Consider the following 55,941-nt stretch of genomic DNA (forward strand, 5'->3'; position numbering starts at 1 on the left):
TCCGAGCCCTATCAGTTTCATTCACAGCCATTTGAGCGAGTCTAGAGGCGGCCAAATCAGGCTTCTGCTGCCTGCTGGCTACAGGGCAGTTCCATATTGACCACCCCCTCTTCCATTTGCACGTCGATCTTGAAGCCAAGCCGTTTGGCGAGGTTGACCATGCCACGATTGCTGGGCATGGTCATGCCGGATAGCTGGCCAATCCCTTGCTCTTTGGCGTAACGGATGATCTTCTCCATCATCAATTTGCCGAGGCCCACCCCTTTCAAGTCCGATCGCACCAGAATGGCAAACTCGGCATCGCTCTGGTCCGGGGTCGAAATGGCACGCACTACGCCGAGGATCTGATCCTGCAGCTCGCCATCTTGCCCCACCGCTACGAAGGCCATCTCCCGGTCGTAATCGATCTGGGTCATGCGGGCCAGCTCTTCGTGACCCAGTTCGCCGACATCGGCAAAGAAGCGTTTGTACCTGTCTTCATCGGAGACCTGTAGCACGAACTGCTTGTGAGCAGGTTCATCTTCCGGCCGGATTGGGCGCAGCAGGATATGGCGCTGATCTTTAAGCCAGGCACCCTCCTCCAGTTCGGTAGGATAGGGGCGGATCGCCAGTCGGTTGCTGGTCGGGATGGCGGGGTCAGCCAGTGTGAGGCTGGCATCCAGTACTACCATTTCGGCGCCGCACGCTTGCAGCGGGTGCAGGTCCAGCTCCTGAATTTCAGGAAAGGCGAGCAATAGCTCGGAGAGCTGGCAGAGCACTTGACCGAGGGCATCGATATCCAGTCGTTCCGGCGTCGCCTGCTCACGGATCTTGCGGCTCTTGAGGGCTCCTATGATCTGGTAACGAGCCAGTGCCTGATTGAGCGGTGGCAAGGCTGCCACCATCTCCTGCGGTTCCGCACCCGACTCACCCAGCAGAATAACGGGGCCAAAGATGGCGTCTTGCTGGATCCGCACCCGCAGCTCCAGGCCGCCGCTGCGGCGAGCCATCCGCTGCACCAGCAAGCCTTCGATGCGGGCGCCCGGATCATGCTGTTTGACCCTGTCCAGAATGGCATCTGCAGCTTGCGCCACTTCGGCCGAGGTGCGCAGATTGAGCACCACCCCGTGTACGGCAGACTTGTGCAGGATATCGGGCGAGCGCAGTTTTACCGCTACTGGATAGCCGATCTGCTCGGCGGTGAGGGTCGCCTCGATGGCGTCAGTGACGATCCAGGTGGGCAGGGTCGAGAGACCGGCGGCTTGCAAAATCGGGTGTACCAGATGGGTATCCAGCCTCAGTTGCTTGCGCTCCTGCGCCTGATGGATCAGTTGCTGGCACAGCTCGACATTGAGCTGGTTGCCATGCAGGGATGCCGGGGTTTCCATCAACTGCTTCTGGTTGCGGCGGTATTCCACCATGTGCATGAAGGCCGCCATGGCGCTTTCCGGCGTGCGGTAGGTCGGGAAGCCCGCCTCGGTAAAGAGTTTACGCCCCTCCTGCGCCGAGTATTCGCCCGCCCAGTTGGTGAGAATATTGAAACGGCGCGCTCTGGGATGCTGTTTCAGATGGGCGATAAGATGGCTGGCCAGTGGCGCGCTCGGGGCCGTGAGCGAGGGGGCGTGGATGATCAGGATGGCGTCGATGCCATCCTCCTGCAACACGCTGTCCAACGCCTCCTGATAGGTGGCGATGGTGGCATCGCTGCCGATGTCGAGCGGCGGGCGAGCCAGCTTGCCGCCACGCTCCAGCAGCACATCCACCGCCATATTGGCCAGGCCGCGGCCGTTGGAGATGATGGCGAGCCGCTCCCCCTTGAGGGTCATGGAGTGGCTCAGGGTTTCTACCGCGGCGAATAGTTCGTGGGTATCCCGCACCCGTAACATGCCGGCGCGGCGGATGGCCGCATCATAGACATTGTCGAGGCCGTGGGTCGGTTCGTGGCGCCCGCTTTTCAGCACCAGGATCGGCTTGTTGCGCGAGGCTGCCCGCGCCGCCGAGAGAAAGTGGCGGGCGTCGTGCAACTTGTCCATATAGATCAAAATGGCGCGGGTGACGCTATCGCGGGAGAGTTGATCCAGCAGCTGGCCGAAGTCGATATCGCAGTGATCGCCAAGGGAGATGAAGGCGGAAAAGCCCAGCTCATGCTGCTTGGCCCAATCCAGAATGGTGGTGCTGACGGCGGCGGATTGCGACAGAAATGCGACTTGCCCCGGCTTGGCGGCAATGGGTGAAAAGCTGGCGTTGATCCCTTGGCCGGGCAGCAGCATCCCCATGCTGTTGGGGCCGAGCAGGCGAATGTCATATTGCTGGCAGACCCGTTTCAGCTCCAGTCGCTCCTCGGGGGAAAAGTCGGCGGCCAGTATGATGGCCGCCCCCGCCCCCTTCTGGCCAAGCGCTTCCAGCAACGGCAAGACCCGCTCCCGCTTGGTGCAGATGATGGCGAGATCCGGGGTTAGCGGCAGGCTGGCAATATCGGGATAGGCCAGCACGCCGGCGATGGACTTGTTGCGCGGGGTGACAGGGAGGATGGGCCCTTTGAACTGGCCCGCCAGCAGGTGGCGCACGATCACATGACCCGCCTTGAGCGGGTCGGTCGAGGCGCCGATCACGGCGATTGATTGGGGTTTGAACAGCCGATCCAGACCGCTTGCTTTCATGGGCACTCCCGACAAAAGGGGGAAGATACCAGTCTAATACGCCTTTGCTGCGGGTTCTGTGACCGGATCCGGATCACCGTTTGTTCAGGGCATTGGCACGCAGATAAAAGCGCAGTTCGCCCTGCACCCGGCGAATGGCTCCCAGGTGGCGTTCCTGAAGATAGATATCCTGCTCCCGGTCCAGCGCCGTGCTGGGCACGCCCATGCTTTGCAGATACTCGTCAAACAGGGTTGAACCCTTGATCTCTACCAGATGCTGTTTCATGGCTCTCCTCCCTGCGCCTTGGCGTGTGTTGATGAACTCCCAGTCTGAGATGACCTGCCGGGTTTGCCTATTGTCACTTTTGACACGAGATTTGACACGAGAGCACTCACACATCTTTCAGAGAGGGCGCCGTTGAGACGCTGGCTGGCGTTATAGTATGGCGAGGAGCACGAGGCACGGATGGTGCACAGGATGATCAGAGTCTGGTGGTGGTGCATGGCACTGTGGACGGTTGGCGTATCGGCAACCGAGCAGCCTATCCGCGCCTGGAATCTGCTGCTGGATCACCCCAACCCCGCCGTTGTCCAGTTGCTGCGCCTCTCCCTCGATCTCACCGTGCCCGAATATGGCCCCTACCAGCTGGTCTCCAGCCCGCGAATGGAGCAGGGGCGGGCGGTGAAGGAGCTGCGCAGCGGCGAGCTGGTTCAGGTCGGTGTCTTTGCCCCGGATGGTCAGCGAGAGCGGGAGTTGCTGGCAATCCACATTCCGCTGGCCAAGGGGCTGCTGGGGTGGCGGGTGTGTCTGGTTCGGCGGGGGGATGAGGGGCGTTTTGCCGCGATCGGGTCGTTGGCGGACTGGCATCGCGCCGGGCTTTCCATCGGCCAGCACAGATCTTGGCCAGACACCCAGTTGCTGCGGGCTAACGGCCTCAAGGTGACGGTGGGCAATCTTTATGAGGCGCTCTTCAACATGCTGCGCAAGAAGCGCTTTGACTGCTTCCTGCGCTCGGTCATCGAGGTCGAGGATGAACTAAGGCAGCATCCGGATCTCGCCATCGAGCCCCGTCTGGTATTTCGCTATCCGCTGGCGCTGCTCTTCTTTGTCTCGCCAAAATATCCGGAGCTGGCCCAGCGCATCGAGCTTGGCCTGCTGCGGGCGCGGCAGTCTGGTGCTTTTGACCGGGTTTTTGAAGAGGGATTCGGCAGCACTATTCGGCGGCTGAAACTGGATGAGCGGGTGCGCCTCGAGCTGCACAACCCCGACTTGCCGCTGCCCAGCCGCATCATGATGGCCGATCCGGCCCTTATCTATAAACCGGTGTCAGCGCAGTGAGCCCTGATTCTGCGCGGTATCCCAGAAGGCGCGGATCAGCGGTTCCTCCAGCCGCTTCTTGAGTACCCCGATCCCCACATCAAATGGCTTGAAGGCGGGTTTGAGGTCGATGATCCGCACCTTGTCGCCGAGCGGGCTGTGGTCGATCACCGCCGCCGGCACCAATCCTACGCCACAACCGAGCGCTACCATGGCGACAATCCCCTCGTTACCCGCCACTTCGGCATAGATGTTGGGCGCTATCCCCTTGTTGCGAAACCATTGATCGCTGCGTTTGCGGGCCAGCCCCTGCTCGGAGAGGATGACTGGCAACTGCTCCCAATCAGGTTCTCCCTGACGGAACCACTGGTTCAGTTGCGGGGCGTTGCGCGGCGTGATAAAGACCAGCGGTACCAGTTGCAGGCTGGCGAACTCCAGCTTGGCGGGCAGGGCATCGGGGCGGGCGGCGATGGCGAGATCGGCCTCGTCGGCCAGGATCTTGTCCACTGCCAGCGCCGGGTCACCGGTCTCCAGCTTGATCTCCAGCTGGGGGTAGCGGCGGCGAAAGCGCTCCAGTACCTCGGGCAGCAGAAAGTAACTGGCGGTGACCGAGCAGAAGACCCGCAGCCGCCCTTGCAGCGGTTCGTCACTGCGTTTGAGCTCCTGCTTGAGCTGACGCCACTCCTGCAACAGGCCGCCGCCAAATTCCCGCAGCTTCTCGCCGGCAGGGGTGAGCCGTACCGAGCGGTTGTCCCGTTCGAACAGGATGCAGCCGGTCTCCTGCTCCAGTCGCTGGATGGCGCGACTCAGGGTGGAGGGGCTGACCGCCATAGCATCGGCGCTTTTGCCGAAATGAAGGGAGTCGGCGAGGTGGAGAAACAGCTCGAGATTGCGAAGGTCCATCTTTCAGCTCCTGGCGCGGCTTGTGTGCCCGATATCCAGCGGTTGGCGGCTTATTTCTGCCATCTCGCGGTACATTCAGCAGGCAATTATGAAGGGTGAGCGTTTCAGTTATTGCAACGTACTATTTCGAATATATCAGTTCAGGCAATAAGTGTCCCGCGCTATAGTGGTTCAGACAACGCCGCTATCCGGCATGGAATCAATCGAACGGAGCAATCACCATGGCTAACTATTTCAACACCTTGAACCTGCGTCAGCAGTTGGCCCAGCTGGGCAAGTGTCGTTTCATGCAGCGCGAAGAGTTCGCGGACGGCTGCAACGTGCTGAAGGGCAAGAAGGTGGTGATTGTGGGCTGTGGTGCCCAGGGTCTGAACCAGGGCCTGAACATGCGCGACTCCGGGCTGGATATCTCCTACGCCCTGCGCAAGGCCGCCATCACCGAGAAGCGTGCCTCCTGGCAGAAGGCTACCGACAACGGCTTCGCGGTCGGTACCTATGAAGAGCTGATCCCGACCGCCGATCTGGTGCTGAACCTGACTCCGGACAAGCAGCACTCTGACGTGGTGAAGACCGTGATGCCGCTGATGAAGCAGGGCGCTGCGCTGGGCTACTCCCACGGCTTCAACGTGGTGGAAGAGGGTCAGCAGATCCGCTCCGATATCACGGTCGTGATGGTGGCGCCCAAGTGCCCAGGCACCGAAGTGCGTGAAGAGTACAAGCGCGGTTTCGGCGTGCCGACCCTGATCGCCGTTCACCCAGAGAACGATCCCAAGGGCGAAGGCATGGCCCTCGCCAAGGCGTGGGCCTCTGCCACCGGCGGCGACCGTGCCGGGGTGCTGGAATCCTCCTTCGTGGCGGAAGTGAAATCTGACCTGATGGGCGAGCAGACCATCCTCTGCGGCATGCTGCAGGCCGGTTCTCTGCTCTGCTACGACAAGCTGGTTGCCGAAGGCACAGACCCGGCCTACGCCGGCAAGCTGATCCAGTTCGGCTGGGAGACCATCACCGAAGCCCTGAAGCAGGGTGGCATCAGCCTGATGATGGACCGCCTCTCCAACCCCGCCAAGCTGCGCGCCTTCGAGCTCTCCGAGCAGCTCAAGACCCTGATGCGCCCGCTGTTCGAGAAGCATATGGACGACATCATTGCCGGTGAGTTCTCCCGCGGCATGATGGCCGACTGGGCCGAAGATGACGTCAAACTGTTCACCTGGCGTGAAGAGACCGGCAAGTCCGCCTTCGAAAACGCCCCGGTGTTCGCTGGCAAGATTGCCGAGCAGGAGTACTTCGACAATGGCGTGGTGATGGTGGCCATGGTCAAGGCGGGTGTCGAGCTGGCGTTCGAGACCATGGTGGCTTCCGGTATCTACGAGGAGTCTGCCTACTACGAATCCCTGCACGAGTTGCCGCTGATCGCCAACACTGTTGCCCGCAAGCGTCTGTACGAGATGAACGTGGTCATCTCCGACACCGCCGAATACGGTAACTACCTGTTCGCCAACGCCGCCGTGCCGTTGCTGCGCGAGCACTTCATGCCGACCCTGAAAGCGGGCGATCTGGGTGCCAGCAAGGCGGAAGGGCAGAGCGTCGACAACCTGACGCTGCTGGCAGCCAATGAGGCGACCCGCAACCACCCGATCGAAAAAATCGGCCAGGTATTGCGCGGTTATATGAAAGACATGAAACGCATCGCCGTTGGCGGTTAAGCCAGCATCGGGCTGGAGGATGAAGGGGCGGGGATGACGATCCCCGTCGCCGGTCGGACTGGACACCCGCTCGGCCAGCCAGAAAACTCAGCCTGACAGTCATAAAAAAGCCCCGCTCATCGAGCGGGGCTTTTGCATTCAGAAAGGCTGGATAAATCAGGCTTTCCACGCTTTCCAGGTGTTGATCAGACCGTTGGTGGAGCAGTCGTGGCTGGTGACAGCCTCGTTGTTGCCCAGCTCCGGCAGGATCTTGTTGGCCAGCTGTTTGCCCAGCTCCACACCCCACTGGTCGAAGCTGAAGATGTTCCAGATTGCGCCCTGCACGAAGATCTTGTGTTCGTACATGGCGATCAGGGCACCCAGGGTTTTCGGGGTCAGGCTCTTGAACAGGATGGAGTTGGTCGGGCGGTTGCCTTCGAACACCTTGAACGGCACCAGATCCTTGACCTGCTCCAGGGTTTTACCAGCAGCCAAGAACTCGGCTTCGACCTCTTCCTTGCTCTTGCCGAAGGCCAGCGCCTCGGTCTGGGCGAAGAAGTTGGCCAGCAGTTTCGGGTGGTGGTCACCGATCGGGTTGTGGCTGATGGCCGGCGCCAGGAAGTCACAGGGGATCAGCTTGGTGCCCTGATGGATCAGCTGGTAGAAAGCGTGCTGGCCGTTGGTGCCCGGCTCACCCCAGATGATGGGGCCAGTCTGGTAGTCAACCGGCTTGCCGTTGCGATCTACGTACTTGCCGTTGGACTCCATGTTGCCCTGCTGGAAGTAGGCTGGGAAGCGGTGCATGTACTGATCGTACGGCAGAATGGCTTCGGACTCGGCACCGTAGAAGTTGTTGTACCACAGGCCGATCAGCGCCAGCAGTACCGGCACGTTCTGCTCATAGGAGGCAGTGGCGAAGTGCATGTCCATCTCGAAGGCGCCTTGCAGCAGGGCTTCGAAGTTCTCGAAACCGACAGACAGGGCGATGGGCATGCCGATGGCAGACCAGGAGGAGTAGCGGCCGCCAACCCAGTCCCAGAACTCGAACATGTTGTTGGTGTCGATGCCGAACTCGGCCACGGCCTTGCCGTTGGTGGAGAGGGCTGCGAAGTGCTTGGCAACGTGGGCCTTGTCACCGGCGATATTGATGAACCAGTCGCGGGCGGTCAGGGCGTTGGTCATGGTCTCCTGGGTAGTGAAAGTCTTGGAGGCCACCAGGAACAGGGTGGTTTCCGCATCAATCTCTTTGAGAGTCTCGGCGATGTGGGTGCCATCGACGTTGGAGACGAAGTGCATCTGCAGGTGGTTTTTGTAGGGACGCAGTGCCTCGGTGATCATCACCGGGCCCAGATCTGAGCCACCGATACCGATGTTGACCACGTGCTGGATCGCTTTACCGGTGTAGCCTTTCCACTCGCCTCCGATTACCTTCTCGCAGAAGCCCTTCATCTTGGCCAGTACGGCGTTCACTTCCGGCATCACGTCCTTGCCGTCGCACTCGATGGGGCGGTCGGAGCGGTTGCGCAGGGCCACGTGCAGTACGGAGCGGCCTTCGGTCATGTTGATCTTGTCGCCATTGAACATGGCATCGATCGCGCTGCGAAGATCGGTCTCTTTGGCCAGATCAACCAGCAACTTGAGGGTTTCTTCGGTGATCAGGTTCTTCGAGTAATCAACCAGGATGTCGCCGCCGAAGGTAAGGGAAAACTTGTCAAAGCGCTTCGGGTCCTGCGCGAACAGATCCTTGAGTCGGGTCTCTTTGTTTGCTGCAAAGTGGACTTCCAGTGCCTGCCAGGCCTGGGTTTGGGTTGGATTGATATTTTTCATAGGATTCCTGAAATGCCAAGTTGTGTTTGAACCTTGCAGGCAAGGTCCCGCCAAACCTTATTATCCGAGCATTATAGCGAGCCGATCGGGCGGCCCGTGTAACAGATTTTTACCGATTGTCTTTTACCGCAATGGGTCACTGCCGGGAGCATACAACCAGAACATTGGGATTATGTGTCACGAAAGCAAGGCGGATCTTGCGCTTGCTCATGATTGGGGCCACCCCGATAGCCTGAAATTGTTTTCATCCGGTTGACGTGGTTATGCATCGACATGGCCATGGGCTGGGGCCAGAAACGACAATGCCAGCCCGAAGGCTGGCATTGTCTGTTGCAGCAGAACCGCGATCACGCCTGCGGTTTTTGCATGTGCATCACCATCTGCGGGAAGGGGATCTCGATGCCTTCGGCATCAAAGGTCAGTTTCACCTTCTCGTGGAAGTCGAACCAGACCCCCCAGTAGTCAGCGGTCTTGACCCACGGGCGCACCACGATATTGACCGAGGAGTCGGCCAGCGCGGCAACGGCGATGGTGGCTGCCGGATCTTTCAGGATGCGCGGCTCTTCGCTTACCAGACGTTCGAGGATCTGCTTGGCCTTGCGCAGGTCGGAGCCGTAGCCGATACCGAAGGTCATGTCGACGCGGCGGGTATCCATACGCGAGTAGTTGACGATGGTGCCGTTGAGGATGGCGGAGTTCGGGACTACCACCATCTTGTTGTCACCTGAGGTGAGGGTAGTGGTAAAGAGCTGAACGGACTGCACCACACCCGCGGTGCCCGCCACTTCGATGAACTCGCCCGCCTTGATGGGACGGAAGATGATCAGCAGGAAGCCGGCAGCGAAGTTGGAGAGCGAGCCTTGCAGCGCCAGACCGATGGCCAGACCGGCGGCACCGATAATGGCGACGAAGGAGGCGGTCTGCACGCCAACACGGCCCAGCGCGGCGATCACCACGAACACCAGAATGGCGTATTTGAGGATGCTGCCGACAAAGTGGGTGACGGTGGTGTCCAGCTTGCGGGCCTGCATCACCTTGACCACGCCACCGCTGATGAGGTTGGCGGCGATATAGCCGACCAGCAGGGTCAGCAGGGCGGCGGCGATATTGACGCCGTATTCGATCAGCAGTCCCTGATTATTGACCAGCCAGGTCTGCGCTTCGGTAATGATTTCGGGTTCCATAGGATGTCCTGTCAGGTTCTAAAAGGTTTATGGTGGATAAATCTAACACCGCAGCGCGACAGTACGGGTCGCATCTGGTACTTCTTTTCTGCCATAAAAACCTGACACAAAAAAGAAGGGAGGCCAAAGCCTCCCTTCTTTTTGCTGAATGATGCGAAAAAAACCATCAGCTCTGCAGCAGCTGGCTGCGGATAAATTGCCACTGATCTTCAAAACCGGCGGTCGGCTTGAGCTTGAACTCGGAGCGCACGAACTGGCTGATGCGGCCCTCGGTGTAGGCCAGCAGCAGATTGGCCAGCATGGTCTCGTCGAGCTGGAAGCCTTGACCCTCGCGCAGCCGCTTCTCGCGCAGTACCTGCTTGATCTGGGTCTCCAGCTTGTCAAACAGGATGCTGATGCGATCCCGCAGCCGATCGTGCTCGCCCAGCAGGGCGTCGCCATTGAGGATGCGGGTGATGCCGGGATTGCGCTCGGCGAACACCAGCAGCAGCTGCAGGATATGGTGGCAGCGCGCCATGGTGTCCTTCTCTTCCGCCATGATCAGATTGACCCGTGACAGCAGGGAATCCTCGATAAAGTCGATCAGCCCCTCGAACATCCGCGCCTTGCTGGGAAAATGTCGATAGAGGGCTGCTTCAGAGACGCCGACCTCGGCCGCCAGACGGGCCGTGGTGATGCGCTGACCCGGACTGGTTTCCAGCATATGGGCGAGCGCCTGCAGGATCTGATCGCGCCGACTCTGTTTCTGATTACTGCTTGCCATGGATTCCCCTAAAAAAACAATGGCTTGATTCTATTATTAGGCACCGCCCATCGGGCTGGTGTGGTCTGTTATTGGCGACCAGAAGAACCAAAACCGCCTTCACCCCGTTCGCTCTGATTGAACTCATCGACCAGTTGGAAGCTGGCCTGAACCACCGGCATGATCACCAGCTGGGCGATGCGCTCGCCGGGTTGCATGGTGAACTCATCTTTGCCGCGGTTCCAGACCGAGACCATCAGCTGACCCTGGTAATCGGAATCGATGAGACCGACCACTATACGATAAAATACTGTCTCAATTTCTTAAGTGTATGAAATTACAGTTCTTTTATCTTGGTGTCGGAAAAAGTGTCTCAGGCCCCAGGTTTTGGTATGTTGGCGGTCTATGCTTTACCGGTACTACCGAAACCACCACTACCACGCTCGGTTTCGGTGGAGAATTCCTCAACAACACTCAACGACACCTGTACAACCGGTTGGAACATCAATTGTGCGATCCGGTCACCAGGCTGTACGGTGTAAGGGTCTTCGCCATCGTTTGCCAAGATGACGCCTATTTCGCCATGGTAGTCCGCATCAATGACACCAATGCCTTGAGCTACGCGAATACCATGTTTCAATGAGAGCCCAGAACGGGAAGCTACTATGGCTACTAAGCTCGGGTCCATCATATTGATAGCGAGTCCAGTTTTCAGAAGATGGCGAGCGCCTGGTGCAATCGTCACGGGTTCAGCGATGCATGCGCGTAGGTCCATGGCTGCGGAGCCATCGGTCGCGTAGGTCGGCATTGGGAGCTGTTCTGTGTCCAGAAGGTTATTGACCATGCGTGCTTCTATGCGTCGATACATCTTGTGTTCCTCGATAAACTTGAACTAGCAAATTCAAAAATGGGTACAGCGTTACAGGCGCGAAGAGATGGGGCTTGGCTTTTGTCAGCAAAGCAAAACAAAAAGCCATGAGATCTCAGCCGCTGACCGGGGGCTAAGATACCAGATTGCCTCCCTGCATGGCGAGGGTAGGGTTTACCAAAACCCTCGTGGTCAGCATCATCAGAGAGACAGGAGCAAACAGAGAGGGATTCATTTTGGTCATTTATCTGTTGGCAGGTAGTGAGCCGCTATAGGTATTTCATTTTCGCTAATTTGTTCGATAGTTAAGCATTGTTGCTGTTGGATAAAACCATGTCTTGCAGTTCTTGCATATGACAATTGAGCTTTTGAATATCTAAAAAGTGCCCTCTTGCAAAACTCGATGCAAGAAATGAAATAAGGTCTGGATAGTTTTTTATGTGACCATGCCTAAGAAGCAAATTAAATATGAAAAGGGCTAGTCTTTTTTCAGCGGTGTCACCATCTAATTCAGATAATGCAGTATGACAAGCATGATTGAAAACATTTTCGGCATAACCATCATATTCTGAATTATAGCATCGACCACCTTTTAGAATACTGCCTTCCAAGCAAGCCATAACAGTGGCATTTCCTGTGACCTCAAGCATAAATGATTGTAGAGCCTGTGGGGACTGAAAGGAGGCTCCATATTTTTCTATAAACTTTGCAACCAAATGCACGTGTTCAGGAATAGAGGACAGGCTTAATTGTATAACATCACAGTACAATATAGGAACTGGTGTCCCAGCAAATAAGTTCAGCTTAATGCTTTGTAGCTTAGTATTTAAGGAAATATTCTCAACTACATCAATAACAAACGAGTTTATGTTTACCGTAGGATAATTCGACTGTTTTGCGAGCATGCACACAACATGATCAATACATAACCAAGGTATATTGTTAGCAACAGAGAGTTGAAAAGTAGAATAAACTGTCCCGTCAATCATATCTCTAATACTAACTAATTCATTCGGGGTGTCAGATGGGATGAGTGATTCTACCTTTACAACTGACATAAGTGCTTTCAAGTCATTTATAAACTGAAATGAGTTCTGTTTAATATCTTTGTGTGTATATTTACGTAACCCATCATCAGTATATTCAATGGCTAGATAGTCTTCTCTGAGGATGTCAGAAAGCCAATGCTCATAAAATTTCTTTGATTGCTCTGAAATTACTATTTCAATTGATGAGTTGGATAAGTAGGTGGAGAATCCCATTAGAGAGAAATAGACGGCAGTATATAAATCTATAACTACTTTACTCGGCTTTTTAATTCCGTCATCATATAGCGCAATGTATTGGGTCGAATCTGCTGATGTCAAATGAGTTACTGCGCCTTTTATTGGATTGTCTGGCGCCGTATATCTACCTCTCATAGTAAGAGGGATTTTATCACTCCGTAATACATCATCTTTTTTTCTATCCTTCTCTGATAGAGTTTTTAATATCTTTTCAAAGTATGGTATAAATTCATCTTCACTATCTGGTACAGTATATAGCTTAAATACATCTGTACCGTCATTGATTCTATCCCTCAGCTCAATAGCATGTCTAAATGCCGCAATATAAGGTGACAATCGTTCAATTATGGTAAACTCTCCATATATAGGGTCATTTATCGTCTCGCCCTCTTTCATGCTATTTAGAATTTTCCCTGTTGGGGATTCTGCATCGAGTAGAGATGGATGTGTAACATCTAGATTTTTGACAATAATGCGATTATAAGTCTTGAAGCCATCACTATACCTTATTCCATCACCACAATATTTAGGTGTGTATGGATTGTCTGTTATTTCTGGTCTGTTTGATAAGGAGGAGACATGAATTTGAGTCAGTGGTTTTGCGACTCTTTCTGGTGCCTTCACGAACCAGTCAACTAACACTTTATCGGCAAAGTTAATATCAACGAAAGATGCTATTTCGCTAATTAATGATAGTTTGGACTCATGGAATTTTAAAAAAATAGAATCTGGTATTTCTCGTAAGACTTTTTTACGTTCATCAACATTAACCCCACTATTTCGCAGTGTAAATAACAATAAGTTCCAAGCGAAATGATCATCTGAATCAAGAGCTATTGCAGATCTGGATGCATTTATAGCGTATTGATACTGATTGAGGCGCTCATGAACTTGAGCCTCTAACAACCATACAAATGAGGTTTTTTCTTCTGGAGATATTAGCGCAACTTGAGACAAGAAAAGCTGATGCTTTTCACTTGCAACAAGGGCTCGTAAATAACATTCGAATAATGGTGATGCCCATGGTTCTTTAGGGATCATTGGGCTTAAGTAGTCTACAGCGAGAAGAGGGAAGTCCATGTCTATAAAGATATTACTCAACTCAATAAGTGCTAATGGGGGGAGTTGAATAAATAGAGCATCATTCAATTCTAGTAACTTTTTTGCCTCATCTACAAGTGAAACTATTTTTTTGTTATCCCCATCCTTGAGTATTAATGCCTTTAAATACAGCATGTAAAATGAATTTACATAACTCTCACCCGTATCGATGCTCCCACCTTTATTTATCCACTGCTCTACGATGGAGCCTTTGATAGTTTTCCTTTTTAAGGCATCAATAAGAACTAGATAGCGTTCAAAATCAATAGATATTTGAGAGAAATCTAATTCAGAATTTTCAAATGAGTTAGATAGCAAAGCTCTATTGATTTTATCGGATATGTCACTATCAAGCGTGCTGATCTTATCAGCATGTTTTTGCCCCATTATGATTAGGTCAGTTTGTGAAAAAAGAGTTATTTTAAGTAGATTTATTAATACAATTGCTAATCTTGCATCCTGCGAATCTATCATATTAGACACTTGAGCTATAAGTCTATCCACGCGTATTTTTACGCTACCATCAAGTGTCCAGATGTGCTTAGAATTGCCTTGGCTAAGTAATGAAGAGCTTTCGCAAATAAGAAAAAGAATTTGAGAATTGCTCGATGGAAAAACATCATGAAGATGTGTGCATATTTCCAAAGCTAATTTAAAACTATGAACTCTCAATGCTCCTCGGACTAACCCACATAGTTCATCTTCTAACAAATCTATTCTGTTGCTGGAATTGAAGTACTCTTTAATATCCGATTCTGTAGCGAGGCGCTCTAGGTATACTTCAATAACATGAGATGATTTTTCAGTAATTGAATTGTATCGTTCATGAGCTAAAGATGGCTGTGTTCGAGACTCTAAATCAATCAAGATTGACATGACCACTGATGTTATATAATCAGAGTTACTCCTGCCGCGCAAAAAATATAATATCTCTTGTCTAGATGATTCGCTTGGAAGTGAATTATCTATTAGATTGGTTTTTATTAACAAACATTCCAGTACAGTCTTTACTTCACATTCAAGCGAGCCTATATTTTTTATTACTTCAATCTTCTCTTTTGCTCTTGATGTCTCTCTATGACGGATGTCATGCATTATGTTATCCGCAACACTCTTCAAGTCCTGAGCCTTAATGCTACGTATGATATACTCATACTTATTTTCTACGTTGTCGCCAGAACCATAATGCATTTGTTTAGTCATATGTGCTTACTTATTGTATACGGTTTTATTTACAACATTATCACCGGAACCATAATGATTTTGAGTGACGGAACTTTGATTTTTCTCTGGAATTATTTTTTGTAAATATGATTGAATCTCTGACGCTTCATTTATTTTTCGCTCAATCGCATGTTCAGATAGATCATCTAAATGCATAGATTCAAGCTTATGAGTTAATTCATGTAATGTTTCTTCATCGAAAATCCATCCTGTAAGTTTTTCCTTAAGAAGATCAATCGTTAATAGGGCGCCACTTTTAAAACCATCATAAAGTAATCCAGACAAAATCGTGCTCGTTAAAAAATCCATATATTCCCACTATAATAATATTTAAGTATCCATGTACAATAATGGCTAACTCATTAATAAATATCAACATCTTTTGTAGCGCATTGAGAGGGAAAGCTATGATCGCAAGAGGGAGGGTTGCAACGATATCTGAATGCTCAACATTTGCATTAACGCTCAGGTGTAGGAGAGGCTGACTGATTGATGAGCCGCTAGGGTTGTAACGTTATGGAAGATTCTGGTCATCTAGATCTGTTCGCAGGTGTTGCTCTATCTCTCTATAGAGTGTTTTCTTTTTTCTTAGGTGTCGTGATCATCCAGATCACAGTCAAGATCCGCTCAACAGCTGCTGTTTTGCCCTGTATTTCACGGCTCTCCTCAACAGCATCGCTGACAGCCTTGTCGATTATTGGTGCTAACAAGGGAAAGTCAGAGCGTAGTTCGTTGTATTCTGCAAGCTTGAAGTCGTTTATCTGCAACGCTTGACGGTAGTGTTGTGCTCTAGTATCCAACTCGCTTTTTATGGATTCAAAAGTATCCTTCATCCTCTCCGTCTCCTGCTTTCATGCCAGGGCCTTTGGCCCAATAAAGTGCTCTTCGAACATCATCTCATTGAACCGAGGAGTCTTGATGAAATGGGAAAATGTTCGTCCATCATCAACATCCTTTCTTTTTAGAAGTCCAAGATGTACGAGCTTGATCAGATGCCGATAAATGAAGGTATAGCGCCGTCTATGTTCCTGAGACTCTGCCGTATCCCCAAAAAAGGCATTTACGCACTCTATCGCAGCGAAATCGTCCAACTGTAATCGAATGAGTGCTGTGTAGAGTGCGGTTGGTAGCCACACCGTCTGGGAGTCCATAAGTAGTCCTCAGTTTAGAACGACAATAAGTGTGGGAATTAAAATTAGGATGCGGATTATAGTCCGTGGTCGTAAGCCAGACAACCAGAGATAGTGCTCGCCTGAGAGAGGCGAGACATGCAAGATCTAGCAAAAAAATTTGGCGATGCAGTACGTGATAAACGGCTTCAATTGGGCGTCTCGCAAGATGCACTCGCACATGTGGCCGAGATTGATAGAAGCTACGTAGGACGGATTGAGCGTGGTGAGGTCAATGTCACCCTGGAGAAGGCTTATCGCCTTGCCAAGGTGTTGGGGTGTGATATTAGAGATTTATTGCCATAATTATTTGTCATCTGAGAACTTATGTTTCTACATTCCTCAAAAAATTTCCCTATTGAGGCTCTTTCCGTTCCTTTAAATCACTGCATGACAGACAGTTGTTTAGCAAACCAATGACGATTCCGCAAGCACGGGCTGTTTAAATAAGTTTTCATGACAACTAACTTGAAAGTCACAGACAAAACTGGGAATAATGCTATATCAAAAATGCAATAGACCTAATGTAACGTATATGTATACATTTAATACAAATTTAAAAGTGGGTGATATACTCTTAGTTCGCGGTGCAAAAATGCATAGCAAGATGATAGCTAAGATGACAAATGGTTTTTATTCACACGCAATGATTACGTTAGAAAACGGTGTATTTCTAGAAGCAATTACGGGTTCTGGAGTTCAGCTGACGAGTGGACGTAGAGTATCCTTCAAGAGCCTATCAAACGTTGTTGTGCTGCGCTGTATATTTCCTGACGAACAAACTCAAACAAACATTTTGACATATATAAGCAGAAACTCCCCTAAGTATCAAGGAAGAAAATATAGTTATCGAGGTGCTCTGGAATCAATCGCAAATACTGCCTCTGACAATACCAATGGAGGTTATTTTTGCTCTCACCTTATAGCATCAATTTATAGTGATGCTGGTCTCTCATTATTGAATAAGCCTATATATAAGATTACACCCAATGACTTAATGAAATCCAGTTATCTTCGAGATGTTACCGAACAAGTTATTTCACCGTATTCGGAGGTTACTCTACAGAGAGTCAAGAATAAGGGAGAACAGATAAATTGTATTGATGCAGGAGGAGGCACGCTGTCAGTTGATGCTAAAAAACATCAAGAATTCCTTAGAAAAACATCAAAGTATTTCATTCAAAAAAATTTGACACCGCCAAGCCGAAGTGGAGATTTCCCTGAGATTCTAACTAATCCGAAAAATCTCCATTTAGCAAGCAAATTGGATTCCCAACTGGCTAAAAAATATAAAGAAATAAGAATTAATGAAAATATTAGAAGTTCTATGATTGGTGTCGATTTCGAATCAGATCTTTCAACTCTGATGACTGAAATTGAGCTTCATGGTTATGATTATGCCCGTGAGACATATAGCGCTCTTAACTATTTACTTATAACTAGTAGTATAAAATACCTTAATACTGAGACTCATAAAGAGCATTTCTTATTGTTTTATAAAGAATGGAGGTTTCAATACTTTGAACTTAAGGTGGAGTATTACAGTATAATATTAGAGATGATTTCTAATATTATGGAATTTTATCTTGATGCAATAAAATCTATAGAAAATAAATATCTTGAATATTGTGACGAACTCACTCAAATAAAGATGGAAACAGTATTATTTTCTATTCATAAGCAAGCTGATGCTGAAAAAATAAAACAATTATTAGAGTTTTATGAAAGGATTGCGTCTAGCTAATGGATTTGGTTTCTATCCTTATTTATTAAGGGGGGCGCATTCCATGGTGTTTTGTAATTGTAATTTACAAATATTCGGGTGCAGAAAAGGGTCATGTCTCAATAACCGGAACTTTGTTGAACACATATGATTCCACTATTGATTGGTTGCTCTAATCTATAGTTCCCACATTCTTCTGTGCGTTAAAGTGGGAATGTAGAAATATTCTCAAGCAGTCCCTAATGATGGCGTGGCATTCTAGGGTATACGACACGGAAAAGAAAAGAGCCAACTGGGTCGTTGGCTCTTGATACGTATGAAGTAATACGATGTATTTTACATGCCTCAATAAAGGTTATAAAGCGCTTTGTTATAGAGCCACCTTAACTATACATCATTAGGGAAGTAGTCCGGTCGGCTGCATTTATGAAAATGATACCGAAGCGTTAAATCAAGAAATCTTCTAGTGCTTTGCCAGTTGCCACCGCTTCTGCGATAGCCTTAGGCATGCGCCCCTGGCCAGTCCAGGTCTTCTCTTGACCATCTTCGGTGTACGTGTATTTGGCAGGACGAGGAGCGCGTTTGGCTTTAGCTGAACCTTCAGCTTTCGCCGGAGCCGCAGTACCAACCAGCTCGCTCGGATCGATGCCAGCCTCTTTCAACATCTCGGTAAACTCTGCCAACTTTTGCAGGCGCTCGGCAGACTCGGCTTTGATTTTGTTTTCTTGCTGCTCACGCTCAGCAAAAATCTCTTCGAATTTCTCTCTGATTTCGACCAGCTGCTCAAATGACAACTCACGCAATGCAGCTCGCAGACTACGGATATTCAACAAAGTTTTCAAAAAATCGTTCATTTTTATCCTCATGTATCACATTTTTATATCAGTGAAATTATCTCTCAACCCCAGCATTAGCACCACTGTTTTTGGCACCAAGACGATTGGATAAATAGCACTTTTCAAAAAGACGTGAGCGAAATCGCGTTTGGGGCTGCTTAGTGGTCTAGCTCCAATCTGCTATGAAACTATGTAGCCAAAAATTAAATCTAGGTGGTAGTGAGCGTTGAGACCACCTCACCAGATGAGCCGATGAACGATCTTGATCGGCTCACGAAATGAGCCGATTGGAGAATATCATTGGCTCACAGAATGAGTCGATGATAGGAAATAGTTCTCTCCACACAAACTAGGGTATGGGAGCATATCATTCATATTATTTCCCTATTAGAATAATCACGCCCAAATGTGTCTGGGTTTGCAGCCTCATAGTCATCGTCAAACATATGATTCCCACGATGCATCTCCCTCACTGTTGCGAGTGTACCGAAAAAGCACATTTCACACAGATGCACCAGATAACGCTCAGCATCGTGACGGGAACCATAGCCAAAATCCGCCGATAACGAGCCGTATTGATTGGTTCCAAAATTCGTTTTTGTACTACGACCACAGACATCACAGAGAATGTCAACGACCTGTTCTGTTGGCACAATTTCTTTTATGAGCATTCAGAGCCCCTAATAATTTATGAAATCTATAGTATTTTTCTGCTGTAGATATAGGAATAACCTGTGCAGGTTAGATATCACAGATGTCACCTGTATTGAACAGTTATTCGAAATTTTGATTTTGGATATCTTTGCACTCAAATTTTGGAGGTGTTTTCCAACCTGTAACGCGCCCGCTGCGTTTGTTGATCCTGCGGTATTCATTACCCAACAGGATTTCCCATTCAGAGCCGTTCTCCGATAGAACCTGAAAAGTAGTCCCCAGCTCAATGCCTAAACCTGGTTCAGTACAGACCAACTCGGTCATCAGCCCTCCTCAATGTAGGGGCATTTGGTTGTTAATTTTCCACTCAAAACGACAGTTTGGGGTAGGATAGCTCATGAGAGGTCGTGTTTGTACAATGAGGAGTGCTACATGATGCCCTATGCAACCTATCATCCTAGTAGTGACGCAGTTACTCCGAACCGTCTCCTAGAAGGTCTTGGTATTCCTCGTGACCCACTAGGAGCACATCAATGGATCGTGGCTGGCGTAGCACCGGACATACTCTATCGGCTCGCTGAATTGATGAAGACTGATGTGGGGATGGTTTGCCAGTGGGCTGGTATTAGCCGGAGTACACTGGCCCGCAAGCTGCGGATTACAGCCCCCCTATCAATATCTCAGGGTGCCAGGGTATACGGAGTTGCACAGGCCCTCGATGCGGTTCTCGCCTTTCACAGGGACGATACCGTCAAGACACTGTCGTGGTTAAACCGCACCGCGTGGGGCCTAGGTGGCGTAGCCCCAGTTAAGTTGTTGGCTACACCAATGGGGGTTCAGGCTGTTATCGATCTGGTGGGACGGATTCAGCATGGGGTTTGCATATAAGCAATAAGCCGGGGACTGTGAGGATAAAACCAGCTCAGTTGGTTAAACTTCCATCTAACAGAATGATTTTCAGAATTTTTCCACACCCCCCACTTGAAAAATTCGGGAAACTGTCCATTTACTAATTATGAGAGCTTGAATCAAATTTGAGCGGCTCACTATTATTCCGCTGCTACGCAGCGAAGATAAACCAGTTTTATACACCCACTGCCATTATCTCATCAATAACTCCGCTTATTGTCAAATCAAAACACTCCTATTGTAAACTATAACAAAAACAGCCCCATACAGTATCTGGTTGTATTATTGCCGAAGGCAAGGAATAGTAAAATGAAACTACTTTCACTTGTGCATACATCAATCATACGGGATTCACGCTATATGGTGTAATCAATAGTGGTTATTGATTTACACTCGTAAATTAGTTTCTTAATATCGTGTTTAGCTTTGTAAATCTGAATATCCTCTCCATCTATAAGCTCTTTTGCTCAAATACCTTTTGCGCACGAAAGGTGCCTAAACAAGACACCGGTTTGAGACCAGTGTCAGGTGATAACTAGACTAGACCTGTACAAAAAACATTGGAATCCATCGAATTCGTTAATAATATTTTCAGAATTTTTTTAGATCTGTTCCATTCTGACAACAGCAACGTTAGCTATTCCAAATCCTTTTAGAGTGTCACCGTGTTTCTTCTCATCATCAGGATCATAAAAAGTCACAACCCATTTAGCATCAGGTCTGACTGATTGAACCAACTTCTTGAAGTAGGGTAAATCTACGTCAGCTAATGAGTGACCGAGAACATATACCTCATCAATGTTGCCAAGCTTTGCAAAGAAGTCTTCATTATTTTTTATGACTTGAACTGTGCTCTTGAAAGTGGTGGAGAAATACTGATTAATAGCATTTTTACCAAGCTCGAATGAATAGTCATATTGATCAGATTGATAATCCATCCAACGCTCTAAGTCTTCATCACTCAATCCTGATGGTGGTTCAGCAGATTTCTCTTTGAAATTATCAGGGTCAACACCATGACCGAGAATTAACTCATCAACATGTGTATTGGCTTTTCCGTGAATAAATAATGTGTTCTCATCGGGAACTGCGTAGTATTGAGAAAGTGTATCTGTGTAGTTGAATGTGAGGTAGAGAGCGTCCCTATCAATATTTACTGAACGGCCATGATCAAACATAGGAAACTGCACTGCCAAAATGAACTCTTTGAATGCTTTATACAGTTCAGTGGTCAGAAGACCAAGTATTCTCTCCATTTCAATTAAAAGCGTGTATCTGTCTCGGTCTCTAAAGTCATCTGAGGAATAGTTTGGCATTGCATCCATGTTTGCTTCCAAAACAGAGTCTTTATCAAGCAGTGACATACTTGTTTCAAATTCAGACCATAAAGGGTCTGATATTGTTGTTGGACAATCAGGGTCTAAATCAGCAAACCCGTAATAGTCGAGCAATAGTTCATAAGTTTCCCTATAGTTCTTTTTGAGATAAAGTCCAAAAGATGTATACCTAGTGTCAAGGCCATGATGAACATCAAATCCATTACCTATTACATACAGCTTCATGTTATTCACCATTAATATCTAGTTCTTTGAAGCTAATGACTTCTGAGTCACCATCAGTCAGTTCAAAATATGTGTCGTGGAAGTAAAGCTCTTCAATGTGTGCGTTAGCTTTCAACCCATCTGGATAGGCAAGTGTTAGGTGAGCAGTATATGTTTCTTTGTGTTTTACGATTGACTCATTACTCAAGATGAATACATATTGCTTGTCTTCAGGATCCCAAGGTGAACGGTCATAATCTGAAAATTGGTACTCTGCCGTAACAACCACCTCAAACTCTACTTCGTATTCAGCGCCCTCGGCATCGACATTCTGCAAGCTTTTCTTTTCAATACTCAGTGAGTTGATTTCTATAGAATTGATAATATCATCGAAAGGGTCTGCATGTTCATAGTTGAACTCGCCATCTTTTATAGCTTGCAGGGCATCCACTTTGATTTGTTCTAGGAGTAGTTCGAAAACTTCATCAGCAAATTCGGCTGGCTCTTTGTACGCTTTGTCGCTTCGAACAATTAAGTCAATTAGGTCATCTACTTTTTCAAGATGAATGAAGTTATCCTCTTTCTCACAGAAGGATTTCATATCGCCGTCGTCACTAACGATATAGACGGCATTCCCTCTAGCCAAGCTCACCTGTTTAATAGCCTCTAGCGCAAATGCATCAGGAAACTCGTGTTTTTTTGACTCTTTGCCAAAAGGTGGGAGGTTGTTGAAGTAAGCATCAAATACAAGTTGAGGGTTAACAATGCTTACATTTATTGTTTCAACGTAGCCACTTTCGACAAAATCATCAAATTTCTTACTGACAACAGTATAAATATCCTCACCTTTAACCTTGGTAAAGATTCCATGACAGTCAAGGTCGGGAGTGTTTCTTAGGAACATTCCATCTCTTTGCATCTTACTTATCATAGAAGCTGCTTCTTCAGATTTTCGTTTAAGATGAGAGTCGATCTCTTTCCTTGTCACATCAGTAATGAGCAAGTGAATTTTCTCATCCTCAATTAGTTCTTGAAGACGACCAAGTGCATATTGTCCAAATTGATAGTTTTTCTTTTCAAAAGCACTTGTATCTATAAAAACTAGCCTTGTCTTTAATTCCATAGTAAATACCTTGAATACATGCGGTAAATTGCCAAAAAATAAATTAACAAAACAATCAATTTCTAAAAACTAGATGCATATTAATTCATTGCCAAGTTTTGGACAAGTAACAAATTAGCAAGGTGTGATGAGGAATTACTTTAAATTATTATGGTTACTTCCGATGTTGCATACGGCTTCAACTTGATACCAAAGGAAGGGCACACAAACAAGACACCGGTTTAAAGCCAGTGTCAGGTGATAACTAGATCTGTACACGCCTTTCTAGTCGCCTTATCTCTTGATTAAAAATGCACCCTGCAAGGGTATCACTGGGTGATCCAGGCACTACGATGAATAAGCCACATTTTGGGGGATATAGCAGACCATGTTTTTTACCTCGTTTATATCTCCAGTTTCGTCTGATATATTTCCGCACTATATCATCTACTTCTTTAGACGCTGAATATTTCATGATTCCTCCAGCGAGGATGAGTTAGTTAAATCTACAACTGTTTCTCCAAACTTGGTTATTTCCTGAAAGTGAAGGATTATCTGCTCATCATCAGAAGCAAAATCTTCTGATGCCCATACCCACTGTAATTGTCTTGTTATATCATTAGCTGCATCTTCTATGCCTTTTTTAGACCACGGTGCAGCTCGATAGCTACCATCAGGCATTAGTTCAACTAACGAAATAGTGTAACTTAGATTGTAAAAGCCAAGTTTTCTACGTTTTTCCGCAGATAACCTCCACGTGTCACAGGTTAAATTAATTCTTCCATTATTCGCACTGACCTTCCATGAGACCTCAGGTAGTTGATGAAGATGAGTACGCAATCCCTCTGCTAGACCACTAGTAAGCTTATTAACTATCCAGGCATGAGATCTACCACTAACTATAAACCTGTTAAATACCGAATCTTCTTGGTCAGTAAACCAACCTTCGGAATATGCAATCCTGCTCTTAGCATGATCAGTTATCTCAATGATTTTCAGTCTTAAATTTGTTATGTCTGATGGATAATTAAAACCATCATTTAAGGTTACAAAATTTGCTTCATCAAATGCTATTCGGTCTAGCTCAGACAACATCCATTTATCTGCTTCACTAGGTGACACCCATTTTAATCCATCAGGCTTAGGTAACGTCCTTGAAAAAATGAAAGTGGTTTTATGGAAGTCACTCATTCTAGGGTGGATAAGATCTACATGTATCCAGGGATATGCATGCTTAATGCTGATATGCATATCCTCTGTATAGTAATGACTCACCTTCTTGATGACATCTTGTACCTCCCACATAATCTCACTAAGGCCATACTCCAAACTTGTACTTATTGAGTCCATTACAGTCTTACGGATAAACCAGTGACCATGTACATTAGCAGGATTTAGAATTTGCTCGCCACTCCAACCTGTAATATCTCGAAGTTTTATTAACTCGTCAGGTTGTCCAATCAATTGAGCCAGTTCTATTTGGATGCCAAGATCTTTTGCAAAACCATGGATGTCTTCGTCTATATCGGGACATTCACTATTATATTTTCTTTGCCACTCAGAGAACTCAGTGTTAAGCGCTAGGTTATTGCCGAGTTCCAGCTGTGCTTTTAGTTGTTTGACTAATTTATCTATATAGTGATATGGCTCAGGAGTATCTTTTCCTTGTAGTACCTCTACAGTTGTTTCAAGCGCTTGAGCTAGAGCATCTGCCAAAGCCTTGCTGGTATGTCCGTGTGAATCGCCCCCAGTTCCCTAGACACCTCACAGCCTTAAAATGAGGCAACTATTGGAGGTGTTATGACCCGTCAGCGTTATCCAGAAACATTCAAAATCGAAGCCGTTAAACAAATCACCGAGCGTGGGCGGCCGGTGGCTGACGTTGCTCGTGCCATCGGGGTATCCAGCCACAGCCTGTATGCATGGCTCAAGCAGTACGGTAAGCCTGCTGACCAGCAGATAGAAGAGTCTGCCTTGCAAGCCGAAATCCGCCGTCTGAAAACCGAACTGCGCCAAGTCACCGAGGAGCGCAATATTCTAAAGGAGGCCGCCGCGTACTTTGCCAGCGAGTCAAGGAAAGGTACGCGTTCATAACCTCCCGACTCGACCGGTACAGTGTCGTTACCCTGTGCCAGACCCTGGGGGTTCACCGAAGTGGCTTCTACGCGTGGCTGAAACAGCCTACATCGCCACGACAGCAGGAGGACGAACGACTGACCGGATTGGTCAAGCAATCCTGGCTGGAAAGTGGCGCTGTATACGGTTATCGCAAGATCCATCGCGACCTTCGTGACTTGGGAGAAGCTTGCGGCAAGCACCGTGTGGCCAAATTAATGAGGCGGGAAGGGCTGCGTTCGCAAACGGGCTATCAACGCCGTAAGGGGCATTATGGAGGCAAGAGCCCGCAGGCTGCTCCGAACACGCTGGCACGCCAGTTTAAGGTCCCAGCCCCCAACATCTCCTGGGTGACCGACATTACCTACATCCGCACTCAAGAAGGGTGGCTGTATCTGGCGGTGGTGCTCGATCTGTTTTCTCGCCAGATCGTCGGCTGGGCAATGAAACCACGCATGACGGCAGACTTGGCGGTTGAAGCGTTATTGATGGCCGTCTGGCGGCGCAAGCCAAAGCAGCCGGTACTGGTGCATTCGGATCAGGGCAGCCAGTTTACCGGTGGTGAATGGCAGGACTTTCTGAAGGCCCACAACCTGAGTTGCAGCATGAGCCGACGTGGCAACTGCCACGACAACGCTGTTGCCGAGAGCTTCTTTCAGTTGCTCAAACGGGAGCGGATCAAGCGCAGGATTTACGCGACAAGAGACGAAGCCCGCAGCGATGTGTTTGATTATATCGAGATGTTTTACAACCCAATCAGGCGTCATGGTTCCAATGATGGGCTGTCACCGGTAGAGTTTGAAAGGCAGTTTATTTTTCAGCAACAGAGTGTCTAGAAAACCAGGGGCGATTCAATGCATAGACGGCACGAATACCTCATTTATTTTTGAGGTAAGACTAGCAAAGCAGCTTCGTCAGACAAGGTATGTGCTTGGTCTTTAGTTACTTAGGGTGCGGGGGAAAGGAAGGTTGTAACGATTGTGACATCAGCTGCAATCGTTACTAATTGCTGTGAGTCGATAGAGCTTTACCCCCTGGGGGTGAGCAGCAAGAGTGTTAAGATCAAGCAACGCTTGGCGGTGTTGCTTGTTGGTTGAAAAATGTGACCTGAGTTAACAAATATCCTTGCTGATTATTTTATCTTATCCTTTTGATAAAACTCATCATTGAAGGATTCTATGAGCTATAGTGCCGAAATCAGCCGTACCAGTCCTACAGCGTTCTTGTTTTTGGTAGACCAATCTGGGTCGATGCAAGATTCCATGACTAATGGCAAGTCCAAAGCCCAATTTGTAGCCGATGTTCTTAATCGAACCTTAGCCACTCTCATTACTCGCTGCACTAAGTCAGAAGGGACTCGTGATTACTTCGAGGTTGGTGTTTTAGGCTATAGCGGTTCTACCGCAGAAAACGGTCTTGCTGGTGCATTATCAGGGACAATTCTTCATCCAATCTCTCAAATTGAAGCTAATCCATTGCGTGTAGAAGATCGGATTAAGCGAGTTGATGATGGTGCAGGTGGTCTAGTCGACCAAGCCATCAAATTCCCAGTATGGTTTGAGCCCAAGGCTGCGGGTGGAACGCCTATGTGTAACGCCATCACCAGTGCTGCTGAACAGTTAGTGGCTTGGTGTGATGCACACCCAGACAGCTACCCACCGACTGTTCTGCATATCACTGATGGTGAGTCAACAGATGGCGAACCTGGGAGCCTAGCACAACAACTCCAACAGATTAGTACCAACGATGGCAACGTTCTGCTATTCAATCTTCATGTGAGTTCTAGTGGTGGTGACCCCGTAAAATTCCCTATCTCTGACGCTGGTCTAAGTGACAGCTATGCAAGACTCCTTTTCAGTATGTCCAGCCCTTTACCTGTACACCTTCAAAAAGTTGCAGAAGAGAAAGGGATCAAAGCAACGATGGAATCTCGTGGCTTTGTTTTCAATGGCGAAATTACTGAGGTTGTGGACTTCTTTGATATTGGCACCCGCGCCGCTCAGCTACGTTAACTATGGAATTCCACATCCTCTTTGATGGAACCGTAGCAAAGCATATTGAGCAGCCAAACGATAACGAAGATGCTTACCGCATAGACCAAGAACGAGGCCGCGTGGTGCTGTCAGATGGTGCTTCTGAGTCGTTTGATGCTAAAAGCTGGGCTAATCTGCTTGTGGATGAATGCATAGATATAGCGCCTTTGGATGAGGCGCTCTCTTCATGCATCCAAAAGTATAACCTTCTACATGATCCGAGCTCTCTATCTTGGTCAAAAGCAGCTGCTTACGAGAGAGGCAGTTTTGCCACAATGTTGATTGTTCAAGATGACCCCATCCATGAAAACATCAGTGTTAGTGCCCTGGGAGATAGTATTGCTGCTTGGAGTGATGGTTATTGTCTGCTAGATACAACGCCGTATTCTTGTGCAGACCAATTCACTCAAAAACCGACTCTTCTAGCTACGCGCAATGAGTTAAATCCATTATTGAGCGATACCAGCTGTGTTTTTTTGACTCAAAAGGACTGGAGTTACAGGGACAATCAAACGCATTTGCTTCTCTGTATGACTGATGCTCTCGGGGCATGGCTACTGCACCATCAGGAGCATGGTGATAGCTCGGCCTTTGAGAGGCTTATTAGTATCAGAAGCCAACAGGAACTTCAGGAACTTGTTGAAATAGAACGCGCAATTGGAAAACTCCGTCGAGATGATACCACTTTAATTCTCATTAGCCTGACCAGTGAAGTTTAAGCCATGGCATATCCAACCCTTGAGCAATACAACGAGGCTCTACAATCCCCACAACTCGTATTACAAGACGCAGAGTTAAAGCATGGTACATTAAAGACTACTGGCTTAGGGCTTCCTCTGGCTTTATGTGGTGGATTTGCACTCACGTATACTGTACAGGCTGGAGGTAAGAAATTTGCACTGCGTTGTTTTCACAAGGAATCACGAGAGTTAGAGAGAAGATATCAAGCTATATCCTCTCGAATTAAGCAATTGGCGAGCCCTTATTTTCTACCATTTGAATTCATCCCAGCGGGTATTCGTATTCAGGGGGTTATGTATCCCATCGTAAAGATGGCTTGGGCACAAGGACAAACATTAGCTGAATTCCTAGAGAATGAATATCGTAACCCTCAGTCTCTTCAAAGACTGCGGCAAGCATTGGCTAATTTAGCAGACTTTCTAGAGAAAAATCAGATCTCCCATGGTGATATTCAGCCAGAAAATATAATGGTGAGTGCAGGTGGTAGCACGATTCAACTCATTGATTATGATGGAATGTATGTTGAAGCACTGCAATCATCTAAAGCAACTGAATTGGGACAGGTTAATTTTCAACATCCTAAGCGTACTGCTAATGATTTTAATGAAAAGCTTGACCGCTTTTCATTTTTAACGCTGGATGTTGCACTCCAAGCATTGATTGCGTCTTCTTCGATTTGGACTATTTCTCGGTCTGAACCGAGTGCGGTTGTATTTAGGCGGAATGACTTTTTAGATCCTAGCTCTTCAGTGATATTTAAAGAGGTTTTAAAAATCACTGGCATGGGTTTACATGTCAAAAACTTAGCTAGAGTGGCACTTGGGGACTTTAATAAAGTTCCTACCCTTGTAGATTTTCTTCAGAATAAGGGGATCTACCACGAGGAAATTATATTTGGCCAAGGGGCTACCTTGGCTAAGGCAGGCTATCAAGGTGCATATGTAGTTTGTGATGCATTGAAATATGAAAAAGTATTTGAACAGGTTGGGAGCAGAATTGAGCTCATTGGTAAAATCCATTCTGTTCGCCGTGGGTGGGGAGCGAATAGAAAACCTTATGTATTCGTGAATTTCTCTGATTGGCGTGGCAAGGCTGTCAAGTTAGCTATCTGGTCTGATGGCATGAATGCGATTGGTGCTAATGTACCTGACCAGACTTGGGTTGGTCGTTGGCTGTCCGTTACAGGCCTCGTTGATGCGCCTTATCATGGGCATGCAAAATCGACTACCTACACACATATCTCAATCACTATAACTGCACCAGGTCAGATACAGCAGATACCAGAACAGGAAGCCAGATACCGTCTTCTTGGGGGGATCGCAGCTCCGGCTAGGACTGTGCCGAGTCAAAATGCAGGCATTCTCTCAACAATGACAAAAGGTACTAGAGCTTCAAATTCGCCAATTCAAATAAGGCCAACCCCCACAGCTCCCCAGAAGAGTTCTAATCAGCAGCTGCTTGATCAAATGCGAGCTCAACAAGCACCTCAGGTAACTTACACGAGTGCACCCCCCGTACATCTCTCTTCAAGCATGGGCAATTCACTAAGAAGTAACCCAAGAGGGACTAATCGGAAGTCATCTGAGTTGGGCTGGGGAGGATGGCTTTTTATTATAGTTGTTGGCCTTATGTTCCTGCGAGGTTGTGCGGGTTAGAGTTCATATGAGTTGATATCTAAGCTGTGCAGTATTGACGGAGGAAGAATGAATTCTTATACGGCACCTTGTTGCTTGTCCGCAATACCTTCTGATGAACCTCTGCATGAGATTCTTGAAGCATCTAGAAAGCCAGAGAAATGCTGTTTTCTAGCACAGAAGAAGTTTAAATATCAGTTCTTTAGGGGTAGAGTAAGTGGGTGCGCTTGGATCTAGGAGGGTGCTTCTAAAAGGACATAAATGACAAATTTTTGGTATGTTATTTATTATAGTTTTCAACAGGAAAGGCTAAAAAATGAGCTCTCGGTTTTCTGCTGAAGTTGAAGCTTTCATAAAAAGATATGTAAAAGATTTAGAGGAAGGTGCTGCGGCTGTGTTTGCAGGCGCAGGTTTATCTAGAACTTGCGGATTTGTTAATTGGAAAGAACTCCTTCGTGAAATTGCGGAGGAGTTGGAATTATCTGTTGAGTTTGAACACGATCTTATTTCCGTTGCGCAATATCACGTTAATAAGAAAAATAGTCCAACAGGATTATCTAGGAAAATTTTAGAAGAGTTTTCAGAGCAAGCTGAACCATCTGAAGCCCATAGAATTCTTGCCAGACTCCCGATAAGAACATACTGGACAACTAATTACGATACATTGATCGAGGATAGTCTCAAAGAAAACTATCGGGTTGCTGATGTCAAACGCAAAGTCGATGATCTTATTCTTACTCGTCCGAAGCGAGATGCAGTTGTTTACAAAATGCATGGTGATGTAGATTCACCAGGAGCAGCAGTACTCTACAAGGCTCAATATGAACAGTACTATAAAACTCATGAAGGTTTTATAACTGCATTAAGTGGCGATCTGATTTCAAAAACATTTCTTTTTATTGGCTTCAGTTTCACAGACCCTAATCTTGACTATATACTGAGCCGTTTACATGTGCCTGATCATCATAGGCGTACTCACTATTGCTTCCTTCGTAAGGAGCCAGCGACGAAGCAGCATAATGAGGATGAAGCTGGTGCAATGTATAGGCAACGTAGACAAGAGCATCATATCCGTGACTTACTCAGGTTCGGTATCGAAGCTGTACTTGTTGAAGAATACGATGATATTCCTGTTATCTTGAAGGAAATTGAAAGTCGGTTCCGTAAGAAAACTATCTTTATCTCTGGCAGTGCGGAAGAATATGGTGATTGGGACAAACAGGTAGCGTTGAGCTTTGTACATACACTCTCAGCATCACTAGTGAAAGCTGGCTATAGAGTTGTTAATGGTTTTGGTTGGGGAATTGGTAGTGCTGTCATTAATGGAGCTCTTGATGCTATCTACTCTAGACCTGATAAATACTCCGAAGAACAACTTGTCATGCGTCCATTTCCACAACATCCATCAAACGGTAAAGAGTTAGCTGAATTGTGGAGTGAATATCGACATCGCATGATCGGCCTCTCTGGTATCGCCTTGTTTCTATTCGGCAACAAGCTTAACGAAGAGGATGAAGTAATCAATGCTGGCGGTGTTCGTAAAGAATTTGAAATCGCCCAAGGTACAGGAGTTGCTGTACTTCCAATTGGTGTAACTGGATATATGGCTAAAGAATTGGCTGAGGAGATGTTGAGAGAACCAGAGAAGAATTTTACTCATTATCCTTGGCTGGAAAAGGAAGTAGCCAAACTTTTAGACCCAGCAATTGATAGAACCAAAATCAACCAAGATATTCTGTCTATTTTGAAAAAATTAGGAGGTTAGATATGAAAAGGAAGGTTTTCTACAGTTTTCATTTTGATAATGATGTTATGCGAGTGCAGCAGATCCGCAACATGGGGCAGCTAGAAGGTGATGAGCCTGTCAGTGCCAATACTTGGGAAGAGATCAAACGTACCGAGCAGGGTGTTAAGAATTGGATCAACAAAAATATAGAAGGTAAATCCTGCTTAGTCGTACTTATCGGGAGTCAAACTGCTAAGCGACCGTGGGTTAAGTATGAGATTGAAAGAGCTTGGAACCAAGGTAAGGCAGTAGTTGGTATTTATATCCATCGACTTAATTGCCCTCGTAATGGATATGATAAGAAAGGAGCTAATCCATTCGATCAATTCACTTTCAAGCGTGGCGATAAAGTAATTACGCCACTGGTTTATGAACCCAATGACAACGATGCTTATAATGATATCAAGAATAATTTGGCAACTTGGATAGAAAATGCAATCAAGCAATAAGTAATCAACAGGAAGATAAGATGGCCTATTTTACAAAAAGCGAAGCACGAGCAGCTGCCGCATCTGCTCGTGGCTATAAAGCAGCAAATACTGTACTGAGAGAAGGTATGGAGAGTTACAAAGAACAGGAAAGGTTCGATGTATTTCTCTCTCACTCTAGTGATGATGCAGAGCTGGTGCTCGGGGTTATGACCCTGTTGCAGAAGCAGGGTCTACGCGTCTATGTTGATTGGGTTGTTGATCGCCAATTAGATCGTAATTCCGTGAATAAGGAGACTGCTGCGGTTCTTCGGGAACGCATGAAATTATCTAGTTCTATGATGTACATCGCCACCGATAATGCATCCAGCTCAAAATGGATGCCTTGGGAACTAGGTTTCTTTGATGGGCACAAGCCTAATCAAGTTGCGATTCTGCCACTCGTAGATTTCGAGAATCAAAACTTTGAAGGGCAAGAATATCTCGGCCTTTATCCGGTTGTAACAAAGTACCTTAAAAATAATTCGTTAAATCATTATGTAGAGGACAGAGGTCAAAGGTGGAGTAACCTGAATAACTTTGCTAGGGGAACTCCATCGTGGAATCGCTATTCATCATAAGTGATTTTCTGGATGTATAGCTAAGGTGTATGGAGATGATTATCACCTGACATCTGCTCACTAAAGATTGTGGTCATACGGATTCAAGCTGGATGCCAAATGGTTCTCCTAGTGTGTTATCTGGGGTCACCGTATGACCACCGACAAGAAAGTGGCGCGTCTACTAGAGCTCGCCAAGGAACTCAATTGCGTCAGCCAAGCACGCAAACTCATCGGCTACAGCCGCCAGCAGTTCTACGAAATCTACCGCAATTATCAGACCTATGGAGCCCAATCCAGACAGATTGCTTGGTTGCAAAGGGAGTCCTCGATTACTCCCTCACCAGGTTAACTCATTTGGCTTTAGAGGATGGGCAGGGGCAGGCAGTCCAACAGGGAGGGTCATGCAAGCAGAACCCCCTACAGCATGTTTAAAAGGGCTGGCCTTGATACCAATGTCAGTGCGCACGAAAGTAGCGTAAAAAAGACACCAGTTTGAGGTCGGTGTCACGTGACATAACGCTAGTATGAATGGATAGTTAAGGCATTAGCTTGGTCACGTTATCACTTATAATTTTCTGTAGTCGATTATTTTCTGCCTGCAATCGTTCATTATCCATCCATAATAGCTGGATTTGGTTAGCTCTAAGATTATTAATTTTTTTTATTTCTTGCTTGCATTCATTAAGCTCCGCACGAAGCTTTTTCACCTCTGATTCTCGTTGCTGATATGCCTCAAGTAACGTTATAGGAGCATTGTCAGTTCGTTGGAGCCCATTTTTTCTCAATGCCTCAAACGCATCATTTAGGTCTTGAAATTCATCAAGATATCGATAAATGGTTGCTCTGCTAACCCCAGCTTCTCGAGCTAAATTAACACTCGTTATTTTGCCATTTGTTTTGGTGGATACGCCTCTGGCTAATACATCCAGTGCATCAATGATAGCCTGATGATTTTTATCTGCCATCATTCCGCCTCTTTTAATTCTTGAACGACACTCTCTAAACTCAGAATTTCAACTTGGAGTTGGTGTTTCTGAAATACAGAGGTCTTCGGGTGCCTGTAAAACTCATGGGCTTGAGTTAACTGAGCTTCCCATAGGGATTTATGGCGTTTTGAAATGCAGGCATTACTACAATTACCTGGTTGACAGAAATTTATTATGGGTTTCTCTATAGATGGGTTTCTTGATGTGCAAATCGCCTTGGTCGGGTCGAAGAAACAAAAATTGAATTTACCTACAAATAAAGCTTTATTTGTGTTTGCCAACCATTTTGCTATCTGTGATGGTGGATAATCCTCGGCCCGTCCACGAAATTCTGCATTGAACTGCGATTTCAGATGGGTGCCAAATTCACCAGCCACCATTCCCTGTGATAGATCCATTGCTAGTTCACCCAAAATATCGACATTCGCAAGAACTTTTTCCTGTTTCAGCAGCTTATTCCACTCAGGTTCTTCACCAGCATATCCCTGGAATATAGCCACCTCAACGTGCTTGTATTGCAGCATGCCAGCAATGACCCCGAATGGTTGCCTAGCTATGAATCTAGCTAATGTTCTACGAAATTGCCTAGCGTTGAACGCCCATGGCTCCGATACGCCAAATTCATTGCACCAATCGGGTATCGGTGGGCGGTCTAGGTTTTTATTACAGTGGTCTCTGAAATTGTTAATTTGGTAAACAATAGCTTCCATCGTATACTCGGAGAAGGTCTTTCCTGTAAATTTTTTATTTACACTAAAGCTGCTGTTTGAACCATCTGTCAGCATTAGGCGTTGATCATTTGCGGCTTCCCTAATTTTTATTGTTAGAGTTTCGATAGTTTTAATGGCAGTGACGACCTCCTCGATGACAACCCATGTATCTTTTCTGCCATTACCTGTATGTTTATGTAAAATAGTATTGATATAGTAGATAGATTGACCATCTACACTAAAATCTTTTATGTAGCATCCTGCGGTCAAGGATAGCAACTCTGTGGTGCGAATACCCGAGTAGGCTAGGATAGTGAGAGTGCATGCTGTGCGCAATTGCTGAAGTTCAACATATAGATCCCCGTATGTCTGTATTGGCTTTTTCAGCCAGCCAGAATTAACGTCCTTCATTAATTTTTTGGCGACTATAGTGAACCGCTTGGTTTTCATGCTCTCGCTTAAATCTAGGTCTGCAATTTCACTATGCCATAAAATGTGCAACTGCTCCCAAGTGTCCAGGATAACATGGCTGTATTCCAACACGTAATCTAATGCTGCACTCATAATGGCGGTGTAGATGGGTTCAGGAATCGACGGTGTCCGATTCTCAGTATCAACCCGATCTTTTTTATTGGTGAACATTTTATTGAATGGTCTATCGAACGGCATGTTGGTGAGCGGCATAGTAATCCGGCTGCTGTACTCCCAAAGGCGATATATGATGCGAAATATATTATATATTCTATCGTCCGTCTTACACTCAACATACATAGTATAATCCAGGTATCGTTCGAGCAGGTTGTTATCAACCTCGTAAAAACCTTGTCGGCCCTGACTTGCACAGTATTTAGAGAAGCTTTTTAGAATGTATAGCTCATTATGTAGAGTTAACCATTCACTTTCTCGGTCATGAGTTGCGACTGCGTTGTATAGTCTGGCATATGCATACTCAGCCATTGCTAATGAGAATCCATATGGATAGCCAGGAACGTCTCGAAAATCCCAGGTCTTATCGGACTCTGATATACCAGGGGTGCTCACGAGCGAGGACATCTTCCATAGTGCATTGCTAAATACGGATTGGGTAGAAACAGCCGTGTCAGGAGAGACAAACCTACTGGTTGTTAGTCCTGCTTCAAGCAGAGAGGCGGTAGGGTTCAGTTTCATTGCAATATTACGTCCTGATATCCAGTGGGATGTAAAAAATCTGCTCCTGAGCTAGACGCTCAGCTTCCTCAATAGCATCGGATGAAAATCGTGGCAGAACATCATGGGTTATTACATGCCAGAGGAACGAAAATTTCCCATTCCAGTCATCTGCGGATAATTCGGTACGGGCCTGTATAATCAGGTCGCGAAGTGCTATTACGCGAGGCAGCACATGGCGTGTAATGATGGCATTGGAGCACGTGAAACAGCCCCATGGTTTATCACATGGCATATTCGGTTGACCACCAGGCCGATTGTAAAAATCCAAGCAGGATGCAAATAATACATCCTGTTCACCTCTGGTAATTTTCCCAGCGGTAGTTATATCCATATCTAAAACTACTGCGATTTTTTCAGGATTGTCATCTGGCACGATCTGAGGACGAGCCAGATGCCTTACTTCATTAAGCGCATCTCTGATAGCCTGCTCATGGATATGCTTGGTTGAATCATTCGCAATATAATCGACGGTCGTAGTAGCTAGCGTATGTGCTGCATCCCTAGTGACTTTGGTCAGTTGTCCATATCTTTTATAGCGGTTGGTGAGATATGTTACACGCCAGCGTCTCATCGATACACGTAGCGGCTGATCATGTTCATCTGCGAGTTCATGTTGGTCACACCAACCACCAACGCAGTTCATCTGAGCCTTGATATAGCCAGGATCCAGTTTTTTAACTGGTTCTCGTCCCTGTCCCTCTACAGTTAGTCCTAGGAATAGATATTTTTGATCCGCCAAGGGGGCATATTTGACTAGTGGTTCTGTGACTTGTAAGAGCACCTGTATCAGCGCCACAGGAGAGAATTGCCCTTCATTATCAATTATTTTCTTATATCTACGTGCAGCACCACGATTTTTCTCATACCAGAGGACAAAGCGCCCATCGTATTCCTGTAAACAGTCTCGAGTCAGATTCAGAATTGATGTTTCATTGCGGCCGGTTTTTTTTGCTAGCAGATTTATAAATGGTATTAGATCGGTTGTGAGGGGGTATAGCAGAGAGTATGTGTCTTTTTTTCTATATGGAACATCATAACATCCCATCATAACATTATTAAATGTGCTGTGGCCGCCAGCAAGTAGCGCTGATCTTTTTAGGTACTCCCCATTCATGACATTGACGATGTACCACAAAATATTGGGCAGTTGCAGCCATGGTCGCTCACTGGGGTCGAGACGCAACATTCGACCAGTCTGCGGGTCGCGTCTATTATTATGCCCTCGTGGATCAGTACCAGTAGTGAGTAGTTGTCTCCCAGTATCGAGCCGAGCCAGCAGTGCTCGTATATCGCTGCGGCAGGCGTGTTCCAGATCGAGGGCCTCACCAGCTGTATATGGCTGTATCCGGTCACTATCGGATTTATAAGCGAAATTTCGAGGGGGGGAGAAATCTGAACGTGCGAGGTCAATAGCCTGTGCCGCCGCGAGTAGCCTGATTAGGTTACCGAAATGCCGACGTGAATGGCTGGATTTAAAACCACTCGAGGTTAATTTGATGTGTGCTCGGTATTCCAATAAAAATTCATACGTGATTTCCATCATTCGGAATTGCTCAGGTAGTTTTTTTTGATCTACGTATTCCAAAAACTCCTTAATGGTTTGGACATAGGTCCAGATTGTGAGGTCACTTGCTATCCGGCTGGGAGAGGTGTGTTCATAGAGTGCAGCAATAAAATCCCGTGCTAATACCTGGTGTGAGGAAATGTTAGTGAGATCTAGATGTGCCCGGTCGCCCAATTCGTTACGTTTATCGAATACTAGGCTGCCTAGGCTGCGGATATTGTTGTTTGTTTGGGGGATTTTTTCGAACTCTACCCTGGACATAACGTCTGCTTGCACCAAGTCAGCCTAAACTGGAATGTAGACTAGCCAAGAAAGTTTTTGCTTTCAATTGTTGTAAGTTATTGATTATTTTACACTTTAATAATTGTCGGAGTCTAAGGGGATTTGATTTTTTCTATCTAAATCAATCATTTGTTGAGGTCTATATTCATAAAGCGAGACATATATAACACTTTATTTTGGTGATTTTTTGGAATTATATACTTAGCATGGCTTAATTAATCTTTGTTTATTCTGCACTATTAATGGGGGTAATTCACTCGCAAATTCTAGGTTAGCACCTCCAGACCGCCACGATTTTGGATACAACACAGTCAAACTGGTTCTAATTACTGCGGTCGAGTGAGCTGCTGTAGGAGGCCCCTTAGATCTGCCTGCAAGTATAAGGGGGAGCACTTAGTGGGGGATAACCTTCGGGTTAGGAATTTTCGTTTTCCCATTTAGTCCAATCCCCCAAAGATTCATCAACCAGAGCCTCAGAGTCCTCTAGGAAGTCGAGGTAAATGTAGGTAGTCGATATGTGGGAGTGCCCTAACAGTTTCTGTAACTCTCTGAGTGGGTCGTTCAAGATCTGTCGATATGCATCGGACCCATTTTCTCGGAGCTCCCTGAGATTTTGGGCCATGCGTTTAATCATGGCATCCAGCTGATAGATAGCGAAGGTGTGACGGCAGCCATGGGGGGTTAGTCGTATACCAGCTCTGTTGGATATAGCAGCAAAGAAACTCTCCACGGTACGGCTAGAGAGAGGGCGCCCTGTTCGTGCTAAAAAGATTTTGCTGGATTGTTTCGGGGACTTTTTGCGCGTGTGGTCAGATTTTGCCCGAGTGAGGATCTCTGCTCTTTCCTCATCACAATAGAATCTGATTGCTCGAACGATTCTTTTTGGAATCCGAACATCGCGGCTTTTTTTGCCCTTCCCAACTACTTTAAGCGTCACACTTCTCAGTCCGGCATAGCATTGGTCATCTGGATCTGGGAGCTGATGAACGTCGAGGTTTAGCGCCTCTGAAATACGTAACCCTGAGACTATCAGGGTATCAATTAAAGCCAGATTCCGTTGAGAGTTCTCGCCGTTGGCTATAAGAGGGCGCCAGATGCGTTGGTAGTTAGTGATGCTGATAAAATTTACTGGTTCTGGAGTGTATTTAGCAGATAAATCAGCAGTTTCTACATGTTTCCCGCCGAACCTAGCCTTCGAATGTCGGTACTTGAATGGAGTGCTATCGATGAACCCGTTATCACGGGCGTATTCATACAAGTGCACAATGGCGCTTTTAGCCACATTCCATGAGCGATCTTTTAGGGCAGGTTGATTCTGGTATTCACCACTGGTTCGGATGGTGTAGTAGAGGTCTAAGTCACATTTTGTTGCCTGTTGCCAAGATTTTCCTTGGGCAGTCATAAACCGAATGAAGATGGAGACCTGATTGGCGTATGTCTTCCAAGTCTGAATACTAGCACGTTGAGGACAGAGTAGGTATTTACAAAAACCGTCGAGTATCTGGTCTGGCAGGCCATTGTCATCCAAAAAAAAGGGCCGACCATTTGGAATTATATTTGTCTTAAGAAGAGCCCTGAACTTGGTTCTTTCTACTGGGGGCAGCTGATCAAAGACGCCCTTATCAAAGTAAAACAGTTCAGCCATCGCTCAGCTCCAGTTGATGAGACTATTGAGACATTCTATCCATGCGGCTTATAAATTCATGTGAACCATTGAAAGGACAATATTCTCTACTATGCAACGAATGAGACAGCTTCATTAATGACGTATAACGACCAGGTTGCCCAGCACGATGCCGTGCTTATGGCCGAGACCAGAGCGGGGCAGAATGGTGGCACACAGACCCGGATCCTGGATGTGAATGGCCAGACCGGTCGGCACCAGGGTGGTATCACCCGGAGCCAGAGTCAGCGGCGCATCCAGCAGTGCGCGCAGATCCATGCCGGCAGAGCCGGGAGTGGCGTAGGCGGGCAGCGGGTACTCGGTACCGATACGGGCATCCAGAATCTTCAGTTCAATTTGTGTAGTCATGAATCGCTTTTTCAGTTGGATCTTGTATTGGCGCCCCTCTTGGCAGGCGGGGTACCGTGAGTCTTGTTCTTTCGGGACGCTCAGTGCCGGTAGTGGCGTGCAATCAGGGCGATCAGGTGACGGGCCAGCGTCAGCTTGTCGGCCAGCGGCAGCGGGGCCTGGCCCCCTTGCCAGAACACGGTCAGGGCGTTGTCATCGGCGTTGAAGCCTTGCCCCTCGCGGGACACATCGTTGGCGGCGATCATGTCCAGCCGCTTACGCTGCAACTTGTCGAGGGCGTATTGTTCCACATCCACGGTTTCGGCGGCAAATCCGACGGTGAAGGGTTTGTCTGAAAGGGCACCGACGGCCGCGATGATGTCGGGATTCTTCACCAGCTTCACCACCATCTGGTCGTTGTCGCTGGTCTTCTTGATCTTCTGGCTGGCCACCTGCTCAGGACGGTAGTCGGCCACGGCCGCGCAGCCGATGAAGAGGTCGCACTCGCCGACCCGGCTCATCACCGCCTGATGCATCTGCTCGGCGCTCTCGACATCGATGCGGGTGACTCCAGCAGGTGTAGCCAGCGTCACCGGGCCGCTCACCAGCGTCACTTCGGCGCCCGCTTCACGGGCAGCGCGAGCGATAGCAAAGCCCATCTTGCCGGAGCTGTGGTTGCTGATGTAGCGGACCGGATCCAGCGCCTCGCGGGTTGGCCCTGCGGTGAGTAGCAGCTTGACGCCTGCCAGCAAGGGCTCGGCGGCCAGCTGCTGACAGCAGCGATCCACCAGTTCGAGGGGATCCAGCATCCGCCCCGGGCCCACATCGCCACAGGCCTGGCTGCCGGCATCCGGCCCCCACAGCAGAATGCCGCGGCTGGCCAGAGTATTGAGGTTGGCCTGGGTGGCGGCGTTGAGATACATCTGCTGGTTCATTGCTGGTGCCAGCGCGATGGGCGCCGGAGTGGCCAGACAGAGGGTGGTCAGCAGTTCGTCGGCCATGCCGGCGGCCATGCGCGCCATCAGGTTGGCGCTGGCGGGGGCGATCAGTACCAGATCGGCCCACTTGGCCAGCTCGATATGGCCCATGCCCGCCTCGGCAGAGGGATCCAGCAGGCTGTAGGCCACCGGATGACCGGAGACCGCCTGCAGGGTCAGCGGGGTGATGAACTCCTTGGCGGAGCGGGTCATCACCACCCGCACTTCGGCGCCCTGATCTTTCAGGCGGCGTACCAGCTCGGCACTCTTGTAGGCGGCGATCCCGCCACTGACACCCAACAGGATGCGTTTATCGGCCAATCTCATCTGCTGTTTCTCTATCCGGCTCATTCTGACTGGTCGGCTAAGATACCACACGCAATGGATGACGACAGGGGTTGGCATCAAGGGGCGTGGTCGGGCGCGCGCAATTTTTTGCTATGTTTTTTCTCAACAGGGATGAGGGAGAGACAAATGAGCATCAAAGAGTGGCCGGAAGATGAACGCCCCAGAGAGAAGCTGCTGCGTCAGGGGCCTGCGGCGCTCTCCGATGCCGAGCTGCTCGCCATTTTTTTGCGCACCGGTGTTAATGGCCTGAGTGCAGTGGATCTTTCACGTAATCTATTGAATCAATTCGGCTCTTTGCGCAGTTTGCTGGGGGCGGATCAACAGGCATTCTGCGAGGCGCACGGCCTTGGCCCGGCCAAATATGCCCAGTTGCAGGCGGTGCTGGAGATGGCCAGACGCCATCTGGCCGAGCAGCTGCAACGGGGCGATGCGCTCACCTCGCCTCAACTGACCCGTGACTATCTGCAGGCCCAGCTGCGGGATCGGCCACGCGAGGTGTTTGCCCTGCTGTTGCTCGACAATCAGCACAGAGTCATTCAATTTGTTGAGCTTTTTTTCGGCACCATCGACTCGGCTAGCGTCTGGCCAAGAGAAATCGTGCAGATCGCGCTCAAACATAATGCAGCCGCGGTGATTCTGGCGCATAATCACCCGTCCGGCGTCGCCGAGCCCAGTAGGGCCGACCGCCAGATCACGGATCGGATCACGGCCGCTTTGGCCCTGATCGATATCAGAGTGCTGGATCACTTGGTGATCGGTGATGGCATCACGGTTTCTTTTGCCGAGCGCGGTTGGCTATAACTGTGCTCTGGCACCGTATTAGTTGATCTTTGATCACGGATGCTGTATAAAATGCCGCCTTCTGTTTGCCCCGCAATCGAAGGCCAGCGGGGCAGATATTTGCTCGAGCAATGAAGTAAGATTTGGAGAGACTGACATGTCTAGAGTATGCCAAGTAACCGGCAAGCGCCCGGCAGTTGGTAACAACCGTTCGCACGCTAACAACGCCACCAAGCGTCGTTTCCTGCCGAACCTGCACACTCACCGTTTCTGGGTTGAGAGTGAAAAACGCTTCGTAAGCCTGCGCGTATCCGCAAAAGGCATGCGTATCATCGACAAGCGTGGCGTTGAAGTGGTTCTGGCTGAACTGCGCGCCAGCGGTGTTAAGGTATAAGGAATTAGATCATGGCTAAAGGTATTCGCGAGAAAATTCGCCTGAACTCCAGCGCCGGTACTGGTCACTTCTATACCACTACCAAAAACAAGCGCACCATGCCCGAAAAAATGGAGATCAAAAAGTTTGATCCCGTTGTTCGTCAGCATGTGATCTACAAGGAAGGCAAAATCAAGTAATTACTTGATGCTGCATTCCCAAAAACCCGGCTTCGTGCCGGGTTTTTTTATGCGCCGAATTCAGTACACTGCCGGTTCAAAGGGAGGCTTGCCATGTTCAAATTGAGCCGCAAAGGCTGGAATAACGTGATCATTGTGGTGGTGCTGATCGTGATCACCCTGTTGCATCGTATGGAGACTGCCCAGCAGGAGAACAGCGCCAAGCGGGCTCGCCCCTTGTTGCCGGATGCGTCTGTGGTGCTCACTTGGCAGGGGCCGAGCTGGCAGATTGAGCGGATCGGTCAGGGCTGGCGCAGCATGCCGGATCTGGGGCTCGACACGGCTCAGCTGGATGCCCGTCTGGCGCGCTGGCAGAGTTGGTTGCTGCCTCCCGGCGAGGTGGTGCGCGGTACCCCGGTGACCATCAAGGTGTGGATTGCCGGCCAGAACGATCCGATCGAGATCGGCCTCTATCAGAACAGCGGTCAGTATGGTGCCCAGCTGCCCTCCGGTCTCTGGCTCACCCTCACTGCCGAGCAGTATCGCGATCTGCTGCGTCCTGCCCCCTGAGTTCCTTTTCCTTGCGAGGTGCCAATGCCTGAATTGCCAGAAGTTGAAGTCAGTCGTCAGGGGATCTCCCCCTGGCTCACCGGTATCAAGGTGACGCGTGTAGTGGTGCGGGATGGCCGCCTGCGCTGGCCGATCCCCGGTGAAATTCAGGAGCTGGTGGATCTCACCATCCATCGTGTGCGTCGCCGTGCCAAATACCTGCTGCTGGAGACCGATTTCGGCACCGCCATCCTTCATCTGGGGATGTCCGGCAGCCTGCGGGTGCTGGATATCGGCACCCCGGCCGAGAAGCACGACCACGTGGATATCGAGCTGGAGAATGGCAAGCTGCTGCGGCTCAACGATCCGCGCCGCTTCGGCGCCCTGCTCTGGACTCGCGAACCGGCCGAAGCCCACGCGTTGCTCGCCAAGCTGGGGCCCGAGCCGCTCACCGATGCCTTCAGTGCTGATTACCTGCGTGAGCGCGCCAAGGGACGCAGCACCGCCATCAAACAGTTCCTGATGGACAATCAGGTGGTGGTCGGGGTGGGCAACATCTACGCGAACGAGGCGCTCTATGCTGCCGGCATTCACCCCAAACGGGCGGCGGGCAATATCAGTGCCGAGCGGCTGGGAACCCTGGTGGCCGAGATCAAGCGGGTGTTGGCCGAGGCGATTCGCCAGGGCGGCACTACCCTCAAGGATTTCACCAGTGCCGATGGCAAACCGGGCTATTTCGTGCAGCAGTTGCAGGTTTATGGCCGTGGCGGTCAGCCCTGTTTCCACTGTCATACCCTGCTGACCGAGACAAGAATGGGCCAGCGCACCACGGTTTTTTGCAGTCATTGCCAGCGCTGAGTGCACTTTTTGCCCCGATCCGGGGGAAGTTGTAACAGCGTATTTCCACTCTGTTGAAGATTTGCACAGCTGTCACTAGTATCCCGACCGTTCAGGCGGTTTGAGAATATAAAAATGACAGTTAAATCAATAGACTGGGAATATTTATCCCGGCAGGAGCGCTATTGCGCAAAATCCATGGCCCGCTTCCTCTACCCCGAGGGATGTGACCGGAAAACCTTCAATCGCGGCAAGTTCGTGCTGCGCAGCCTGCTCTATCGCAAGTCGCTGAGCCGGGTCTTCAGCCTGTTCCAGTGCGACTCGCTCAAGGCGCTGCCAGCTGTCTATCCCGAGCTGCTCGACAAGCCGATGCGCCCCTATCGCTTCGCCTGTGCCAGCGCCCGTGAGCGGGCCGAGATGCTGGAAAATCACTACCGTTTGCTGCTGGAGTGCTACCCGCAGCTGATCGACCCCCTCTATCTGGGCGAGGGGATCGAACTTGGACACTATCCCCAAAGCGGCTGCCGCATTCTGTTGCGTCACGATGGCACCTTCCGCCGCGAGGCCGAGCTGGCGCTCTCTATCGTCAATGGCGAGGGGCAGCGCCTCTACAGCTGCGCCTTTTCGCTGGCGGGTAGAGTGGATCGTTTGATTCTGATGATCGGCTCCATGCAGGGGCCGGAGCCTGCGGTCGACAATGCCCAGGATCGGGTGCGCGAGCTGACCAAAGAGGGGCACGGCCTGCGGCCCAAATCCCTGCTGGTGCAGCTGGTGCTGCAACTGGCGCAGGCCATGGGGGCAGCGGAGGTGCTGGCGGTGCGCAAGCGGGCCCACGTGTTTCAGGCCAAGCGCTACAGCAGCAAGCAGAAAGCCAATTTGCAGGCCGATTATGACGAGCTGTGGCAGGAGTTCGACGCCCGGGATGTGGATGCCAACTTCGTCGCCCTGCAAGCCCAGCCGCGCAAGCCGCTGGAGGAGATCGCCTCCAAGAAGCGGGCCATGTACCGGCGCCGCTACGAGTGGCTCGATCTGCTGGTGCAGGAGATGAATGAGCGGTTTGCCCGTCAGTAACCGGCAAGCAGGCTGACCTCTCCATAACGAGACAGATACAACAAGGGCTACCCGCGGGTAGCCCTTGTTCGTAGTTGCCGTTGGGAATGGCGAGTATGGAAGGAGATCACCCTTTCTGTTTGGCTGCGATGGCCTGGGCCACTACCGGGTCGACAAACTGACGAATGTCGCCACCGTGTAGCGCCACCTCTTTCACCAGTGTGGAGGAGATAAAGGAGTTCTCCTCCGCCGGGGTGAGGAAGACGCTTTCCAGCTCCGGCATCAGGCGGCGGTTCATATTGGCCAGCTGGAACTCGTACTCGAAGTCGGAGACGGCGCGCAGACCACGGATCAGCACGTTGGCCTGATGCTCTTTGGCAAAATCGACCAGCAGCCCGGAGAAGCCCACCACCTTGACGTTGGGAAGCGTGCTAGTCACTTGCTGGACAAGCTGGACACGTTCTGCCAGATCGAACAGCGGGCGCTTGCTCGGGCTTTTGGCGACCCCGACCACCACCTCGTCAAACAGCTTGGCGGCGCGGCCGATGAGATCGGCGTGGCCATTGGTAACGGGATCAAAAGTCCCGGGATAGATCACCCTGGTAGTCATCTTTGCGGTCCTGCAACCTGGAAATTTGGTCGCATTATAAGGTCGTCGCTTGAGAATAGCAGTGCATCAGGCAAGAATACGCCATCGCGCATCAAGCCTCCTTGCATTGGTGACAGGGAGCAAAGGGATTTTTTATGAAACGTATTCTGGTCGTTCGCAATGACAAGATTGGTGACTTCATGCTGGCGTGGCCTAGCTTCTCCATGCTCAAAGGCTCCATGGAGTGTCATGTGACTGCCCTGGTTCCGGCCTACACGGCGCCGCTGGCCCGGCTCTGCCCCTGGATTGACGAGGTGATCATCGATCCGGGCGTGCGGGCCGACAAGGAGCAACAGCGAGCGCTGCTGGCGCGGATCAAGGCGGCGGCGTTCGACGCGTCCATCTGCCTCTTCTCCAACTCCCGCAACGCCATGCTGGTGTGGAAGGCGCACATCCCTTACCGGCTGGCCCCGGCGACCAAGCTGGCGCAGGTGCTCTACAACCAGCGACTGGTGCAACGCCGCTCCCGCTCCCAGAAGCCGGAGTCCGAATACAATCTGGAGCTGATCCGTCGCTTCCTGACCGACCATCAGGTCGCCGTGGTGGAGCCCAAGACTCCCTTCCTCAGTTTCGATGAGGCGAGCCTGCTACAGGTGCGCGAGCAGTTGGCACTCAAGCTCAAGCTCGATGCCAGCCGCCCCTGGCTGATGGTGCATGCCGGTAGCGGCGGTTCAGCCAACAACCTCTCCATCGAGCAGTATGCTCGCATCATCATCAAGCTCAATCAGGCCTGCCCCGAGCTGCAGTGCGTGCTGACCGCAGGCCCGGGCGAGGAGAAGATGGCCGAACAGCTGGCGGCCGAGTTGCTGGCCCACGGTGGCAACGGCTGGATCTACCGCTCCAGCGATGGTCTGCCGACGTTCTGTCAGGTGCTGGCCAATGCAGCCCTGTTTATCGCCGGCAGCACCGGCCCGCTCCATATTGCCGGGGCGCTCGATGTGCCGACCATCGGCTTCTTCCCGATGCGCCGCTCCGCTACTCCGCTGCGCTGGAAGCCCCTCAACAGCGAAGGGCGTCACCTCGCCTTCAGCCCGCCGGAGGATAGCGACCATCCTGAGGATATGAGCCAGCTCGATCCCAAGACCATGGTGCCGGTGATGGCCCGCTGGGCGGCGCCCTTCTGGCGCAAGTAACGTATGCAGCAATGCAAACAGGGCCCCGTGGGGCCCTGTTTCGTATGACGGTTATTCCGGCTGCTGCGGCTGCTGGCGCACCCAGAGGTCTGCGTATTTAACGAAGGTGGAGTGGGCGGAGAGGATCGCCAGCAGCAGCCCCTGCTTGCCGTCGAGGAAGCCCGCTTTGAGCAGGTACATCTTGAGGAAGCAGCCGACCGCGTGGATCAGCCCCTGACTGAGGGAGCCCTTCTTGCCGCGAGCGGTGCGCTGATCGGCCCAGGCGCGGGCATAACCGGCCGATTTCACCAGATAGTGCTCCAGATCCCGATAGGTGAAGTGGAGCAGGTCGCCATGAATGTTGACGATTTTCATGTTGGCCCGCACTTCTACCTTTTCGTGCACCAGCGCCTCGTTGTAGCTGGTGAGCGCCCTGGGATAGAGGCGCAGCACCCGATCCGGATACCAGCCACTGTGGCGGATAAAGCGGCCAAAGACCCAGGAGAGGCGCGGGATCGAGTAGATGGTATCGCTGGCCGGATTGGCCATCACCTCGGTGATGGCGGTTTTCAGCTCGGGGGTGAGCCGCTCGTCGGCATCCAGCCACAACACCCAGTCGGACTGCACATGAGACTGGGCTAGTCGGCGCTGTTTGCCAAAGCCCGGCCACTTGGCGTTGACGAAGAAACGGGCGCCAAATTCGGCGGCGATGGCCGGGGTCTCGTCCTGACTGCCTGAGTCCAGAATGACGATCTCGTCCACCAGTCCGTCGAGGGAGGCGAGGCACTTGCGCAGGTTGTCGGCTTCATTCTTGACGATCAGAACGGCAGCCAGAGTCGGTTTTTTCACGAATGTGGGCTCACGGTTATTGCCCGGCTGGCGGGTCGAATGCGTATTGATGGGCCATTCTAACGGAAAAACGGGTCAAAGAGAGAGCCGCCATTGCCCGTTTCTATCAGCTGTTTGCCTGTCTCTTCACGTCCGGTTGGAAGCGGGGCACCGCTGGAAAAATGGGGTGACGGCAGCGTCTGCCAAGGATCTTCTGTTATTTATCCGACCATTCTTGGGGCATAATCTCGCCCAGTGATGATTAACCGCCGGGCCAGACCCGAGAGAAGACGCGTGATGAAAATATTGGTGATCGGCCCCTCCTGGGTCGGCGATATGGTGATGTCCCAGAGTCTCTACAAGGCGATCAAGGCCAACCATCCGGAGTGTGAACTGCACGTGATGGCCCCCGCCTGGTGCTGCGCCCTGCTGGAGCGGATGCCGGAGGTGGACAAGGCGATCACCATGCCCCTTGGCCACGGTGACTTCAAGCTGGTGGCACGCCGCCGCCTCGGCAAGCAGCTGGCCGCCGAAAAATACGATCAGGCCATCGTCCAGCCCAACTCCATGAAGTCGGCGCTGATCCCCTGGTTTGCCCGCATTCCGGTGCGTACCGGCTGGAAGGGCGAGAGCCGCTACGGCCTGCTCAACGACCTGCGCAGCAACAAGTCCGCCTTCCCGCTGATGGTGGAGGGCTATCTAGCGCTCGCCTATCCCAAGGAGCAGATGAAGAGCCGGGCCGATATTCCGACCATTCCGCATCCGGCGCTCCACGTCGATCTGATAAACCAGAGCAAGGCGCTGGAGCGGCTGGGGCTGGATCGCGCCCGCCCGGTGCTGGTGCTCTGTCCCGGCGCCGAGTTCGGCCCGGCCAAGCGCTGGCCGGAAGGGCACTACGCCGTGGTGGCCCAGCAGCATCTGGACGAGGGGTGGCAGGTGTGGATCTTCGGCTCCAACAAGGATGTGCCGGTGGCCAACACCATCCGGGACCGGGTCAACCTGCTGACTCGCCCCAACTGCCACGTGCTGGCCGGCAAGACCAGCCTGCACGAGGCGATCGATCTGATGGCGCTGGCCAGCCGGGTCATCTCCAACGACTCCGGCCTGATGCACATCGCCGCCGCCCTCAACCGGCCGTTGGTGGGTGTCTATGGCTCCACTTCGCCGCTCTACACCCCGCCGCTGGCGGATCGGGTCGAGATCGTCCACACCGACATCGAGTGTCGCCCCTGCTTCAAGCGCACCTGCAAGTTCGGCCATCTCAAGTGCCTGATCGATCTGGCGCCGGAGCAGGTGGTCGATGCATGCAAGAAGCTGGAGCAGAGCCAGTAAGATGCCCTACCGTCTGCTCTACAACCTGCTGATCCATCTGGGATTGCCGCTGGCGCTGTTGGCCCTCTACAAGCCGAAAAAGGGCAAGCCCGGCTTTGGCGAGCGCTGGGCCGAGCATCTCGGCCGACTGCCCGCCACCGGACAGGATGCACCACTGTGGATCCATGCGGTGAGCGTGGGGGAGACGCTGGCCATCACGCCGCTCATTCGCGCCCTCAAGGCGGAGCGGCCCGATTTGCCGATCCTGCTCACCACCACCACCCGCACCGGCGCCGATCAGGCTGCCAAGCTGGGGGATCTGGTGATCCATCGCTACGCGCCGCTCGACTACCCCTGGGCCATTGCCGCCTTTCTCGACACCTTCAAGCCGCGCGCGCTCTGGGTGATGGAGACCGAGCTGTGGCCCAACTGGCTGGCCGCTTGCGAGGCGCGCCACCTGCCGGTGACCATCATCAACGCCCGTCTTTCCGAGCGATCCTGCCAGCGTTATGCCCGCTTCCACGGCGCCTTCGATGCCCTGAGCCGGCCGCTGACCCATCTGCTCTGCCAGCATCAGGATGACGCCGACCGCTTCGCCCGCCTCGGTATCGAGCGTTCGCGGCTGGCGGTGACCGGCTCTATCAAGTTCGATATCCAGTTTGGTGACGAGGTGCAGGCAAAAGGGCGTGCCCTGCGCCAGCAGCTGGGGGCGGATCGGCCGGTCTGGATCGCCGCCAGCACACATCAGGGTGAGGATGAGCAGGTGCTGGCCGCTTTCGACCTGCTGCTCAAACGTCATCCCGCTGCGCTGCTCATTCTGGTGCCGCGCCACCCCGAGCGGTTCGACCGGGTGGCCGAGCTGTGTGCTCCTTATGGCTGTGTGCGGCGCACTGATGGTACTGCGGTGAGTGCGGAGGATAAGGTCTATCTCGGCGATACCATGGGCGAGCTGCCGCTGATGCTGGCGGCGGCCGATGTGGCCTTTGTCGGCGGTAGTCTGGTGAAGATCGGCGGTCACAACCTGCTGGAGCCGGCAGCCCTCGGCAAGCCCTGCCTTACCGGCCCCGCCTATTTCAACTTCAGCGACATCACCCGCCAGCTGGTGGCTCAGGGGGGCGCCGCCATCGTGGCCGATGCCGCCGAGCTGGGCGAGCGGGTGAGCCAGCTGTTTGCCGACGGCAACGCCCGTCGCGAGATGGGGGAGCAGGCCCGCGCCGTGGTGCTGCGCAATCAGGGAGCGCTGGCGCGTACCCTCTCGCACTGCCTCACTGCGCTGGAGAACGACTGAGTTTCAGTCTTTCATACAGCCCGCTATCCATCATCGATGGCCGACCATAAAAAAACGGAGCGCGATGCGCTCCGTTTTGTTTTTGGCGGTGATCGGAATTAGCGAACGATCAGCCCCAGCAGGATGCCGACCACACCGAAGTCGGAGTCGCTGAAGGTGGTGTTGGCGAAGCCGAGGTCGCCCAGCACCGGCAGCAGGAACACCGGCAGAATGGTGAGCAGCAGCAGGCCGTTGGCGAAGGCACCCAAAATGGCGCCGCGACGACCACCGGTGGCGTTGCCGAAGACCCCGGCAGCGGCGCCGACGAAGAAGTGCGGTACCACGCCCGGGATGATGACGGTCAGGCCCATGGCGTAGAGCAGCGCCATCCCCACCAGACCGGCGGCAAAGCTCGACAGGAAGCCGATCAGTACGGCGTTGGGGGCGTAGGGGAAGACGATGGGGCAGTCGAGAGCCGGCTTGGCGTTCGGCACCAGCTTGTCGGAGATCCCCTTGAAGGCCGGAACGATCTCGGCGATGACCATCCGCACACCCTGCAGGATGACGTAGACACCGGCGGCGAAGGTGATGGACTGCATCAGGGAGAACATGAACCAGTGCTTGCCCTTGGCGACGCTGGAGACAAACTCGGGGCCGGCGAAGGCGGAGGTCACCAGGAAGATGATGCCCATGGTGAAGGAGATGGCCACCGGGGTATCGCGCAGGAACAGCAGGCTCTTCGGTACCTGTACATCTTCGCAGCTGTGGGCCTTGTTGCCGAACTTGGCGCCGATCAGGGCGGAGAGCACGTAGGAGCAAGTGGAGAAGTGGCCGAGCGCCACGTCATCGGAGCCGGTGATCTGCTTCATGAAGGGGTGGGCGATGGCCGGGAAGAAGACCATGGCGACACCGACCACCAGACTGCCCACCGCGATCAGCGGCACGCCGCTCATACCGCCGGCAGAGAGGATCACCGCCACCATCATCGACATGAACAGGGTGTGGTGACCGGTCAGGAAGATGAATTTCCACGGGGTCAGACGGGCGATCAGGATGTTCACCAGCATGGCGAAGAACATGATCATCGCCATCTCCTTGCCAAACGAGGTCTGGGCGATGGAGACGATGGCCTCGTTGTTGGGGACGACCCCCTTGATGCCGAAGGCGTGCTGGAAGATGACGGCAAAGTCACCCAGCGAGTTGATCACCAGGGTGGCACCGGCCCCCAGAATGACGAAACCCATGATGGTCTTGACCGTGCCCTTGATGCACTCGGTCACCGGTTTCTTCTGGGCAATCAGGCCGATAAGCGCGATCAGGCCGACCAGCACGGCGGGCTCGGACAGCACGTCAAACATCAGAAAGTTGAAAAATTCCATGGTCAGCTCCTGGCAATGGAAGATGCGGCCCGCAGGCCGCATGGAGGATCCTTAGAGGGCGCCCTGTTCGCGCAGTGCGGTGGCGAGCTTCTCTTTCATCGCGGCCTTGTCGACCATGTTATCGAGGGCCACCAGACGGCCGTTGACGCCCATGCTCTGTAACTGCTCGGCGATGTCGCGGGTGGCGACAAAGATCTCGGCGGTTTCGCTGCCGGCGGAGGCCAGATCGCGGTGATCCACCTCGGCGGTGACTGCCAGCTCTTTCAGGATGCTCTTGATGCTCATCTCCATCATCAGGCTGGTGCCCAGACCGTGACCGCATACAACCAGAATTTTCATTGTCTCTTCCTCTGTCAGGTGCGCCGTGGCGCAGATCAGTAGCGCGCCAGAATGCGCTGGATGTCGTCTTTGGTGTCGGCCGCGATGATGGCCGCCACGTCCTCTTCATTCATAAACAGCTCGGCCAGCTGGGCGATGGTCTCCACGTGGGAGTTGCTGTCGCTGGCGGCCAGGGTGATCAGCAGCCGGATCGGGTCGTTGCCCTCGGAATCGAAGTTGACCCCCTGCTTGATGACGGTCAGCCCCAGACCCAGCCGGTTGACGCCGTCTTCGGGGCGGGCATGGGGCATCGCCAGACCGGGGCCCAGCACGTAGTAGGGGCCGAGCTCTTCATGAGAGCGAAACAGTGCTGCCACGTAGGAGGGCTCGATGGTGCCATTGGCCAGCAGGGGCGCCGTCGCCAGTTCGATGGCGTGACGCCAGTCGCGGGCTGCGGGTTCGATGCGGATGACATCCTCGGTCAGCAGTTGAGTCAGCATGGTGGTGATCCGGCTAGTTAAGATGGCGCCAATCTATCGATCTTGCGGTGGTGAAACTGTGAGGGTGATCGCGAAAGTTAGCGCTATCAGATAGCGCTAACATCAAACTGTGATAGCGCTATCACTTCACCCATTAATGGGAGTCATCCTGCCCTCATTGTGGGGGAAAGAGAGTAGAATCGGCCCTGAGCAAATGGTCAGTGGCGCTCTTTTGCCTTAAAGTGAGCAGCCGCAAGTCGAGGATGGGATGGATGTCAGAAGCAAAGAAGCGCCGTAGCACGGGTCGGGTGACCCTCAACGATGTGGCCCAGCTGGCCGGTGTGGGGGCCATGACGGTCTCCCGTGCCCTGCGCACGCCAGAGATGGTCTCCGACAGGATGCGCGAGCGCATCGAAGCTGCGGTAGAAGAGCTCGGCTATATCCCCAATCGGGCCGCCGGGGCGCTGGCCTCTGCGACTTCCCAGACCATCGTAGTGATCGTCCCGAGTCTGGCGGAAGCGGGCTGTGGCGAGATGATCGCTGGCCTGCAACAGACCCTGCTCGAGGAGGGTTACCAGATCATGCTGGGGGATGCCCAGCATCTGAAACAGCAGGAAGAGAGCCTGCTGACCAGCTTTTTGCAGCACAATCCGGCGGCGGTGGTGCTGTTTGGTGGCGATCCCGGCGAGACGATCCGTACTCGCCTGAAAGCCTCCCGCCTGCCGGTGGTGGAAGTGGGTGCTATGGCCCGCAGCCCCATCGACATGAATGTGGGAGTCTCCAACTTCGATGCCGGTTATCAGCTCACCCGCCACCTTATCGAGCGGGGCTACCGCAATATCGGTTTTCTCTGTGCCCGTCAGGAGCAGTGGATGCTGCAACAGCGGATGCAGGGCTGGCAGAAGGCGCTGCTCGATAACTACCTCTCCCCCGATGCCATCATCAACACCTCTGAGCGGCCCAGCTTCAGCACCGGTGCCACCATGCTGGGTGAATTTCTGCTGCGCTGGCCTGAGCTGGACGCGCTGATCTGCGTTAACGACGAACTGGCGGCCGGGGTACTGTTCGAGTGCCAGCGTCGCCATTTGAATGTGCCGGGCAAACTCGCCATCGCCGGATTTGACGATCTGGATGTGGCGCGCGCCTGTTATCCGACCCTTACTTCGGTCAGGATCCCCTATCGAAAAATGGGGCAGGAGGCCGCCGAGCTGATCCTGCGCCAACTGGCCGGGGAGCCCGTGATGGGCACTGCGCTGGCTCTCGATTTTCAACTACAAAAGCGCCAAAGCAGCTGATCCCCGTTTCACATGTCATCAAAGAGGCAACCATGTTCAAGGCTCTGTTACTGGAAAACCAAGACGGCAAGACTGTTCCGACTCTGACCCGGCTGGCCGAGAGCCAGTTGCCGGAAGGTGAGGTGCGGGTGGCGGTCGCTTACAGCTCCATCAACTACAAGGACGGGCTGGCTATCACCGGCAAGGGCAAGATCGTGCGTCAGTGGCCGCTGGTGCCCGGCATCGACTTCGCCGGCACCGTGCTTGAGTCTGCCGACAGCCGCTATCAGCCCGGCGACAAGGTGGTGCTGACCGGTTGGGGCGTGGGCGAAGGGCACTGGGGCGGCATGGCCGAACAGGCGCGGGTCAAGGGGGACTGGCTGGTGCCGTTGCCCGCCGGGCTGGATGAACGGCAGGCCATGTGCATCGGTACCGCCGGTCTCACCGCCATGCTCTGCGTGCTGGCACTGGAAGAGGCGGGCATTACTCCCGAAAGCGGCGAGGTGCTGGTCACCGGCGCGGCTGGCGGCGTGGGCTCCACCTCGGTTGCCCTGCTGGCAGCCCTTGGCTATCAGGTGGCTGCGCTGACCGGTCGTCCGGAAGAGCAGGGCGCCATGCTCACTGCGTTGGGTGCCAGCCGCATCGTGCCGCGCAGCGAGCTGCTGGTGCCTGCCAAACCGCTGGAGAAGCAGCTGTGGGCCGGTGCCATCGATACCGTCGGCAGTCAGGTGCTGGCCAAGCTGCTGGCTCAGATGAACTATGGCGGCGCCGTGGCGGCCTGCGGGCTGGCGGGTGGCTTCGATCTGCCGACCAGTGTGATGCCCTTCATCCTGCGCAATGTGCGGTTGCAGGGGGTCGATTCGGTGATGTGCCCGTTTGAACGTCGTCAACTGGCATGGCAGCGACTGGCACGGGATCTTCCCGCCAGCTTCTTTGAACAGGCGGTTACCGAGATTGGGCTGGAGCAGGTAGTGGAGGCCGCCGAGGCCATCACGCAAGGCCAGATCGCCGGTCGCACTTTGGTCAAATTTTGAACTCTCTCTGACTGGCGAGCCCGACAATTCCGGATAAAATTGGAGTGCGGGTGAACTATCCAAGGAGAGTGAAGATGGGTGGACACAAGCCGGATTACGACTCCTCTGATGATGATTGGGAGCCGGATTCCTGGGAAGAAGAGCTGGATCAGTGGGAAGATGAAAGCTGGCAGGATGATGACACTTTCGATGACCAGTGAACCACGGCATTGAACGAACAGGCGGGCTTTGGGCCCGCCTGATTTTTTTGCCGCGCTCACACGGCTGAGCGTTCGTCCTTGGTCAGGGGCGGGGCGCTGGGTAGAATGAACTGCCCAAATGACGCTCAAGGATGACTATGCGACTCTCCATCATATTGTTGGCTGCCCTGCTGGGTGGCTGTGTCTCCAACGATGATCCCTGCGAGAAGGTGTGGAGTGAGGTGGGGGAGGCGGATGGCAAGCTGGGCTTCACCACCGAGCGGATCGAGTTCCATCAGGGGCAATGTGGCAAGAAGGTGGATCCTGAACTGTGGAAGCAGGGACACCAGAAGGGATTGGCATGGTATTGCCGCCCCGAGCACCTCTATCTGGCTGGCCGCTCAGGCGAGGAGTATCGCGGCGTTTGCCCGAATGATACCCAGGCACGCAGATTGTTCGAACAGGGGCGTCAGGGGTGGACCGATCAATAACGCCCTGACAGGGAGGGGCGTTACTCCTCTTTCAAACGCAGCGGCTGGCAGAGGTAACCCTTGTCATTGGCACTGCGGGCACACTTGCTGCAGACAAACTTGGGTTTGCGGACTATCTTGCGCAACGCCTTGAGATCGGTGGGGATCTCGTGACGGCGCCATTCACACAGGGTTTTGCTGCCCATAACGACTACCTCTACGACTTGACGGCCGTATTGTAATCGATTTTCATTTCGAATAAACCGGCAAAGCTCGCTTATTGGCCGATATGCCAATAAGCGATTGTTTCGGGAGGGATTACTGGTAGAGGAACTTGGTGAAGATAAGCTCGCGCACCGCTTTCTTGCCGGTCTCTTTCACCAGCAGTTCGTTGACGGTTGTCTCGCACTCCTTGCGCAGCTCTTCTCGGTTGGTCAGGGACTTCACTTGATCGGCATTTTTGCTGCCAATCAGACGGATGATGGCATCGCGGATCAGCGGGTCATGCTGCTCCAGCAGCTTGAGGTCGGCTTCGTTTTCCGCCATCAGCTCTACCGTGACCCGGATATAACCGAGGGTTTTGCTATCACTCAGGTAGTTGGTGATGATGTCGGGATCGAGCGCGTGGTAGGAGAAACCGGGCTTGGCAGCCCCCTCCGTGCCCTCGGCGGGCGGCTCATCTTCAGCCAGAGCTTGCTGCTGCAGGGCGCCACAGCTCAGTAACAACACCAGCAGAATTTTGAAGATCTTCATATAGATGGCTCATCAGCAAGAGATAACCCATTTTTGATGTTGCCATCGGGGCCGTCAAGCACGGATGTTCTTACATTTCGCTATTGATTTACGGATAATAAACCGGATTTTAACCTGAACACGGAAATCTCTGGATGGTGAAGCTGTGAAGTCCGAGTTGACTGTTCCCCTCACGCCGTTAAGCGGGTGGCTGGCCCCTGAATGTTGCGAATTGCCCGCCAGCTTGCGCCCCTGGCTGCTGGAGCCCGGCTCCATGACCCGGCGGCTGCGTCAGCACAATCGCCACTTTTCGGTGGAGTGGCTGGGCAATCACCCGGTCGCCCTTACTGCCGATGAGCAGTGGCTGGTGGATTCGGCCTCGCCGGCCGGTACCTGCCGTGAGGTGATCCTGCACGGGGATCGTGGACCCGCCGTGCTGGGCTGGACCCTGTTTGCCGATGACGCGCTGCAAGGGAGCGGCATTGCCGAGCTTGGCGAGCAGCCGCTGGGTGAGCGGGTATTTGGCCATGAGCCTGCCCGCCGCGATCATCTGCAGTTGGCCCGTTTCGATATTGCCGCCAATCCCCGTTGCCCGGCCGCCACTGTCTGGGGGCGTCGTTCCCGTCTGTTTCTGGGGCAGTGGCCACTGCTGGTGCACGAGCTGTTTCTGCCCTCTCTCGTCTGTGACAAGGAGCTGGAGTGAATCTGTTAACCAAGGAGCGGGGACTTGCCTACATGCAGTTGGCCCGCGTCGACAAACCCATAGGCACTCTACTGCTGCTGTGGCCAACCCTGTGGGCGCTCTGGCTGGCCGCTGGTGGCCTGCCCAATCTCTGGGTGCTGACCGTGTTTGTGGTCGGGGTCTTTCTGATGCGCTCGGCAGGGTGCGTGATCAACGACTATGCGGATCGCAACTTCGATGGCCACGTCAAACGCACCGCTGGTCGCCCCTTGCCCACGGGCAGAGTCAAGCCGTGGGAGGTGTTGGCGCTCTTCTTCGTGCTGGCGCTCATTTCGTTTGGTCTGGT

General features: G+C 51.4%; 56 protein-coding genes and 3 pseudogenes (1 of these 59 only partly in view). 28 read left to right on the forward strand and 31 right to left on the reverse strand.

Annotated features, from left to right (window positions below; genetic code table 11):
* Window positions 1-56: 56 nt before the first annotated feature.
* Together OKC43_RS19015 and OKC43_RS19020 are read right to left on the reverse strand one after the other, a co-directional pair.
* Complete coding sequence (locus tag OKC43_RS19015; RefSeq protein WP_236272727.1) at window positions 57-2,639, reverse strand: bifunctional acetate--CoA ligase family protein/GNAT family N-acetyltransferase; 2,583 nt, start codon at window positions 2,637-2,639, stop codon at window positions 57-59.
* 73 nt (window positions 2,640-2,712) lie between these two features.
* Window positions 2,713-2,904, reverse strand: a complete 192-nt coding sequence (locus OKC43_RS19020) for a hypothetical protein (protein ID WP_005339486.1) — start codon at window positions 2,902-2,904, stop codon at window positions 2,713-2,715.
* 192 nt (window positions 2,905-3,096) lie between these two features.
* Between OKC43_RS19020 and OKC43_RS19025 the strand changes: the two genes are divergently transcribed.
* Window positions 3,097-3,957, forward strand: a complete 861-nt coding sequence (locus OKC43_RS19025) for a hypothetical protein (protein WP_236272728.1) — start codon at window positions 3,097-3,099, stop codon at window positions 3,955-3,957.
* Here the strand turns inward: OKC43_RS19025 and ilvY are convergent.
* The gene (ilvY, locus tag OKC43_RS19030; protein ID WP_236272729.1) at window positions 3,946-4,839 is read right to left on the reverse strand and encodes an HTH-type transcriptional activator IlvY; all 894 of its coding nucleotides are present in this window, start codon (window positions 4,837-4,839) and stop codon (window positions 3,946-3,948) included. The two genes, OKC43_RS19025 and ilvY, sit on opposite strands and share 12 nt — an antisense overlap.
* A 221-nt stretch (window positions 4,840-5,060) precedes the next feature.
* Here ilvY and ilvC point away from each other — a divergent pair, with 221 nt between their 5' ends.
* Window positions 5,061-6,542, forward strand: a complete 1,482-nt coding sequence (gene ilvC / locus OKC43_RS19035; RefSeq protein ID WP_236272730.1) for a ketol-acid reductoisomerase — start codon at window positions 5,061-5,063, stop codon at window positions 6,540-6,542.
* Between the two features lie 156 nt (window positions 6,543-6,698).
* On the opposite strand, the gene pgi is transcribed toward ilvC, so the two are convergent.
* From pgi to OKC43_RS19080, 9 genes and pseudogenes are all read right to left on the reverse strand, one after another.
* A complete protein-coding gene (pgi, locus tag OKC43_RS19040; RefSeq protein WP_236272731.1) occupies window positions 6,699-8,348 on the reverse strand; it encodes a glucose-6-phosphate isomerase in 1,650 nt (549 codons plus the stop codon).
* A 347-nt stretch (window positions 8,349-8,695) separates the two neighbouring features.
* A complete protein-coding gene (locus OKC43_RS19045; RefSeq protein ID WP_005339493.1) occupies window positions 8,696-9,532 on the reverse strand; it encodes a mechanosensitive ion channel domain-containing protein in 837 nt (278 codons plus the stop codon).
* Between the two features lie 166 nt (window positions 9,533-9,698).
* Window positions 9,699-10,295 carry a nucleoid occlusion factor SlmA gene (gene slmA, locus OKC43_RS19050; protein WP_005339495.1) on the reverse strand — a complete coding sequence of 199 codons (597 nt, stop codon included), beginning with the start codon at window positions 10,293-10,295 and terminating at the stop codon, window positions 9,699-9,701.
* A 68-nt stretch (window positions 10,296-10,363) separates the two neighbouring features.
* A pseudogene (locus OKC43_RS19055) lies at window positions 10,364-10,570 on the reverse strand (dUTP diphosphatase); the annotation flags it as partial.
* Window positions 10,571-10,677: 107 nt separating this feature from the next.
* On the reverse strand, window positions 10,678-11,142 hold the full coding sequence (gene dut / locus OKC43_RS19060; RefSeq protein ID WP_159164605.1) for a dUTP diphosphatase: 465 nt from the start codon (window positions 11,140-11,142) through the stop codon (window positions 10,678-10,680).
* A gap of 305 nt (window positions 11,143-11,447) precedes the next feature.
* The gene (gene gapS6b, locus OKC43_RS19065) at window positions 11,448-14,732 is read right to left on the reverse strand and encodes a GapS6b family protein (protein ID WP_159164604.1); all 3,285 of its coding nucleotides are present in this window, start codon (window positions 14,730-14,732) and stop codon (window positions 11,448-11,450) included.
* Window positions 14,733-14,738: 6 nt separating this feature from the next.
* A complete protein-coding gene (gene gapS6a, locus OKC43_RS19070; RefSeq protein ID WP_125730032.1) occupies window positions 14,739-15,062 on the reverse strand; it encodes a GapS6a family protein in 324 nt (107 codons plus the stop codon).
* Window positions 15,063-15,319: 257 nt separating this feature from the next.
* Window positions 15,320-15,586, reverse strand: coding sequence for a hypothetical protein (locus OKC43_RS19075; RefSeq protein WP_235675008.1), 267 nt, complete (start codon window positions 15,584-15,586; stop codon window positions 15,320-15,322).
* Between the two features lie 18 nt (window positions 15,587-15,604).
* On the reverse strand, window positions 15,605-15,904 hold the full coding sequence (locus OKC43_RS19080) for a hypothetical protein (protein WP_235675007.1): 300 nt from the start codon (window positions 15,902-15,904) through the stop codon (window positions 15,605-15,607).
* A 117-nt stretch (window positions 15,905-16,021) separates the two neighbouring features.
* Between OKC43_RS19080 and OKC43_RS19085 the strand changes: the two genes are divergently transcribed.
* A complete protein-coding gene (locus tag OKC43_RS19085; RefSeq protein ID WP_159164603.1) occupies window positions 16,022-16,228 on the forward strand; it encodes a helix-turn-helix domain-containing protein in 207 nt (68 codons plus the stop codon).
* Window positions 16,229-16,457: 229 nt separating this feature from the next.
* On the forward strand, window positions 16,458-17,666 hold the full coding sequence (locus tag OKC43_RS19090; RefSeq protein WP_159164602.1) for a hypothetical protein: 1,209 nt from the start codon (window positions 16,458-16,460) through the stop codon (window positions 17,664-17,666).
* 425 nt (window positions 17,667-18,091) lie between these two features.
* Here the strand turns inward: OKC43_RS19090 and OKC43_RS19095 are convergent, their stop codons facing one another.
* The 3 genes from OKC43_RS19095 to OKC43_RS19105 form a co-directional block, all read right to left on the reverse strand.
* On the reverse strand, window positions 18,092-18,499 hold the full coding sequence (locus OKC43_RS19095; RefSeq protein ID WP_159164601.1) for an H-NS family histone-like protein: 408 nt from the start codon (window positions 18,497-18,499) through the stop codon (window positions 18,092-18,094).
* Between the two features lie 353 nt (window positions 18,500-18,852).
* The gene (locus OKC43_RS19100) at window positions 18,853-19,152 is read right to left on the reverse strand and encodes a hypothetical protein (protein WP_080989894.1); all 300 of its coding nucleotides are present in this window, start codon (window positions 19,150-19,152) and stop codon (window positions 18,853-18,855) included.
* 103 nt (window positions 19,153-19,255) lie between these two features.
* On the reverse strand, window positions 19,256-19,459 hold the full coding sequence (locus OKC43_RS19105; RefSeq protein WP_080989893.1) for a hypothetical protein: 204 nt from the start codon (window positions 19,457-19,459) through the stop codon (window positions 19,256-19,258).
* 111 nt (window positions 19,460-19,570) lie between these two features.
* Between OKC43_RS19105 and OKC43_RS19110 the strand changes: the two genes are divergently transcribed.
* On the forward strand, window positions 19,571-20,023 hold the full coding sequence (locus tag OKC43_RS19110) for an antitoxin Xre/MbcA/ParS toxin-binding domain-containing protein (protein WP_270660537.1): 453 nt from the start codon (window positions 19,571-19,573) through the stop codon (window positions 20,021-20,023).
* Between the two features lie 623 nt (window positions 20,024-20,646).
* On the opposite strand, the gene OKC43_RS19115 is transcribed toward OKC43_RS19110, so the two are convergent.
* From OKC43_RS19115 to OKC43_RS19125, 3 genes are all read right to left on the reverse strand, one after another.
* Window positions 20,647-21,606 (reverse strand): bacteriophage abortive infection AbiH family protein, encoded by a 960-nt coding sequence (locus OKC43_RS19115; RefSeq protein WP_159164599.1) that lies wholly within the window; start codon window positions 21,604-21,606, stop codon window positions 20,647-20,649.
* A 1-nt stretch (window position 21,607) separates the two neighbouring features.
* Complete coding sequence (locus OKC43_RS19120) at window positions 21,608-22,708, reverse strand: PIN domain-containing protein (protein ID WP_159164598.1); 1,101 nt, start codon at window positions 22,706-22,708, stop codon at window positions 21,608-21,610.
* 450 nt (window positions 22,709-23,158) lie between these two features.
* Complete coding sequence (locus OKC43_RS19125; protein WP_270660505.1) at window positions 23,159-24,403, reverse strand: hypothetical protein; 1,245 nt, start codon at window positions 24,401-24,403, stop codon at window positions 23,159-23,161.
* 84 nt (window positions 24,404-24,487) lie between these two features.
* Between OKC43_RS19125 and OKC43_RS19130 the strand changes: the two genes are divergently transcribed.
* The 8 genes and pseudogenes from OKC43_RS19130 to OKC43_RS19165 all read left to right on the forward strand — a co-directional run.
* Window positions 24,488-25,638 (forward strand): IS3 family transposase gene (locus OKC43_RS19130; RefSeq protein ID WP_270660507.1). Its coding sequence is split into 2 segments (ribosomal slippage): window positions 24,488-24,725 and window positions 24,725-25,638, totalling 1,152 coding nucleotides; the frame shifts between segments, so codons are not numbered across the junction.
* 342 nt (window positions 25,639-25,980) lie between these two features.
* Window positions 25,981-26,814 carry a vWA domain-containing protein gene (locus tag OKC43_RS19135; RefSeq protein WP_110302983.1) on the forward strand — a complete coding sequence of 278 codons (834 nt, stop codon included), beginning with the start codon at window positions 25,981-25,983 and terminating at the stop codon, window positions 26,812-26,814.
* Window positions 26,815-26,816: 2 nt separating this feature from the next.
* A complete protein-coding gene (locus tag OKC43_RS19140) occupies window positions 26,817-27,554 on the forward strand; it encodes a hypothetical protein (RefSeq protein WP_270660510.1) in 738 nt (245 codons plus the stop codon).
* Window positions 27,555-27,557: 3 nt separating this feature from the next.
* Window positions 27,558-29,231, forward strand: coding sequence for a protein kinase family protein (locus OKC43_RS19145; RefSeq protein WP_270660512.1), 1,674 nt, complete (start codon window positions 27,558-27,560; stop codon window positions 29,229-29,231).
* Window positions 29,232-29,526: 295 nt separating this feature from the next.
* Complete coding sequence (locus OKC43_RS19150; RefSeq protein WP_270660513.1) at window positions 29,527-30,975, forward strand: SIR2 family protein; 1,449 nt, start codon at window positions 29,527-29,529, stop codon at window positions 30,973-30,975.
* 2 nt (window positions 30,976-30,977) lie between these two features.
* On the forward strand, window positions 30,978-31,445 hold the full coding sequence (locus OKC43_RS19155) for a TIR domain-containing protein (protein ID WP_110302987.1): 468 nt from the start codon (window positions 30,978-30,980) through the stop codon (window positions 31,443-31,445).
* 20 nt (window positions 31,446-31,465) lie between these two features.
* Complete coding sequence (locus OKC43_RS19160; RefSeq protein WP_182927756.1) at window positions 31,466-32,044, forward strand: TIR domain-containing protein; 579 nt, start codon at window positions 31,466-31,468, stop codon at window positions 32,042-32,044.
* 133 nt (window positions 32,045-32,177) lie between these two features.
* A pseudogene (locus tag OKC43_RS19165) lies at window positions 32,178-32,318 on the forward strand (IS481 family transposase); the annotation flags it as partial.
* A gap of 244 nt (window positions 32,319-32,562) precedes the next feature.
* On the opposite strand, the gene OKC43_RS19170 reads toward OKC43_RS19165, so the two are convergent.
* From OKC43_RS19170 to coaBC, 6 genes and pseudogenes are all read right to left on the reverse strand, one after another.
* Window positions 32,563-32,994, reverse strand: a complete 432-nt coding sequence (locus tag OKC43_RS19170; protein WP_064335083.1) for an HTH domain-containing protein — start codon at window positions 32,992-32,994, stop codon at window positions 32,563-32,565.
* A complete protein-coding gene (locus tag OKC43_RS19175) occupies window positions 32,991-34,889 on the reverse strand; it encodes a hypothetical protein (RefSeq protein WP_270660517.1) in 1,899 nt (632 codons plus the stop codon). Before OKC43_RS19175 ends, OKC43_RS19170 begins: the two co-directional genes overlap by 4 nt.
* A gap of 7 nt (window positions 34,890-34,896) precedes the next feature.
* Window positions 34,897-36,756 carry a hypothetical protein gene (locus tag OKC43_RS19180; protein WP_270660519.1) on the reverse strand — a complete coding sequence of 620 codons (1,860 nt, stop codon included), beginning with the start codon at window positions 36,754-36,756 and terminating at the stop codon, window positions 34,897-34,899.
* Between the two features lie 436 nt (window positions 36,757-37,192).
* Complete coding sequence (locus tag OKC43_RS19185; protein WP_270660521.1) at window positions 37,193-38,422, reverse strand: tyrosine-type recombinase/integrase; 1,230 nt, start codon at window positions 38,420-38,422, stop codon at window positions 37,193-37,195.
* Between the two features lie 129 nt (window positions 38,423-38,551).
* A pseudogene (gene dut, locus OKC43_RS19190) lies at window positions 38,552-38,809 on the reverse strand (dUTP diphosphatase); the annotation flags it as partial.
* An 80-nt stretch (window positions 38,810-38,889) separates the two neighbouring features.
* The gene (gene coaBC / locus OKC43_RS19195; RefSeq protein WP_236272732.1) at window positions 38,890-40,092 is read right to left on the reverse strand and encodes a bifunctional phosphopantothenoylcysteine decarboxylase/phosphopantothenate--cysteine ligase CoaBC; all 1,203 of its coding nucleotides are present in this window, start codon (window positions 40,090-40,092) and stop codon (window positions 38,890-38,892) included.
* Window positions 40,093-40,239: 147 nt separating this feature from the next.
* Between coaBC and radC the strand changes: the two genes are divergently transcribed.
* From radC to OKC43_RS19225, 6 genes are all read left to right on the forward strand, one after another.
* On the forward strand, window positions 40,240-40,914 hold the full coding sequence (gene radC, locus OKC43_RS19200) for a RadC family protein (RefSeq protein ID WP_058059080.1): 675 nt from the start codon (window positions 40,240-40,242) through the stop codon (window positions 40,912-40,914).
* 136 nt (window positions 40,915-41,050) lie between these two features.
* Window positions 41,051-41,287 (forward strand): 50S ribosomal protein L28, encoded by a 237-nt coding sequence (gene rpmB, locus OKC43_RS19205; RefSeq protein ID WP_005307492.1) that lies wholly within the window; start codon window positions 41,051-41,053, stop codon window positions 41,285-41,287.
* Window positions 41,288-41,298: 11 nt separating this feature from the next.
* Complete coding sequence (gene rpmG, locus OKC43_RS19210) at window positions 41,299-41,466, forward strand: 50S ribosomal protein L33 (protein WP_005307500.1); 168 nt, start codon at window positions 41,299-41,301, stop codon at window positions 41,464-41,466.
* Window positions 41,467-41,559: 93 nt separating this feature from the next.
* A complete protein-coding gene (locus OKC43_RS19215; protein ID WP_064339018.1) occupies window positions 41,560-42,015 on the forward strand; it encodes a hypothetical protein in 456 nt (151 codons plus the stop codon).
* Window positions 42,016-42,039: 24 nt separating this feature from the next.
* Window positions 42,040-42,852, forward strand: coding sequence for a bifunctional DNA-formamidopyrimidine glycosylase/DNA-(apurinic or apyrimidinic site) lyase (mutM, locus tag OKC43_RS19220; RefSeq protein WP_021231536.1), 813 nt, complete (start codon window positions 42,040-42,042; stop codon window positions 42,850-42,852).
* Window positions 42,853-43,029: 177 nt separating this feature from the next.
* On the forward strand, window positions 43,030-43,902 hold the full coding sequence (locus OKC43_RS19225; RefSeq protein ID WP_236272745.1) for a VirK/YbjX family protein: 873 nt from the start codon (window positions 43,030-43,032) through the stop codon (window positions 43,900-43,902).
* Window positions 43,903-44,008: 106 nt separating this feature from the next.
* Here the strand turns inward: OKC43_RS19225 and coaD are convergent, their stop codons facing one another.
* Complete coding sequence (gene coaD / locus OKC43_RS19230; protein WP_236272733.1) at window positions 44,009-44,491, reverse strand: pantetheine-phosphate adenylyltransferase; 483 nt, start codon at window positions 44,489-44,491, stop codon at window positions 44,009-44,011.
* 134 nt (window positions 44,492-44,625) lie between these two features.
* Between coaD and OKC43_RS19235 the strand changes: the two genes are divergently transcribed.
* On the forward strand, window positions 44,626-45,663 hold the full coding sequence (locus tag OKC43_RS19235; RefSeq protein WP_236272735.1) for a glycosyltransferase family 9 protein: 1,038 nt from the start codon (window positions 44,626-44,628) through the stop codon (window positions 45,661-45,663).
* Window positions 45,664-45,714: 51 nt separating this feature from the next.
* On the opposite strand, the gene OKC43_RS19240 is transcribed toward OKC43_RS19235, so the two are convergent.
* The gene (locus tag OKC43_RS19240) at window positions 45,715-46,491 is read right to left on the reverse strand and encodes a glycosyltransferase family 2 protein (protein ID WP_236272736.1); all 777 of its coding nucleotides are present in this window, start codon (window positions 46,489-46,491) and stop codon (window positions 45,715-45,717) included.
* Window positions 46,492-46,767: 276 nt separating this feature from the next.
* Here OKC43_RS19240 and waaF point away from each other — a divergent pair, with 276 nt between their 5' ends.
* Both waaF and waaA read left to right on the forward strand, forming a co-directional pair.
* Window positions 46,768-47,802, forward strand: coding sequence for a lipopolysaccharide heptosyltransferase II (gene waaF, locus OKC43_RS19245; RefSeq protein WP_064335094.1), 1,035 nt, complete (start codon window positions 46,768-46,770; stop codon window positions 47,800-47,802).
* 1 nt (window position 47,803) lies between these two features.
* Window positions 47,804-49,069 (forward strand): lipid IV(A) 3-deoxy-D-manno-octulosonic acid transferase, encoded by a 1,266-nt coding sequence (gene waaA, locus OKC43_RS19250; protein ID WP_236272737.1) that lies wholly within the window; start codon window positions 47,804-47,806, stop codon window positions 49,067-49,069.
* A gap of 98 nt (window positions 49,070-49,167) precedes the next feature.
* Here the strand turns inward: waaA and OKC43_RS19255 are convergent, their stop codons facing one another.
* From OKC43_RS19255 to OKC43_RS19265, 3 genes are read right to left on the reverse strand one after another with little or no spacing between them, the layout of a single operon-like run.
* Window positions 49,168-50,427, reverse strand: a complete 1,260-nt coding sequence (locus tag OKC43_RS19255; RefSeq protein WP_042030406.1) for a PTS ascorbate transporter subunit IIC — start codon at window positions 50,425-50,427, stop codon at window positions 49,168-49,170.
* Between the two features lie 51 nt (window positions 50,428-50,478).
* Window positions 50,479-50,766 carry a PTS sugar transporter subunit IIB gene (locus tag OKC43_RS19260; protein ID WP_236272738.1) on the reverse strand — a complete coding sequence of 96 codons (288 nt, stop codon included), beginning with the start codon at window positions 50,764-50,766 and terminating at the stop codon, window positions 50,479-50,481.
* 35 nt (window positions 50,767-50,801) lie between these two features.
* A complete protein-coding gene (locus OKC43_RS19265; RefSeq protein ID WP_236272739.1) occupies window positions 50,802-51,245 on the reverse strand; it encodes a PTS sugar transporter subunit IIA in 444 nt (147 codons plus the stop codon).
* Between the two features lie 251 nt (window positions 51,246-51,496).
* On the opposite strand from OKC43_RS19265, the gene OKC43_RS19270 reads away from it, so the two are divergent.
* The 4 genes from OKC43_RS19270 to OKC43_RS19285 all read left to right on the forward strand — a co-directional run bounded on the left by OKC43_RS19270 (window position 51,497) and on the right by OKC43_RS19285 (window position 54,202).
* Window positions 51,497-52,519: a LacI family DNA-binding transcriptional regulator gene (locus OKC43_RS19270; protein ID WP_047434109.1), complete on the forward strand. Its 1,023-nt coding sequence runs from the start codon at window positions 51,497-51,499 to the stop codon at window positions 52,517-52,519.
* A 32-nt stretch (window positions 52,520-52,551) separates the two neighbouring features.
* A complete protein-coding gene (acuI, locus tag OKC43_RS19275) occupies window positions 52,552-53,532 on the forward strand; it encodes an acrylyl-CoA reductase (NADPH) (protein ID WP_236272740.1) in 981 nt (326 codons plus the stop codon).
* A 74-nt stretch (window positions 53,533-53,606) separates the two neighbouring features.
* Window positions 53,607-53,732, forward strand: a complete 126-nt coding sequence (locus tag OKC43_RS19280; protein ID WP_005339521.1) for a hypothetical protein — start codon at window positions 53,607-53,609, stop codon at window positions 53,730-53,732.
* Between the two features lie 137 nt (window positions 53,733-53,869).
* Entirely contained in the window at window positions 53,870-54,202 is a 333-nt protein-coding gene (locus tag OKC43_RS19285; protein WP_042054791.1) for a DUF2799 domain-containing protein, read from the forward strand.
* A gap of 20 nt (window positions 54,203-54,222) precedes the next feature.
* Here the strand turns inward: OKC43_RS19285 and OKC43_RS19290 are convergent, their stop codons facing one another.
* A complete protein-coding gene (locus OKC43_RS19290) occupies window positions 54,223-54,387 on the reverse strand; it encodes a hypothetical protein (protein ID WP_005339525.1) in 165 nt (54 codons plus the stop codon).
* A gap of 112 nt (window positions 54,388-54,499) precedes the next feature.
* The gene (locus tag OKC43_RS19295) at window positions 54,500-54,934 is read right to left on the reverse strand and encodes a flagellar basal body-associated protein FliL (protein ID WP_040069400.1); all 435 of its coding nucleotides are present in this window, start codon (window positions 54,932-54,934) and stop codon (window positions 54,500-54,502) included.
* A 145-nt stretch (window positions 54,935-55,079) separates the two neighbouring features.
* Here OKC43_RS19295 and OKC43_RS19300 point away from each other — a divergent pair, with 145 nt between their 5' ends.
* Both OKC43_RS19300 and ubiA read left to right on the forward strand, forming a co-directional pair.
* Entirely contained in the window at window positions 55,080-55,616 is a 537-nt protein-coding gene (locus OKC43_RS19300; protein ID WP_005339534.1) for a chorismate--pyruvate lyase family protein, read from the forward strand.
* On the forward strand, window positions 55,613-55,941 hold the start of the coding sequence (gene ubiA / locus OKC43_RS19305) for a 4-hydroxybenzoate octaprenyltransferase (protein ID WP_167557333.1). Its footprint extends 541 nt past the window's final position; 329 of the gene's 870 nt are visible here — the first part of the coding sequence; it begins with the start codon at window positions 55,613-55,615; the stop codon falls past the right edge of the window. The genes OKC43_RS19300 and ubiA overlap by 4 nt, the downstream gene beginning before the upstream one ends.

It is taken from the genome of Aeromonas sp. Y289-2 (assembly GCF_027705925.1).
GTDB classification, from domain to species: domain Bacteria; phylum Pseudomonadota; class Gammaproteobacteria; order Enterobacterales; family Aeromonadaceae; genus Aeromonas; species Aeromonas veronii.

What these genes read in the sequence shown, in the direction of transcription:
- OKC43_RS19015 (WP_236272727.1), bottom strand. Translation starts at nt 2,639, where the DNA reads ATGAAAGCAAGCGGTCTGGATCGGCTGTTCAAACCCCAATCAATCGCC.
- OKC43_RS19020 (WP_005339486.1), bottom strand. Translation starts at nt 2,904, where the DNA reads ATGAAACAGCATCTGGTAGAGATCAAGGGTTCAACCCTGTTTGACGAG.
- OKC43_RS19025 (WP_236272728.1), top strand. Translation starts at nt 3,097, where the DNA reads ATGATCAGAGTCTGGTGGTGGTGCATGGCACTGTGGACGGTTGGCGTA.
- ilvY (WP_236272729.1), bottom strand. Translation starts at nt 4,839, where the DNA reads ATGGACCTTCGCAATCTCGAGCTGTTTCTCCACCTCGCCGACTCCCTT.
- ilvC (WP_236272730.1), top strand. Translation starts at nt 5,061, where the DNA reads ATGGCTAACTATTTCAACACCTTGAACCTGCGTCAGCAGTTGGCCCAG.
- pgi (WP_236272731.1), bottom strand. Translation starts at nt 8,348, where the DNA reads ATGAAAAATATCAATCCAACCCAAACCCAGGCCTGGCAGGCACTGGAA.
- OKC43_RS19045 (WP_005339493.1), bottom strand. Translation starts at nt 9,532, where the DNA reads ATGGAACCCGAAATCATTACCGAAGCGCAGACCTGGCTGGTCAATAAT.
- slmA (WP_005339495.1), bottom strand. Translation starts at nt 10,295, where the DNA reads ATGGCAAGCAGTAATCAGAAACAGAGTCGGCGCGATCAGATCCTGCAG.
- dut (WP_159164605.1), bottom strand. Translation starts at nt 11,142, where the DNA reads ATGTATCGACGCATAGAAGCACGCATGGTCAATAACCTTCTGGACACA.
- gapS6b (WP_159164604.1), bottom strand. Translation starts at nt 14,732, where the DNA reads ATGACTAAACAAATGCATTATGGTTCTGGCGACAACGTAGAAAATAAG.
- gapS6a (WP_125730032.1), bottom strand. Translation starts at nt 15,062, where the DNA reads ATGGATTTTTTAACGAGCACGATTTTGTCTGGATTACTTTATGATGGT.
- OKC43_RS19075 (WP_235675008.1), bottom strand. Translation starts at nt 15,586, where the DNA reads ATGAAGGATACTTTTGAATCCATAAAAAGCGAGTTGGATACTAGAGCA.
- OKC43_RS19080 (WP_235675007.1), bottom strand. Translation starts at nt 15,904, where the DNA reads ATGGACTCCCAGACGGTGTGGCTACCAACCGCACTCTACACAGCACTC.
- OKC43_RS19085 (WP_159164603.1), top strand. Translation starts at nt 16,022, where the DNA reads ATGCAAGATCTAGCAAAAAAATTTGGCGATGCAGTACGTGATAAACGG.
- OKC43_RS19090 (WP_159164602.1), top strand. Translation starts at nt 16,458, where the DNA reads ATGTATACATTTAATACAAATTTAAAAGTGGGTGATATACTCTTAGTT.
- OKC43_RS19095 (WP_159164601.1), bottom strand. Translation starts at nt 18,499, where the DNA reads ATGAACGATTTTTTGAAAACTTTGTTGAATATCCGTAGTCTGCGAGCT.
- OKC43_RS19100 (WP_080989894.1), bottom strand. Translation starts at nt 19,152, where the DNA reads ATGCTCATAAAAGAAATTGTGCCAACAGAACAGGTCGTTGACATTCTC.
- OKC43_RS19105 (WP_080989893.1), bottom strand. Translation starts at nt 19,459, where the DNA reads ATGACCGAGTTGGTCTGTACTGAACCAGGTTTAGGCATTGAGCTGGGG.
- OKC43_RS19110 (WP_270660537.1), top strand. Translation starts at nt 19,571, where the DNA reads ATGCCCTATGCAACCTATCATCCTAGTAGTGACGCAGTTACTCCGAAC.
- OKC43_RS19115 (WP_159164599.1), bottom strand. Translation starts at nt 21,606, where the DNA reads ATGAAGCTGTATGTAATAGGTAATGGATTTGATGTTCATCATGGCCTT.
- OKC43_RS19120 (WP_159164598.1), bottom strand. Translation starts at nt 22,708, where the DNA reads ATGGAATTAAAGACAAGGCTAGTTTTTATAGATACAAGTGCTTTTGAA.
- OKC43_RS19135 (WP_110302983.1), top strand. Translation starts at nt 25,981, where the DNA reads ATGAGCTATAGTGCCGAAATCAGCCGTACCAGTCCTACAGCGTTCTTG.
- OKC43_RS19140 (WP_270660510.1), top strand. Translation starts at nt 26,817, where the DNA reads ATGGAATTCCACATCCTCTTTGATGGAACCGTAGCAAAGCATATTGAG.
- OKC43_RS19145 (WP_270660512.1), top strand. Translation starts at nt 27,558, where the DNA reads ATGGCATATCCAACCCTTGAGCAATACAACGAGGCTCTACAATCCCCA.
- OKC43_RS19150 (WP_270660513.1), top strand. Translation starts at nt 29,527, where the DNA reads ATGAGCTCTCGGTTTTCTGCTGAAGTTGAAGCTTTCATAAAAAGATAT.
- OKC43_RS19155 (WP_110302987.1), top strand. Translation starts at nt 30,978, where the DNA reads ATGAAAAGGAAGGTTTTCTACAGTTTTCATTTTGATAATGATGTTATG.
- OKC43_RS19160 (WP_182927756.1), top strand. Translation starts at nt 31,466, where the DNA reads ATGGCCTATTTTACAAAAAGCGAAGCACGAGCAGCTGCCGCATCTGCT.
- OKC43_RS19170 (WP_064335083.1), bottom strand. Translation starts at nt 32,994, where the DNA reads ATGATGGCAGATAAAAATCATCAGGCTATCATTGATGCACTGGATGTA.
- OKC43_RS19175 (WP_270660517.1), bottom strand. Translation starts at nt 34,889, where the DNA reads ATGAAACTGAACCCTACCGCCTCTCTGCTTGAAGCAGGACTAACAACC.
- OKC43_RS19180 (WP_270660519.1), bottom strand. Translation starts at nt 36,756, where the DNA reads ATGTCCAGGGTAGAGTTCGAAAAAATCCCCCAAACAAACAACAATATC.
- OKC43_RS19185 (WP_270660521.1), bottom strand. Translation starts at nt 38,422, where the DNA reads ATGGCTGAACTGTTTTACTTTGATAAGGGCGTCTTTGATCAGCTGCCC.
- coaBC (WP_236272732.1), bottom strand. Translation starts at nt 40,092, where the DNA reads ATGAGATTGGCCGATAAACGCATCCTGTTGGGTGTCAGTGGCGGGATC.
- radC (WP_058059080.1), top strand. Translation starts at nt 40,240, where the DNA reads ATGAGCATCAAAGAGTGGCCGGAAGATGAACGCCCCAGAGAGAAGCTG.
- rpmB (WP_005307492.1), top strand. Translation starts at nt 41,051, where the DNA reads ATGTCTAGAGTATGCCAAGTAACCGGCAAGCGCCCGGCAGTTGGTAAC.
- rpmG (WP_005307500.1), top strand. Translation starts at nt 41,299, where the DNA reads ATGGCTAAAGGTATTCGCGAGAAAATTCGCCTGAACTCCAGCGCCGGT.
- OKC43_RS19215 (WP_064339018.1), top strand. Translation starts at nt 41,560, where the DNA reads ATGTTCAAATTGAGCCGCAAAGGCTGGAATAACGTGATCATTGTGGTG.
- mutM (WP_021231536.1), top strand. Translation starts at nt 42,040, where the DNA reads ATGCCTGAATTGCCAGAAGTTGAAGTCAGTCGTCAGGGGATCTCCCCC.
- OKC43_RS19225 (WP_236272745.1), top strand. Translation starts at nt 43,030, where the DNA reads ATGGCCCGCTTCCTCTACCCCGAGGGATGTGACCGGAAAACCTTCAAT.
- coaD (WP_236272733.1), bottom strand. Translation starts at nt 44,491, where the DNA reads ATGACTACCAGGGTGATCTATCCCGGGACTTTTGATCCCGTTACCAAT.
- OKC43_RS19235 (WP_236272735.1), top strand. Translation starts at nt 44,626, where the DNA reads ATGAAACGTATTCTGGTCGTTCGCAATGACAAGATTGGTGACTTCATG.
- waaF (WP_064335094.1), top strand. Translation starts at nt 46,768, where the DNA reads ATGAAAATATTGGTGATCGGCCCCTCCTGGGTCGGCGATATGGTGATG.
- waaA (WP_236272737.1), top strand. Translation starts at nt 47,804, where the DNA reads ATGCCCTACCGTCTGCTCTACAACCTGCTGATCCATCTGGGATTGCCG.
- OKC43_RS19255 (WP_042030406.1), bottom strand. Translation starts at nt 50,427, where the DNA reads ATGGAATTTTTCAACTTTCTGATGTTTGACGTGCTGTCCGAGCCCGCC.
- OKC43_RS19260 (WP_236272738.1), bottom strand. Translation starts at nt 50,766, where the DNA reads ATGAAAATTCTGGTTGTATGCGGTCACGGTCTGGGCACCAGCCTGATG.
- OKC43_RS19265 (WP_236272739.1), bottom strand. Translation starts at nt 51,245, where the DNA reads ATGCTGACTCAACTGCTGACCGAGGATGTCATCCGCATCGAACCCGCA.
- OKC43_RS19270 (WP_047434109.1), top strand. Translation starts at nt 51,497, where the DNA reads ATGTCAGAAGCAAAGAAGCGCCGTAGCACGGGTCGGGTGACCCTCAAC.
- acuI (WP_236272740.1), top strand. Translation starts at nt 52,552, where the DNA reads ATGTTCAAGGCTCTGTTACTGGAAAACCAAGACGGCAAGACTGTTCCG.
- OKC43_RS19280 (WP_005339521.1), top strand. Translation starts at nt 53,607, where the DNA reads ATGGGTGGACACAAGCCGGATTACGACTCCTCTGATGATGATTGGGAG.
- OKC43_RS19285 (WP_042054791.1), top strand. Translation starts at nt 53,870, where the DNA reads ATGCGACTCTCCATCATATTGTTGGCTGCCCTGCTGGGTGGCTGTGTC.
- OKC43_RS19290 (WP_005339525.1), bottom strand. Translation starts at nt 54,387, where the DNA reads ATGGGCAGCAAAACCCTGTGTGAATGGCGCCGTCACGAGATCCCCACC.
- OKC43_RS19295 (WP_040069400.1), bottom strand. Translation starts at nt 54,934, where the DNA reads ATGAAGATCTTCAAAATTCTGCTGGTGTTGTTACTGAGCTGTGGCGCC.